The following is a 56907-nucleotide window of genomic DNA, read 5'->3' as shown; positions in this document are numbered from 1 at the left end:
GAGGATGCAGGCGGCCTGCGCGCGGTCGAGCACGGCGAAACGCGCGTGCCGGGCGGCTTCGGGCCGCGTCACCTGCGCTTCGCGCGCGACGGCCACACGCTCGTCGCGGTCAGCGAATTCCAGGCCACGCTCGCGACCTTCTCGCGCGACGTCGACAGCGGCCGCCTCGGCAACGCACAAGTCAGCGCGCGTCACCCGGCCGTCATCGACCTCGCGCGAGGCCATGCGCGCCCACCCGCGCCGACCGAACCCGCCGTGTGGGCCGCCGATCTCCACCTGACGCCCGACGAGCGCTTCGCGTATGTCAGCGAACGCACGTCGAGCCAGTTGCTTTGCTATCGCCAGCATGCGGACGGCACCTTCGAACCCGCTCATGCGACGGCCACCGAAACGCAGCCGCGCGGCTTCGCGATCGATCCGTCGGGACGCTGGCTCGTCGCATGCGGCGAGCAGTCGGAATACGTGTCGGTCTATGCGGTCGAGCCAAGCGACGGCACGCTGTCGTTGCACGCACGCGTGCCGGGCGGTCGCGGGGCGAACTGGGTTGCGATCGTCTGACGGGCCGATTGATCGATGCAGGGCGCGCCACCGACACCGGCCGCGCCGCCCGCCGCGCCGTCAGCGCCGCTCGCTCGGCGCGACGCCGGTCCAGCGCTTGAATGCACGCGTGAAATTGGCGCGGTCGGTATAGCCAACCCGCGCCGCGATCTCGTCGACCGGCAGGCGTGTGCCCTCGAGCAACCTGAGCGCATCGCGCAGCCGGATCTCGTCGAGTAGCGCGGAGTAGGTCGCGCCGAATTCCGCGAGCTTGCGTTTCAGCGTGCGCGCCGACACGTGCAGCTCGCGCGCGACTTCGTCCACCGACGGATAGCCGGCGTCGCCGCAGATCAGCAGGTTGCGCACGCGCTCGACGATGCTTTCCGCATAGCCGAGCCGCGCGAGCTCGGCCTCGCATTGCTGGACGATCATCTGCGCGGTCTGCGCGTTCGCGGTGCCGATCGGCTCGTCGAGCAGCGCCGCGTCGCAGCGGATGCGGTTCGCGCTCGCGTCGAAATGACAGCGCGGCAGCCGCTCGCGATAGCGCTCGAACCACGGCGGTTCGGGCCATTCGAAATGCAGCTCCGCGCGCGACCGCAGCGTGCGACCGGGCGCGGGATCGAGCAGCGAGTTGAACAGGATCGCCGTCTCGACCAGGAAGTTCTCCACCGCGAACTGGCGCAGCCGGCCAAGCGGAAATGCCTCGAGCACGTCGATGTCGACAATCCCGTCGAGCTGCGCGAGCCGCACCGAAAAGAACGGCACGCGCGTCGGCAGGTAGCGGATACCGAGCGCGATCGCCTCGCCGAGCGTCGCGCAGCTCATCAGCCCGAAGCCGATCAGGCCGGATTTCGTGAGACTGCTGCGCAGGCCGATCTCGATCGCGATCGACGGATCGTCCGTCGCCTCGAGCAGGTTGAACACGATCGCCGCCTGCTGCAGCGGCGTGATGCGCGCGTCGGGCTGGGCGAGCCGGTCGCGCTCGACACCCGACCCGGCGAGAATTCGGCCGCCATCGATGCCGCGCTCCTCGGCGAGCATCAGCATGAACAGCGCATACGCGGACGATACCGTCGCCTTGTTCAGCTGGCGCGCGGCATCCGGGACGGACAGGGCCATACGGCGGACTCCGGAGCGGTTTTCGGCGGATTGTAGCGTCGCTGGCCCGCAATGACACCACGTCGGCACTCTAGCCGCATGACGCTGCATCGCAGGCCGGCGCGCGGGTCAACGTGGCCCGAAATGACACCATCATTGGCACCGGCGGCCCTCGCGTGCGCCACGAGGCCCATCTATGCTTGTCACATCGGCATTGCGCCCCACTCTCTCTGCTCGGATTCCGGTCGATGAGCCAATCTGCACGAACCGTCTTTCGTCACGACGCCGACAAGGTCGCGTACGTCCGCCGCGAGGTCAACGCCGCGAGCGACGCGATCCGCGCGCGCTTTCCGCTGCTCGACAACCAGAACCTCGTCGGCGCGACCGTGATGGCCGTGTCGGTGAGCGCGATGCTCGCGATCGCCTGGCTGTATGCGCGCGGCGCGATCGCGTGGTACGTCGCGCTGCCGCTCGCCGCGTTCGTCACGTCGCTGATCCACGAACTCGAGCACGACCTGATCCACCTGATGTACTTCAAGAAGACACCGTGGGCCTATCACCTGATGATGGCGCTGTGCTGGCTCACGCGGCCGGGCACGATCAACCCGTGGACGCGCCGGCGCATGCACCTGCATCACCACAAGGTGTCGGGCGGCGAATCGGATCTCGAGGAATTCGGCATCACCAACGGCGAACGCTGGGGCGTGAAGCGGCTGCTGATGATCGCGGACGGGATGCTCGCCGTCGTGCTGCGGCCGGAGGCGATGCGCCGCAAGGTCAGGCAGTACGTGGCCGCGCAACCGGTGCAGGATGCGGCCGAACGCGCGCAATTGCGCATCGAGCAGGTGTCGTCCTACATGCCGATCGGTCATGCGTACTACGCGCTGTGGCACGCGTTCATCGTCTATCACGCCGGCCTGTTCGCGCTGCATGCGTTCGGCTATGCAGTGACCGTGCCGACCGTCGTCGAGCGCGTGATGCACGTCGTCGATTTCCTCGCGGTCGTGTGGCTCGGGCCGAACTTCGTGCGCAGCTTCTGCATCAACTTCGTCAGCTCGAACATGCATTACTTCGGCGACATCGATTCGCGCAACGTGATCCAGCAGACTCAGGTGCTCAACCCGTGGTGGATGCTGCCGTTCCAGCTGTTCTGCTTCAACTTCGGCAGCACGCATGCGATCCATCATTTCGTGGTGCGCGATCCGTTCTACATCCGGCAGCTGACCGCGCGCACCGCGCATAAGGCACTGCGTGAAGTCGGTGTGCGGTTCAACGACGTCGGCACGTTCAAGCGCTCGAATCGCTGGGGTGCGTATCGTCCGGTTCGCGGTGTGCGCGGCACGCGGCGGGCCGACGCTTGACGGCAGCGGGCGGGGTTGCTCGCCGCGCCGGTGTCGCGTTAGTCCGTCAGTCGCCGATCGGCGGCATCGGCCCCCGCCCGCGGATCCACGCCCAGTTCGCGAGTTCGGCCATTTCCTTGTCGCCGCGGCTGTCGCCGTAGGCGAACAGTTTCGCGGGCAGCCGATTGCCCCACCAACCGCGCAAGCGCACGACCTTCTGCGGGCCCCAGCAGTTCTCTCCGTTCAACCGCCCGGTGAACGTGCCGCGCTCGAACGCGAGGCGCGTCGCGAGCACCGTGTCGATGCCGGCCGTCTTCGCCCACTTCTCCAGATACAGCGACGGCGATGCGCTCACCAGCACGACTTCATGCCCGCGCGCCTGATGCTCGCGCACCCGCTCCAGCATGTCCGGACGCACGAGGTTCGGCAGGTAGCCGTCGACGAAGGTGCGCGCCAATACGTCGAGCGCGTCCTCGCGGATCGGCCCGAGCGCAAACCACGCGAACTTCGCCTTCGCATCGCCGCGCGACAACAGTCCCGCCTTCATCGCGATGATCCACGGCAGCGCGCGCAGCCCGGCCCATGCGAATCGCGGCGTGCCGACCGCGTAGCGGACGAAATGACGGAAGCTGTCGGTGGTCGTGATGGTGCCGTCGAAATCGAATGCGGCGACGATGCGGTCGGTCATGGAGAGGCAGGAAAGCGATGAGATGCCCGGGAAGATAACAGACTCGCGCGGCCATGCGGCCGGGCCCGGGCGTAACTGGGAGCATGGCCCTTCTGCGCGGCCGGATTCGATACGAAGCAGGCCGCCGCGCGACCCGCGGAAGGCGGCTTTCCGGTCGATTTCGGCGGATCGCCCAAGGGGGTGGCGACCATCCGCCAGAGTTTGCTATACTCTCGGTCTTCCGGAGAGATGGATGAGTGGTTTAAGTCGCACGCCTGGAAAGCGTGTATAGGTTAATCGCCTATCGGGGGTTCGAATCCCCCTCTCTCCGCCAAATGATTTAAAAAGCCCCGCAAAATCAATGATTTGCGGGGCTTTTTGTTTTGTGGCTATCAAACCAACTATCAAACGCCGCCACCGGACTTCACCTCGGCACCGCGGCCGACAGACGCGGGAAACAACGAAGCGCAAAACACCAGGGACGGGCACGCCTGACGCATGTCCACCGAATAGCTATCCGCGCTCGGGCGTCCTGGTCGAATGCTTATCTGGCGCTGGGCATTTGTGCAACGGTCGCAAGGAAGTGCTGAGTCTGTGGATCGAGCAAACCGAGGGCGCAAAGTTCTGGATGAAGGTCTTCAACGAACTGAAGAACCGAGGCTTGCACGACATCCCGATCGCGGTGGCCGACAGTTTGCGCGGCTTCCCCGAAGCGATCGAGGCGGCTATCCGGCCGCCCAAATCCAGACCTGCATCGCGCATCTGATCCGCAATTCGCTGAATCTGGCGAGCTGAAAGGACCGCAAGCCGCTGACTGCCGCGATCAAGCCGGTCTCCAGGCCGAGGCGCCAGCAGCGTCGCTCGACACCGAGCGACGAAGCGGCTGGCAAACTGCTGTATCTGGCCTTGCGCAACATCGAAGACTTCTTCCCCCCGCGATGTCCCGCGTCCAGCGCCTCAGCGTCACGGATGCCGAATGTAATCCACCAGCGCCCTCGTGTATTCATCCGGCTGCCGATCGAGCAGACTCACCACGATCGCCACCGCGAACCCCGCCGGCACGCCGAACACACCCGAACTGATCGGCTCGATCCCGAACCACGTCCGCCCGGCGAACCCCGTCAGCTGCGTGAAGTATGGATACGTCGACACGATGTAGTACACGCATACCGCGAGCCCCGTCAGCATCCCGGCGATCGCACCGCGCGTCGTCGTGCGTTTCCAGAACACTCCGAGCACGAGCACCGGAAAGAAACTGGACGCCGCGAGCGAAAACGCCGCCCCGACCAGAAACAGAATCTTCCCCGTACTGAGCGACGCGACATACGACGCGAACAGCGCGACGCCAAGCAGCAAGACCTTCGAGATCGTCACACGCCGCTGCCTCGACGCGTCCGGCGCGACCATGCAGTAATAGACGTCGTGCGACAGCGCATTCGCGATCGTCAGCAGCAACCCGTCCGCGGTCGACAGCGCCGCGGCCAGCGCACCGGCCGCGATCAGCCCCGACACGACATACGGCAATCCCGCGATCTCCGGCGCGGCCAGCACGACCATGTCTGGCTGCATCTGGATCTCCGACCAGTGCACGATGCCGTCGCGAATCACCTCGACGACGCTGATCAGGTCCGGTTCGAAGTGATGCCACTGCGTGACCCATGCGGGCAGCTCGGCGATCGGCCGCCCGACGAGGCTGGTGAGAATCTCGTACTTGATCATCACCGCGAGCACCGGCACGCTCAGGTAGAACAGCGCGATGAAGAACAACGTCCAGCCGACCGAACGCCGGGCCGATGCGACCGACGTCGTCGTGTTGTAGCGCGTGAGGATGTGCGGCAGGCTCGCGGTGCCGAGCGACAGGCACAACAGCAACGCGAGGAAATTCCGCTTGCGCGGCTTGCGGTCGTCGTCGTTCGCCGCGGGAAACGGCTCGTGCATCGGCACGGGTGGCTCGGCGCGTGCCAGCAGATCGTCGCGCGTCTGGGTCCAGGTCACGCGCGCCGCCGTCGGGTCGCGCGGAAAGTCCGCCAGCTCGCGCTCGCGCTGGTTGATCTCGCGCAGCGGCCCGTTGTGGCGCCGCAGCTCCGCAAGCTGGTCGACGAGTTGCTGGCGAGCGTCCGCATACGATGCAGGCAAGCGGTCGAGCTGCGCCTGCACGACCGCGGCCTGCCGGCGATACGCGTCGCGCACCTGCTGCTCCGGTGCGGCATCGCGCACCTGCGCCTCGCGCGCCGCCACGCGTTCCATCAGCTTGCCGTAATTGAACTGCGGCACCGGCCCGAGCCCGTTCTTCATCGCGATCAGCGACACGGGAATCAGGATCGCGCTGATCAGGATGATGTACTGCGCGACCTGCGTCCACGTGACCGCGCGCATCCCGCCGAGAAACGAGCACACGAGAATGCCCGCGAGCCCGCAGAAGATCCCGATCGCGAAGTCGACGCCGATGAAGCGCGTCGCGATCAGCCCGATCCCCTGGATCTGCGCGACCAGATAGACGAACGAGCACAGGATCGCGGCGCCGGCCGCGAGCGCGCGCACGGCGGTGCTGGAAAAGCGCGTGCCGAGAAAATCGGGAATCGTGTAGCGCGCCAGCTTGCGCACGTATGGCGCGAGCAGGAACGCGACGAGGCAGAACCCGCCGGTCCACCCCATCACGTACGCGAGCGCATCGTAGCCGGTTGCGTAGAGCGAGCCGGCCAGACCGATGAACGACGCCGCCGACAGCCAGTCGGCCGCCGTCGCCATCCCGTTGAACGCGGACGGCACGCGCCGCCCGGCCACGTAGTATTCGACGAGATCGGACGTGCGCGACAGCAGCCCGATCACCGCATACACGGCAATCGGCACGAACAGGAACACGTAGCCGATCCACACGCCGGAACCGGTCGCGCGCTCGATCCGCCACAGCAGCAGCACGAACCCGAGAAAGCCGAGGGTGTAAAGCGCGTACGCGCGAATCAGTCGATGCGTCAGCATGGATCAGCGGGCATGGTGCGCATTGCCCGCGTGCGCCGCATGTTCGTCGTACGCGCGCCGCAGCAGGCGGTCCGCGCGCTGCATCAGGCCGATGTAGACGACGATCAGCACGAGATACACGAGAATCGCGCCCTGCGCGCCGACATAGAACGGCAGGCTGAAACCGGCAAAGCGGATGCCTGCGAGCGCGGGCGCGAAGAACGGCACGACGAACGACACCGTGAAGCCGATCGCCATCAGTACCACGATCAACACGACGTTGAAACGCCAATAGCGCGCATGGGCACGCGCGAGCGGCTCGGGAACGGGTGGCGGCGCGGCAGGCGCCGGACGGTACGAATCGGTCATGCCGTTATTTAGCAAAAAGCCCCTGCGCGGGCAATCGGGATTGCCGCGCAGGGGCTCGTGTGCGCAACGTGCACAACAGGCGCGATCAGCGCACTTCGGCGAGCTGCTCGAGGATCGCGGGGTTCTCGAGCGTGGACGTGTCCTGCGTGATCGCCTCGCCCTTGGCGAGCGAGCGCAGCAGGCGCCGCATGATCTTGCCCGAGCGCGTCTTCGGCAGGTTGTCGCCGAAGCGGATGTCCTTCGGCTTCGCGATCGGCCCGATCTGCTTGCCGACCCAGTCGCGCAGCGTCTTCGCGAGCGCCGCCGCTTCCTCGCCTTCCGGACGCGAACGCTTCAGCACCACGAACGCGACCACCGCCTCGCCCGTCGTGTCGTCCGGGCGGCCGACCACCGCCGCTTCCGCAACCAGCTCGTGCGAAACCAGCGCCGACTCGATCTCCATCGTGCCGAGCCGGTGGCCCGACACGTTCAGCACGTCGTCGATGCGGCCCATGATCGTGAAGTAGCCGGTGTCCTTGTCGCGCACCGTGCCGTCGCCGGCCAGATAGAGCGTGCCGCCGAGCTCCTCGGGGTAATAGCTCTTCTTGAAGCGCTCCGGGTCGCCCCAGATCGTGCGGATCATCGAGGGCCACGGACGCTTGACGACGAGAATGCCGCCTTGCCCGTTCGGCACGTCCTGGCCGGTCTCGTCGACCACCGCGGCCATGATGCCCGGCAGCGGCAGCGTGCATGACCCCGGCACCGTCGGCGTTGCGCCCGGCAGCGGCGTGATCATGTGGCCGCCGGTTTCGGTCTGCCACCACGTGTCGACGATCGGGCAGTGCTCCTGGCCGACGTGCTTGTGGTACCACATCCACGCTTCCGGATTGATCGGTTCGCCGACCGTGCCGATGATGCGCAGGCTCGACAGGTCGTAACTCTTCGGATGAACCTTGTCGTCGGCCTCGGCGGCCTTGATCAGCGAGCGGATCGCGGTCGGCGCGGTGTAGAACACCGTGACCTTGTGATCGTTGATCATCTTCCAGAAGCGGCCGGCGTCCGGCCAGGTCGGCACGCCTTCGAACACGACCTGCGTTCCGCCGCACGCGAGCGGCCCGTAGGTGATGTACGTGTGGCCCGTGACCCAGCCGATGTCGGCCGTGCACCAGAACACGTCGGTCGGTTTCCAGTCGAAGGTCCACTTCATCGTCTGCGCGGCCCACAGCAGGTAGCCGCCGGTGCTGTGCTGCACGCCCTTCGGCTTGCCGGTCGAGCCCGACGTATAGAGGATGAACAGCGGATGCTCGGCGCCGACCCATTCCGGTGCGCACGTGTCGGGCTCGCCGTCGGCGATCTCGTGCATCCACAGGTCGCGCCCGGCGTGCCAGTCGATCTTGCCGCCGGTGCGGCGATAGACGATCACGCTCTTGACTGCTTCGCAGCCGCCCATCGCGAGCGCCTCGTCGGCGATGCTCTTGAGCGGCAGCGTCTTGCCGCCGCGCGCCTGCTCGTCGGCGGTGATGAGGGCGACCGCGCCGACGTCGACGAGCCGCTCGTTCAGCGATTTCGCGGAGAAGCCGCCGAACACGACCGAGTGCGTGGCCCCGATGCGCGCGCAGGCCTGCATCGCGACGATGCCCTCGATCGACATCGGAATATAGATGACGACGCGATCGCCCTTGCCGATTCCGCGTTTCTTCAGCGCATTCGCGAAGCGCGATACACGTGCCAGCAGATCGGCGTAGGTGACGCGCGTGCCGGTGCCGTCGTCGGCCTCGAAGATCACCGCGACGCGCTCGCCGTTGCCGGCTTCGACGTGACGGTCGAGGCAGTTGTACGACGCGTTCAGCTCACCGTCATCGAACCACTTGTAGAACGGCGCATTGCTCTCGTCGAGCACCTTGGTGAACGGCTTGTGCCAGCTGAGGCCCTCGCGCGCGAGACGCGCCCAGAAGCCCTCGTAATCCTGCTCGGCCTCGGCGGCAAGCGCCTGGTAGGCCGGCATGCCGGAAATGGTCGCCGCCTTCTCGAGCGCCTCGGGCGGCGCAAACTGGCGGGTTTCGTGAAGAACCGATTCAATCGCAGACATCGACTACCCCTTGGTGAACATGAATCCTCTGCATGGCGGCGCGATCGTGCGCGCCGCGTCTTGGCCGGCGCTTGCGCGCCGCTGTCTCCCACTCACCCGCGCGCGCCCGAAGGCTGCGCGCGATGCTGCGCCGCACCACGTCACAAGACGATGGACGTACGGCCCGGCCCTATCCACGATAAGCGCTCGAACTTACCCGTCACTTACGCGACATCGCCGTTTCGCACGCCGCGCGGCGGCGCCTTGCAGTCTGCTTTACGCTGTTACGACCGCGACCCTACAATCCTAACTGAACTCGCCTCCCGGATTCCAGCTTGAATCGCTACGCCCTCTTCCTCATCCTGTCGATGCTGTTTGTCGGCAGCAACGTCGGTATCGGCAAATCCATCGTCGTCTTCGTCCCGGTCGCCATCCTCGCCACGCTGCGCTTCGTGATCGCGATCGCCGTGCTGTGGCCGCTGTTCAGCCCGGTGAAGATGCGTGCGGTCCGGCGCGCGGAATGGCTGAACCTGTTCCTGCAGGCATTCTTCGGCACCTTCATGTTTACGCTGCTGATGCTCAACGGCGTGCAACGCACGAGTGCGGTCGCGGCCGGCGTGATCACGAGCACCATCCCGGCCATCGTCGCGCTGTTCGCGTGGCTGATCCTGCGTGAAAAACCGAACGGCCGTGCGCTCGTGTCGATCGCGCTCGCGATCGCCGGCGTCGTGACGATCAACCTCGCCAACGGCAGCGCAGGCAGCGCGTCCGCTCACGGCGCCGGGGGCGCGTCGGCCGGCTCGCTGACCGGCAACCTGCTCATCCTTGGCGCTGTGTGCTGCGAATCGATCTACGTGATCCTGTCGCGCCGGCTCACGCAGACGCTCGCGCCAATCGACATCTGCGCGTACACGCACCTGTTCGGCCTGTGCCTGATGCTGCCGCTCGGCGCAACGGCGTTGTGGCATTTCGATTACGCGAGCGTGCCGGCCGGTACGTGGGCGCTCGTGGTCTGGTACGGGCTGTCGGCAAGCATCTTCTCGTTCTGGCTGTGGATGAAAGGGATCCGGCACGTGCCGGGCAGCCTCGCCGGCGTGTTCAGCGCGGTGCTGCCGGTCGCGGCCGCCGCATACGGCATCGCGTTCCTCGGCGAACGTCCGACGCTCGCGCACGGCATCGCGCTCGCGTGCGTCGTCAGCGGGATCGTGCTCGCGAGCCTGCGCGTGAAGCGCGTGCCGGCCGCCGCGTCCTGATCCGTCCCCTGCAGCCCCGGCGCGACGCTGCAGTCGCACCGGCCGACGCGTTACAATAGCGCGCCTTTTCAAGATTACCCCCGATACCTGCGCCCAGCGCCCGACCCTCCACCATGTCTGCCCCGCATTCGCCCGGCTCCATCCGTCGTCCCCTGCGCCCGCTGCCCGCGCTGATCTTCATGAGCCGCTGGCTCCAGGTTCCGCTTTATCTGGGCCTGATCGTCGCGCAGGCCGTCTATGTGTTCCTGTTCCTGAAGGAAGTCTGGCACCTGCTGTCGCATGCGACGAGCCTTGACGAGATCAGCGTGATGCTCGCGGTGCTCGGCCTGATCGACGTCGTGATGATCTCGAATCTGCTGATCATGGTGATCGTCGGCGGCTACGAGACGTTCGTGTCGCGCCTCGGCATCGAGGGCCACCCCGACGAGCCCGAGTGGCTCGACCATGTGAACGCGGGCGTGCTGAAGGTCAAGCTGTCGATGGCGCTGATCAGCATTTCGTCGATCCACCTGCTGAAGACCTTCATCAACCCCGACCAGCACACGACGCACGCGATCATGTGGCAGGTGATCATCCACGTGTCGTTCCTCGTGTCGGCGCTCGTGATGGCGTGGGTCGACCGCCTGACGACCCATACGCACCCGGCCCATTTCCACGAGCCGCACGCCCGCGACGTGCACGCGCCTGCAGCGAACGAGCCCCGCAAATCGGTCGAAGCCGCCGCCAACGCATAAACGTATTCCCCACAGTCCTCACAGAGTCTCAGCCATGACCGTCATCAAACAGGAAGACCTGATCCAGAGCATCGCGGATTCGCTGCAGTACATCAGCTACTACCATCCGCTCGACTACATCCAGGCCCTCGGCCGCGCGTACGAGCTGGAAGAGAGCCCGGCCGCGAAGGATGCGATCGCGCAGATCCTCACGAACAGCCGCATGTGCGCGGAAGGCCGTCGCCCGATCTGCCAGGACACCGGCATCGTCACGATCTTCGTGAAGGTCGGCATGGACGTGCGCTGGGACGGCGCGACGATGGGTCTCACCGACATGATCAACGAAGGCGTGCGCCGCGGTTACACGCACCCGGACAACGTGCTGCGCGCATCGATCGTCAATCCGCCGGAAGGCGCCCGCAAGAACACGAAGGACAACACGCCGGCTGTGATCCACTACGAGATCGTGCCGGGCGACAAGGTCGACGTGCAGGTCGCGGCAAAGGGCGGCGGCTCGGAGAACAAGTCGAAGTTCGTGATGCTGAACCCGTCCGACTCGATCGTCGACTGGGTACTGAAGACGGTCCCGACGATGGGCGCGGGCTGGTGCCCGCCGGGCATGCTCGGGATCGGCATCGGCGGCACTGCCGAAAAGGCGATGCTGATGGCGAAGGAATCGTTGATGGAGCCGATCGACATCCAGGAAATCATCGCGCGCGGCCCGAAGGACTGGGTCGAGGAACTGCGCGTCGAACTGCACGAGAAGGTCAACGCGCTCGGCATCGGCGCGCAGGGCCTCGGCGGCCTCGCGACCGTGCTCGACGTGAAGATCATGGCCGCGCCGACGCACGCGGCGTCGAAGCCGGTCGCATTGATCCCGAACTGCGCGGCCACGCGCCACGCGCACTTCGTGCTCGACGGCTCGGGCCCCGCGAAGCTCGAGGCGCCGTCGCTCGACGCCTGGCCGAAGGTCCAGTGGGAACCCAACACGGAAACCAGCAAGCGCGTCGACCTGAACACGCTGACCCCGGAAGAAGTCGCGAGCTGGACGCCGGGCCAGACGCTGCTGCTGTCGGGCAAGATGCTCACGGGCCGCGACGCCGCGCACAAGCGCATCGCCGACATGCTCGCGAAGGGCGAGAAGCTGCCGGTCGACTTCACGAACCGCGTGATCTACTACGTCGGCCCGGTCGATCCGGTGCGTGACGAAGTGGTCGGCCCGGCAGGCCCGACGACGGCCACGCGGATGGACAAGTTCACCGAGACGATGCTGGCCCAGACGGGTCTGATCTCGATGATCGGCAAGGCCGAGCGCGGCCCGGTCGCGATCGACGCGATCAAGAAGCACAAGGCGGCGTACCTGATGGCGGTCGGCGGTGCGGCTTACCTCGTGTCGAAGGCGATCCGCGGCGCGAAGGTGCTCGCATTCGAAGACCTCGGCATGGAAGCGATCTACGAGTTCGACGTGCAGGACATGCCGGTGACGGTCGCCGTCGATTCATCGGGCACGTCGGTGCACCAGACCGGCCCGAAGGAGTGGCAGGCGAAGATCGGCAAGATCCCGGTCGCAACCGCTTAAGCGCGCTCGCACGAAAGGCCGGACGGATGTCCGGCCTTTTTACTTCTCATTCTCGTTATTGCGCGCGGCCCGTTATCCCGGGCCGATTCTCATTCCCCGCAAAAGGCAGGCCCGACAAGGCTTCGAGGCTTGGCTTTTCTCGTTCGAGCGATTATCGTTCGGTTTCTGAAGCCCCACTGAACAAGGAACAGCCATGCAAGGCGACAAGAAAGTCATTGAATACCTGAACGCCCAACTGAAGAACGAACTCACGGCGATCAACCAGTACTTCCTGCATGCGCGCATGTACAAGCACTGGGGCCTCGACAAGCTCGGCAAGCACGAATACGACGAATCGATCGGCGAAATGAAGCATGCCGACTGGCTGATCGAGCGTGTGTTCATGCTTGACGGCCTGCCGAACCTGCAGGACCTGCACAAGCTGCTGGTCGGCGAGGAAACCGAAGAGATCCTGAAGTGCGACCTGAAGCTCGAGCAGGTCTCGCAGTCCACGTGCAAGGAAGCGATCGCTTACTGTGAATCGGTGCGTGACTACGTGTCGCGCGAGATCTTCGAAAAGATCCTCGACGACACCGAAGAGCACATCGACTGGCTGGAAACGCAGATCGACCTGATCGGCAAGGTCGGCCTGCAGAACTACCAGCAGACGATGATGGGTTCGCCCGAGTAATCGCCACACCCGCCACGATCGCCACCTCGCCTTCCGCATGACGACGACGAACCAACCCGCCGCTTCCGGGGTCCGCCCCGCCGCCCCCGTCGGCATCTTCGATTCGGGGCTCGGCGGCCTGTCGGTGCTGCGCGCCGCGCGCGCGCACCTGCCCGGCGAGTCGTTCGTCTATGTCGCCGATTCGCACCACGCACCGTATGGTCCGCGCGACGAGGCATTCATTACGGAGCGCACGCTTGCCATCGGCGAGTGGCTAGCCCGCGAAGGCGCGAAAGCGCTCGTGATCGCGTGCAACACCGCGACGGCGCGAGCGATCGCAGCCATCCGCGAGCGCCTGTCGATACCGCTCGTGGGTGTCGAGCCGGGCATCAAGCCGGCCGCCGCGCTGTCCGCGACCGGTGTCGCGGGCGTGCTCGCCACGCAATCGACGCTGAACAGCCCGCGCTTCCAGGCGCTGCTCGACCGCTACGGCGCCGGCCGTCGCTTCATCTGCCAGCCCGGCCACGGGCTCGTCGAAGCGATCGAACGCGGCGACACGAACTCGCCCGCGTTGCGCGCGTTGCTCGAGCGTTACCTGCAGCCGATGCTCGACGACGGCGCCGATACGCTGGTGCTCGGCTGCACGCACTACCCGTTCTTCACGGACACGATCCGTGATCTTGTCGGCGACCGGCTGACGATCGTCGATACGAGCGATGCCATCGCCCGGCAGCTCACGCGGGTGCTCGACGAACGCGGCCTGCGCGCGCCGGCCGGCACGCGCGCCGCGCCGCCACGCTTCTGCTCGACGAGCGACGGCCTGCAACTGCGCGCACTCGCATCGTCGCTGCTCGGCCTCGACGTGCCGGTCGAATCCGTCACCATTTCCTCGCCGAACGCGCGCGCCTGCGCGACCGTCTGACGCGGGCCGGCACGCCGCCGGTTCGCCCTCTCCCGCTCCGCCTCCCGTTTCAAGGGTCCGATGGCCTTAAAAAAAGCCGAACCCAGGCTTGTCAACGTCCGCAAATTTAATGATAATAATTCGCATTACCGTTAGCTATCGCAACTCATCATGATCGTCTGCGTGTGCAAGTCTGTTTCCGATCGCAAGATTCGCGCGTCCCTCGCCGAGGGCGTGAACTCTTTCGATGAACTCCAGTTCGAGCTCGGCGTGGCCACGTGCTGCGGCAAGTGCGAGGAGTCCGTACGCGACCTCATGGCCGAGCAAGGCGTTTGCGCGAGCCGGTGCGGTGTCGAGCATCATGCTCATCCGATCCCGGTCACGTTCTACGACCGCAAGGCCGCCTGAGCGGCGCCAAGCATACCCGTGCGGCTGAAGCCGCATTTGATGTCCTTCCGTCAGCAAGCCATCTTTCGCGCGAGCCAGCGGCTTACCTGCCAAGGAGCCTCTCATGGAATTGCTGATCGGATTCGTGACCACCGTGTGCATCTCGCTGCTGATCTTCCGCAAGTAATACCGATTCACCCGCCGCGCCCCGGGTGCGACGTCGTTCTTTCAAGCTAACATGCAGGCTTCGCAATCCGCTCCTGCCGGCGTCTTGCCGGCTGCCTCACGTATGAATCCCCGGGTCATCACCGTCGCGGTCGGTGTGCTTGCCGCACATGCGATCATGCTGACGGCCGCGTGGCTCCATCGCAACGCGCCGCCGCCGAAGACGGTCGAAGTCCAGTCGATCACGGCGCAACTCATCCCGCCTGCGCCGGCCGCTCAGCCGGTCGCGGTCGAATCGGTTGCGCAACCCGCGCCACCGAAGCCCACGCCGCGCGTCAAGCCGAAGGTCGAACCGAAGCCGGTGCAGAAAGCCGTCAAGCCGACGCCCCAGCCGGTCGCACAATCACCGTCTCCGACACCCGCCCCGGCAGCCGATCCGACACCCGCGCCCACCGCACCCGCCGCCGCCCCCGCTGCGCCGGCGGTCACGCCCGGTCCGGCCCGTGAGACGATGCAAGTCAGCGCGCCGAAGAACGTATCGGCGCTCAAGTGCAGTTTCGTGAAGCCCACCTATCCGTCGATGTCGCGTCGCCGCGGCGAAACGGGCACGGCCTATGTGCACTTCGTCATCGGCTTGACGGGCAAGATCGAAAGTGTCGAGTTGCAAAAGAGCAGCGGCTACCCGCGCCTCGACGAGGCTGCGCTGGATGCGACACGCGCCAGCACCTGCCCTCCGTACCTCGAGAACGGGCAAGCGATCCGCGCCGCCCATACGCTGCCCTTCAACTTCACGCTCGACGATTAACCCGCCTCATTCGAAAGATTCAAAGGAAACAAAAATGCAAAGCTACGGTATCGCGCACGTCTGGGCGCAAGGTGATTTCGTCACGCGCGCCATCGCGATCACGCTGCTCGTGATGTCGGTCCTGTCGTGGATCGTGATCATCGTCAAGGGCTGGAACGTGGTTCGCCTGAACCGTCTCACGAAGAATGCCGAGCAGGCATTCTGGCATTCGGACGATTTCAACGACGGCATCAAGAAGCTCGGCCTCGCCGCATCGACGCCGAGCGACAACCCGTTCCTCGCGCTCGCGCTGTCGGGCAAGGAAGCCGCCGATCACCACCATCAGACGCAACCGCATCTGCACGACCGCATGGACGTGTCGGACTGGGTCACGCGCTGCCTGAAGGACACGATGGACGAGGGCATTTCGCGCATGCAGGCCGGTCTCGCGATTCTCGCGTCGATCGGCAGCACGGCGCCGTTCGTCGGCCTGTTCGGCACGGTCTGGGGCATCTACCACGCACTGCTCGCAATCGGTGCAACCGGCCAGACGTCGATCGACCAGGTCGCGGGCCCGGTGGGCGAGTCGCTGATCATGACGGCCTTCGGCCTGTTCGTCGCGATTCCGGCAGTGCTCGGCTACAACGCACTGACCCGTGCGAACAAGGGCGTCGTCAGCAAGCTGCGCCGCTTCGCGCACGGCCTGCACGCATACTTCGTGACGGGTGCGCGCCTCGCGTCGTCGTCGCCCCGCGACGGCCTGCGCCTTGCTTCGCGCGCCAGCTGAGACGAGGTGAACCATGGCAATGAACACCGGCTTCAGCGATGACGACGACGATGGCGTGATGAGCGAGATCAACATGACGCCGCTCGTCGACGTCATGCTCGTACTCCTGATCATTTTCCTCGTGACGATTCCGGCGATGCAGCACGCGGTGAAGATCGACCTGCCGCACGCGAGCAGCCAGCCCGTCGACGAAAAGCCGCAGACCGTCGACGTCGCGATCCAGGGCAATGGCACGATCCTGTGGAACGACCAGACGGTCACGCGCGAGCAGTTGCAGGCGCACATCGCGGAAGCGGCACAGCATCAGCCGCAACCGGAGTTGCACCTGCGCGCCGACCGCAAGGTTGCGTATGAGCGTGTGGCCGAAGTGATGTCCGATGCGCAGGCCGGCGGCCTGACGAAGCTCGGCTTCGTGACGGAGCCGACTGCGAAGGCGAAGTAACGTACACGCATTCGCTACGCGACGGTGGCCTGGGTGGCCGCACCTCACCGGCCACATCTGGCCGGCCGCACCTCGCCGGCCGCGCCTCGCCGGCCGCGCATGTCAAGTCCTGGAATAGGTTGACAGTATCCAGGCGCTAGAACGCCCGATGCACCGCATCGGGCGTTTTGTATTTCAGCGCGGCATGTGGCCGTTCATGGTTGTAGATGTGTACCGACTGTTCGACCATCTTGGCGGCCTGTTCAAGGTCAGCAGGACGTTGCAACAGGAACTCCCCCTTGAGAATGCCGTTGACCCGCTCAGCCAGCGCATTCTGATAGCAGTCGTAGCCGTCCGTCATTGAACAGCGCAGGCCGTGATGCCGATGGATGTCCTGATAGTAGGTCGAACAGTACTGGACCCCGCGATCGGAGTGATGGATCAACGGCTGCCGGCTCCGGCGCTTGCGCAACGCCTTCTTGAGCGCCTGACTGACCTGCTCGGTTTGCAGGCTGTCGTGAACGTGATGACCGACGATCTTGCGCGAGAACGCATCCGTGACGAGACTCAAATACACAAACGGGCCAGCCGTCGGCAGATACGTGATGTCGGCCACCCACACTTGTTCGGGGCCGGTCGGCACGATTTGATCCGGCCCGGGTTTCAGTAGATTCGGATGACGCCGGAAGCGGTGATGGCTATGGGTGGTCTTGTGATACGCCCGGTGCGGTACGACCAGTAGGCGCGCGGCACGCAGCACGTCGAACAGCCGATCTCGCCCCAGCTTGATGCCGCGCTCGACCAACGCTGGCCCGAGCAGATGATGGAGCTTGCGTGTGCCCAGCCTCGGCTGGCGAAGCCGCACGTCTCGCACCAGCGCAGTGACGGTCTCGCTCTGCGAGCAACGGTGTTCCTCGCTGCGGCATCGCTTGTAATACGCTTGGCGGCTGATACCCATGTATCGGCAGGCCCGCTCGACGCTCAGCTTTTCGATCCGCTTTTGCGCGACGACCTGCCTGAAGGCTTTTTTACGGTGATCCCGTAATCCTTGCGCATCACGTCGACCACGGCTTCGAATAGCGCGGCTTTCTCCTGCGCCTGTCGCAACTGCGTCTCCAACTCCTTGATGCGCTGCTCCGGTGTGAGCGGCTTTGAGTCTTGCTTTGACATGGTGGAACCCGATCGCGCACGGCCGGATGGATCGGCCCAATCCTGCAAGCCGTGCTTACGTAACCATACCAGCACGGTCGAGCGCCCCTGGATGCCGTAGCGTCGCTGTGCCTCTTTGTACGTCAGTTCGCCTTTTTCGACCTGCGCCACCACCGACAGTTTAAAAGCCAGGCTGTAGTCCCGCTGCGTCCGCTTGATCCCTTGCTCCATTTGGCACCTCTTCGTTTCGGCGAAAAAGTGTCAACCTATTTCAGGACGGGTCAGCACAAAGTAAAAGGCCTTCATCGCCAGATGAAGGCCTTTTTTCATGCGCACGCGGGCGCCTTCGGGCGGCGGGCTCTTCGGCGGTATCGGTTGCGCCTCGAGCAACGCAAATGCGACTACCGTGGTCTGCACGGACTGCGCGTTCTGCCCTATCTGGCTCGCAATATATGCGGCCACCTGATTCCGCTCAGAACTTCCTTCGCGAAATGGGCTTTCAATATAGGCCTGCCCGCGTATGCATTCAAGGTACCGGCGATTGAAACTTGCGATTGCCGGCGGCGCTTCAATGACAAAACAAATTTGCCACGACGCGCATCTTGCATTCAGGTGGCCGAAGCATCGGCCGCCGCCGCGTCCTGTTTCGCGCGCTCGGGGCACCCCGGCTGCTTGTATTCGCCATGGTCGAGCTTCTCGACCAGATAGTCGACGAACGCGCGCACGGCGGGCGGCATGCCCTGCCGCGACACGAACACAGCATAGAGTTGCGGCACCGGCAGCGTCCAGCCCGGCATCACCGGCGACAACTGCCCCGCACGCAACGCATTGCCGTACATCATCTCGGGCAGCGCCGCGATGCCGAGGCCGTCGAGCACGGCCTCGCGGATCGTCATCAGGTCGGCCGTCACGAGCCGCGGGTCGTGCTCGTGCAAGTGACGCGTACCGTCCGGCGCGATCAGGCTGAACACGTGCCGCCCGTCGACGCTCGGCGTATCGAGCGTCTCGAAGCGCGCCAGATCGTCCGGCACGAGCGGCGGCGCATTCTGGTTCAGCAGGCTCGGCGCGCCGACCAGCATCTGCTCGGTCCGCCACAGCGGTCGCACGACGATGTTCGCGTTCTGCGGCGGCTCCGAGCGCACGCGCAACGCAACGTCGATCGAATCCTCGAACAGGTCGATCACACGATTCGTCACACGGATGTGCACCTTCACCTCGGGATAGCGGTGCAGAAATTCGGGGAGGATGCGCGACAGCATCGTCTGCGACAACGTCACGGGGACGCTCACGCGCACCGAGCCGCGCGGCGACGCGCGCAACTGCTGCACGGCGTTCATCGCGGCCTGGGCTTCGGCGAGCATCGCCTGGCAATGCTGGTAGAACAGTTCCCCCGCCTCGGTCAACGCGAGCTTGCGTGTCGAGCGCTGCAGCAGGCGCACGCCGAGCGCCGCCTCGAGTTCGGTCAGGCGCCGCGACAGGCGCGATTTCGAGATACCCAGCACGCGTTCCGCAGCCGAGAAACCGCCGTGTTCGACGACCTGCGAAAAGTACATGAGGTCGTTCAGGTTGTGTGCATCGATGTTCATGTCATCGTTCCAATTTCAGAACAATCCATTGCGACCCGCCGCAAATCGGACCGTAAAACGCCCAATATAATAGCGCTATGTTTCAAAAATGACGCTATTCCGATGATATCGAGGGCTTCTGCATGACGACCGCTCGCTCGCTTGACCGCACGTACCCCGCGCTTCGCACGACCGAAGGCGGCGGCTTCACGGTTCACCGCCCGTTCCCGACCCGGCTGCTGATGGATTTCGATCCGTTCCTGCTGCTCGACGAAATGGGCCCCGTCGACTATGCCCCTGGCGAAGCCAAGGGCGCGCCCGACCATCCGCATCGCGGCTTCGAGACGGTCACCTACGTGCTCGACGGGCGTTTTCGTCATCGCGACTCGGCCGGCCATGCGGGCACGCTCGGGCCTGGTGACGTGCAGTGGATGACGGCCGGCGCGGGCGTCGTGCACAGCGAAATGCCGGATCCCGAGTTCGCGCAGGCCGGCGGACGCTCGCACGGCTTTCAGCTGTGGGTCAACCTGCCGCGGCGCGACAAGCTGATCGCACCGCGCTACCAGGAGATCCCGGCCGGCCGCATCCCGACCGCGACGTCGCCCGACGGCCGCACGCAGGTCCGCGTGATCGCCGGCGAAGCCTTCGGTGTGCGCGCGGCGATCGAGACGCGCACGCCGATCCTCTACCAGCATTTCACGCTGCAACCGGGTGCAACGGTCACGCAGCCGGTGCCGGCAGGTTATCGCGTGTTCGCCTACCCGCTCGATGGAGCCGGCCGCTACGGGCCCGACAGGCAGCAAATCGACGCGCGACAGATGATCGTCTACGGTGACGATGGCGACGCGGTGACGTTCGAGGCCGGCGATATGCCGCTCGACCTCCTGCTGATCGGCGGCGTGCCGCTCAACGAGCCGATCGTCCGCTATGGCCCGTTCGTCATGAATACCGAGGAAGAGATCCGGCAGGCCGTCATCGACTACCAGACCGGCCGCATGGGTTCCATCGAGGCATGACGTCCGATCGGGGCCACAGGTGCCGCGAAGCTGCGCGTTTTGCGTCACAATGTTTTTTTGATCCATGTGGCCGCCCGCCACCAGAAGGAACCCGTCCCCTTGAACTTCGAACATCTGATCCAGATCAACTCCGACGATCCGGCCGTGCCGTCCCTTACCCGCGACCAGCTCTGGGAAGGCCTCGTGCTGCGCGCCGAACAGCCGCAGCTGTTCGTGATCGGCCTCGACAGCTGTGTCGTCCTTGAACGGACGGATACCACGCTCGAACGCGAGCTGCACTACGGCCATGCGACCGTGCGCGACCGCGTGACGTTCACCCCGAACCAGCAAGTGCGCTACGACATCCATGCGGCCGGCGGCGAAATCGGCGGCTCGCTGACGATGACGATCGAGGAACGCGACGACCACGAGTTGTTCCTGCGCTTCGAATACCACACGACGCTGACCGTCACGGACGACAGCGAGGAAGCGCGCCAGACGCACGGCATCGTCAAGGAAGCGTATCGCACGTCGGACATCGACACGGTGCGCCTGATCCGCGAATACGCACAGGGACGCAAGGACCCTGACCCGCTCCACTGACGTCGGCGGCGGCCTGCGAGCCGCCCTTTGATTCAAGCTATCGGATTCGTCATATCGATCGATAAAGATTTTTGTAAATGGGAATAGTTATCATTTAGAATTCATTCCATCGTATCGACAGTCACCGATCAACCGAATGACCGACACCACGCGCCCGACCACGCTGACGTTGCGCCGCACGACCGGCACCGCAAGCGCCAACCGTCAAAAGACGGCAGCGGTCACGACGCCGGCGAAACCTGCCGGTAGTCACGATGCCGGCACCCGGACCCTCAGCAGCGATGCGCTGCTGCAAGGCCGCAGCCACATCAGCATCGCGCACAACGGAGAGACGTATCAGTTGCGTGCCACGCGGCTCGGCAAGCTGATCCTGACGAAGTAACGACAGAGTATTGTGGGGACCACCTCCTTGAGAGGTGTTGGGCAGTAGCCAGCGTAACGGCTTGCACGCGAGATCTAGACCCCTTCGTGCAAACACACTCAAGCAGCCGTTGCAGCAAGCCAAGCCACTTTTTTGGTTCTCGCACAAGGAAGAAAAAAAGCGACACGTCCTTCGACGTGTCGCTTTTTTTGTCGGTGCGTCCGGATGCAAACAGAAAGGTATCGCGGCTGTCGGCACTTCAGCTTCAGCGCGTTCCGGAGCCCGACGGCGAAATACGCTCGCCTGCTGCTCCGGAGCCCGGCCACACGGCCGTCAAGACCGCGTCAGAAACCCCAGAACATCAACCACCATGCGCTGTCGACCACGGCCAGGCCTGCCACGAACCACGCGAATGCCGCCAGTCGACGCGACCAGGCAGCATAGCGCCCCGTCACCTTCCATGCGAGCCAGGCGCTCCATGCGTTGGCGCCGACCAGAATCGCGATGCGAACGTCGGTCGCCCAGCCGAGCGGCACGTGCTCGGCCCGCAACAGCGACAGCGTCGTCGCCGACAGCCCGAGGAACACGCCGGCTCCCGCGATCGGGATCAGCGCCTGCGCGAGATGATGAAGACGCACGCGGTCGAAACGGCCGAGCATCAGCGTCGCACCGGCCAGCAGCACGAGCAGCGCGGTGCCATACACGAGCCCCGTGCCGACGATGTAGCTGACGACCAGCCCGCCGTCGAGCCACGAGAACACATCGTTTCGATCCGGATAGTGCGTGAGCAGGAACCACGGCGCATTCGTCTCGAGTGGCCACGTGATGTCGCGATCAATGAGCCAGCCCGCGAGCCATTGCTTGATCTGCACGAACCACGGGCTGACGGTCCAGTGAAACGCACCGATCGCGACGCCGAGCAGGCCGTACAGGATCAGCGCCGTGTCCCACGGATTCGCCTGCTGCGCGCCAAGGTTCACGACCTCGTCGGACGGCGAGCGCCACGACAGCGCGATTGCATCGCGGTGCCCGCTGCATCGGCCGCACATATGGCACGAGGCCGCGCCCTTCATGTTGCGCAACGGCACGAGCGGCGCGCAATTGATCGGAATCACGCGATGCCCGTGCTCGCCGTTCTTGTACGAGCGACGCCAGGCATCCTCATCGACCTTGTAGCGCATCGGCGCGAGCCGCGCGAGCAGCCCGAACACACCGTTGACCGGGCACAGGTACTTGCACCACACGCGCTTCTCGCGACCGTACAGCACGCCAATCACGATCGCGCCGACGGTCGAGCCGCCGAGCACGAACAGCACCGCGAGCGGATACTGGTACACGCTCACCATCTGCCCGTAGATCGTCGTGAGCCCGAATGCGACGAACGGCCAACCGCCCCACCGCATCCAGCGCGGAATCGCGCCGCCGCGGCCGAACTTGCTCGCATATTCGGTCAGCGCGCCTTCCGGGCACAGCACGCCGCACCAGACGCGGCCGAGCATCACCATCGACAGCAGCACGAACGGCCACCAGATGCCCCAGAACACGAACTGCGCGATCAGCGTGAGATTGCTCCACAGATGCGCGGAATCGTCGGGCAGCGGCAATACTGCGGGCACGATGATCAGGAATGCGTAGACGGCGACGACGACCCACTGGATGCCGCGGATCACCGCGCCGTGGCGCTGCATCCACTGACCGGCCTGCGCGAGCCAGCCCGGCTTGACTGCGGCAACAACACTCATGCCGCGCGACCCGCAGGGACGACCGGACGACGGCTCGCGCGCTTCATCAGCAGCCAGACCACCGCCCAGTACACCGCATAGGCGATCAGGTTGGTCAGCGCCGGGTGCGCCCGGTAGCCCGTCAGCGTCGCGACGAGCGAACCGAACGTGCCGGAGTCGTCGAGAATCGACGACGTATCCCACACCTGCGAAATGCCGAGCGGCAGGATTTCCTTGTCGATCAGCTTGTCGACGCCGGTCTGGAACAGGCCCGCACCGAGGAACAGCAGCATCACTTCGGTGACGCGGAAGAAATGGCGCCACGAGAAGTACTTGCCGCCAAGCTGCAGCAGATAGAACGTGAGGAACGCGAGGCCCAGGCCGATCACGACCGCGAGCATCTGGCTGCCGTCCACGTGCCCCGACTGACCGAAACCGAGGCCGTACAGGAAGATCACCGTCTCGCTGCCTTCGCGAGCGATCGCGAGCGCGACCAGCACGGCGACGCCCCACCAGTTCGAATCGCGCGTGCTCTGCTGCAGCGACTGCTCCATGTCACGCTTCAGCGTGCGGCCGTGCCGGCGCATCCACAGCACCATCTGCACGATCAGCACGCACGCGATGAGCACCATCGCGGTCTGGAAATAGTCCTGCGCGTCGCCGGACAGCACTTCGGTAAAGCCGACGAGCGCGGCGCCGAGACCGACCGCCATCAGCAGGCCGACTGCCACGCCCGTCCACAGAAACGGCAGGCCACGGCGCGCGTCGTCGTCGCCGTTCTTCAGCCATGCATAGAGGATGCCGACGACGAGCAGCGCTTCGACGCTCTCCCGCCAGACGATGAACAAGATCTGACCCATTGAATCCTCCTGACGCGCGGCGCAAGACACTCGTACGCCCGCACTCAGATAAAACGCATTACTTCGCGACGATCACGCCCTGTGCCTGCTGGTGGAAATCGTCGAAAAACTTGTATTCGCCCGGCGACAGCGGGGCGACGACCACGAACGAATCCGCACCGGGCGCAAGCACCTTCTCCTTGCGCAACTGCACGCTCTCGAATTCGGCGGCGCCCTTGCCGGTATTCCTGATCTCGATCTTGAAGCGCTGGCCGGCCGGCACTTCGATACGGGCGGGATTCAGCTTGCCGTCCGTCATCTCGAGCTTGAACGTCGGCAGATCGGCGGCATGCGCCGCGCCGGCGAGCCACAGCGCGGCGGCTGCGGCAACGATTTTCTGGGGAAATTTCATTCTGGGTTCTCTGCGCCGACGGCGCGCCGAAGCACGCCGTCCGTGATGCCACCGATCAGTACCCGCCCTTCTTGCCGATGCCGGCGAACGGGAAGTCATATTCGAGGGTGATGGGCTTGAACCATGCGCCCACGCCCGTTTCCTTGTCGACGTGACGGCCGAACGCCATGTGACCCGACTGCATCGGCGGCTTGACGGTCATCGTCAGGTGATACTTGCCCGGGCCGGCGAGCTTCACGTTGTCGCCATAGTGCGGTCCGTCGCTCGCGACCATGCCCATCAGGTCGCCTTCGGCCTTCCACTTCGTGTCGCCCTGCTTCGTCAGCTTGTACGTGACCTGCAGGTACGGCATCCAGTCGCCTTCCGCGAAACCCGTCGGGTTGTTCTTGACCGCGTGGATGTCCGCCTCGAGGTGGATGTCGGAATCCGACGCCTTGCGCATCATCCCTTCCGGATCCATCGTGATCGGCTGCAGGTACACCGCGCCGATCTCCATGCCGCCCTGGATCTGCTGCTTGCCGATCGGATATTCGGCCGCCGAGGCCGACATCGCGGCAAGCGCCGCCGCTACCGCAACCGACGTGCGGATGAACGAAGAACCCAACATGGACACTCCTTGTTATTTGTCTGACTATCTTGATGACATGCGCGCCGCCTCCGGGGCGGCACGCTGAAAACACTAACGCAATGAAGAACGTTAATGCGAACTATTCTCAATACTTGCGAAGTTTAGCACCGAACCAGCTTCGGAACAAACGGGACACCGTGTAAACCCCTGATCCGACAAGGCTTACAGACCCGTTACTGACAGATTTTGGTGACGCTTGGAAAGATTTACCGGCCGCCGTTGATGTGGTCGCCGACGTTCGCGCCGAACACGCGCTCGCGCAACAGCGCAAGCTGGTCGCGCGTCGCGGCGGCCTTCTCGAACTCGAGGTTCTTCGCGTAGTCGGCCATCTGCTTCTCGAGACGCTTGATTTCCTTCGCGAGCTGCTTCTCCGACATGTCCTCGAATTTCGCGCGCTGCTGCGCTTCCTTCAGCTCCGCGCGCGCCTCGTCGGCGTTGTACACGCCGTCGATGATGTCCTTGATGCGCTTCACGACACCGCGCGGCGTAATGCCCATTTTCTCGTTGTGCGCGATCTGCTTCGCGCGGCGCCGCTCGGTCTCGCCGATCGCGCGCTTCATCGATTCGGTCATCCTGTCGGCGTAGAGGATCGCCTTGCCGTTCACGTTGCGCGCCGCGCGGCCGATCGTCTGGATCAGCGAGCGCTCGGCACGCAGGAAGCCTTCCTTGTCCGCATCGAGAATCGCGACGAGCGACACTTCCGGAATGTCGAGGCCCTCGCGCAGCAGGTTGATCCCGACCAGCACGTCGAACGTGCCGAGCCGCAGGTCGCGGATGATCTCGACCCGCTCCACCGTGTCGATGTCGCTGTGCAAGTAGCGAACCTTGACGCCATGGTCGGCCAGAAACTCGGTGAGCTGTTCGGCCATGCGCTTCGTCAGCACGGTGATCAACACGCGCTCGCCAGCCTTCACGCGCGCATTGATCTCCGTCAGCACGTCGTCGACCTGCGAACTCGCCGGGCGCACTTCGATTTCCGGGTCGACGAGTCCGGTCGGCCGCACCACCTGCTCGGCGACCTGCCCCGTCACGCGCTGCTCGTAGTCGGCCGGCGTCGCCGACACGAACACCACCTGGCGCATCTTGCGTTCGAACTCCGGGAACTTGAGCGGCCGGTTGTCCAGCGCCGACGGCAGCCGGAAGCCATAGTTGACGAGGTTTTCCTTGCGCGCGCGGTCGCCGTTGTACATGCCGTTCAGCTGGCCGATCAGCACGTGCGATTCGTCGAGCAGCATCAGCGCGTCGGGCGGCAGGTAGTCGACGAGCGTCGGCGGCGGCTCGCCGGGCGCAGCGCCCGAGAAGTGCCGCGAGTAGTTCTCGATGCCCTTGCAGAAGCCGAGCTCCTGCAGCATCTCGAGGTCGAAGCGCGTGCGCTGCTCGAGGCGCTGCGCCTCGACGAGCTTGCCGTTGCTGTGGAAGAACTCGAGGCGCTCGCGCAATTCGTCCTTGATCGTCTCGACCGCCCGCATCACGGTGTCGCGCGGCGTCACGTAGTGCGACGACGGATAAACGGTGAAGCGCGGGATCTTCTGTCGCACGCGCCCGGTCAGCGGGTCGAACAGCTGCAGCGTCTCGACCTCGTCGTCGAACAGCTCGACGCGCACGGCCAATTCCGCGTGCTCGGCCGGGAAGATGTCGATCGTGTCGCCGCGCACGCGGAACGTACCACGCTGGAAGTCCTGTTCGTTGCGCGAGTACTGCATCGCGATCAGCCGCGCGATCACGTCGCGCTGGCCGAGCTTGTCGCCGGTGCGCAGCGTCAGGATCATCTGGTGGTATTCGGACGGGTTGCCGATACCGTAGATCGCCGACACCGTCGCAACGATCACCACGTCGCGGCGCTCCATCAGGCTCTTCGTCGCCGACAGCCGCATCTGCTCGATGTGCTCGTTGATCGACGAATCCTTCTCGATGAACAGGTCGCGCTGCGGCACGTACGCTTCCGGCTGGTAATAGTCGTAGTACGACACGAAGTACTCGACCGCGTTGCGCGGGAAGAATTCGCGAAATTCCGCGTAGAGCTGCGCCGCGAGCGTCTTGTTCGGCGCGAACACGATTGCCGGGCGGCCGAGCCGCGCGATCGTGTTGGCCATCGTGAAGGTCTTGCCCGAACCGGTCACGCCGAGCAGCGTCTGGAATGCGAGGCCGTCGCCGACACCTTCGACGAGCGTTTCGATCGCGGTCGGCTGGTCGCCTGCGGGCGGATACGGTTGGTACAACTGGAACGGCGACCCTTCGAAGGTCACGAATTTCGATTCGTCGAGCGCGTCGCCGACTTCGGCGTGATGTTCGGACATGGAGTGCGGCCGGAGCGAGGGCAAAAAAACTATTCTAGCGCTTCGCGGCGTTGCGAACCGCTGACGGCTCCTGACGCACGGCAACCGCCCGAAATCGCAATTCACCGCGCGATCGCCGCCTCCGGCAGCGTGAATTCGCTACAATATCAGGCTGCTGCGCTTTCCGGCGCCGTGCCTGTTGGCGCGCGGTCCGCTGCGCCTGCCCCGCCGGCTGAAAGCCTGACCCTCTTTTCACTACTGCCGAATCATCATGTCGCTCTTCTCCGCTGTCCAGCTTGCTCCCCGCGACCCGATCCTGGGCCTGAACGAAGCCTTCAACGCCGATGCGCGCCCGACCAAGGTCAACCTCGGCGTCGGTGTGTACACGAACGAAGAAGGCAAGATTCCGCTGCTGCGCGCCGTTCGCGAAGCGGAAAAGGCGCGTGTCGACGCCGGCCTGCCGCGCGGCTACCTGCCGATCGACGGGATTGCCGCGTACGACGCAGCGGTGCAGAAGCTGCTGCTCGGCAACGATTCGCCGCTGATCGCTGCGGGCCGTGTGGTCACGGCGCAGGCACTGGGCGGCACGGGCGCACTGAAGATCGGTGCCGATTTCCTTCGCACCGTGAACCCGAACGCGAAGGTCGCGATCAGCGATCCGAGCTGGGAAAACCACCGCGCACTGTTCGAAGCCGCCGGCTTCGAAGTCGTCGCATACCCGTACTACGACGCCGCCACCAACGGCGTAAACTTCGAAGGCATGCTGTCGGCGCTGAACGGCTATGCGGCGGGCACGATCGTCGTGCTGCACGCGTGCTGCCACAACCCGACCGGCGTCGACCTGACCGAAGCACAGTGGCAGCAGGTCGTCGACGTCGTCAAGGCGCGCAACCTCGTGCCGTTCCTCGACATGGCCTACCAGGGCTTCGGCGAGAACATCGAGGCCGATGCCGCCGCGGTGCGTCTCTTTGCCGCTGCCGACCTGAATGCGTTCGTGTCGTCGTCGTTCTCGAAGTCCTTCTCGCTGTACGGCGAGCGCGTCGGCGCGCTGTCGATCATCACGTCGAGCAAGGAAGAAGCGACGCGCGTGCTGTCGCAACTGAAGCGCGTGATCCGCACGAACTACTCGAACCCGCCGACCCATGGCGGCGCCGTCGTCGCGGCCGTGCTCGCGTCGCCTGAACTGCACGCTTCGTGGGTGCAGGAACTCGGCGAAATGCGCGATCGCATCCGCGCGATGCGCAACGGCCTCGTCGAACGCCTGAAGGCGAGCGGTGTCGATCGCGACTTCAGCTTCATCAACGCGCAGCGCGGGATGTTCTCGTATTCGGGCCTGACCTCGGTGCAAGTCGATCGCCTGCGCGAAGAGTTCGGCATCTACGCAGTCGGCACCGGCCGGATCTGCGTTGCGGCGCTGAACACGCGCAACCTCGATGCGGTCGCCAATGCGGTCGCAGCGGTCCTGAAGTAAGCCGGTGTCAGCGGGCAGCAGCCCGCCCTGCCGAAACAACAAACGCGCTCCCCGGAGCGCGTTTTTTCTTGCCGTTCCACTACCGGCGAATGCTGCCTGCAGCACAAGCGGCGCGCAGCGCGGCCGCCCGTGCCGGAGCCCGTTACTGCATGAACCAGCCGTGGCTGACGACGAACGACTGGCCCGTGAGCGCGGCGCTCGGGAACGCCGACAGGAACAGCACCGTCTGCGCGACGTCCTGCACCGTCGTGAACACGCCGTCGACCGTGTTGCCGAGCATCACCTTCTTCACCACTTCCTCTTCGCTGATCCCGAGCTCCTTCGCCTGCTCCGGAATCTGCTTGTCGACCAGCGGTGTGCGCACGAAGCCCGGACACACGACGTGCGAGCGCACGTTGTGCTTCGCGCCTTCCTTCGCCAGCACGCGCGCGAGACCGAGCAGCCCGTGCTTGGCCGTCACGTACGCCGACTTCAGCGGCGACGCTTCGTGCGAGTGCACCGAGCCCATGTAGATCACCACGCCGCCGCGATCGTCCTTGTACATGTGCTTGAGCGCGGCCTTGGTCGTCAGGAACGCGCCGTCGACGTGGATCGCCTGCATCTTCTTCCAGTCGGCGAACGAATAGTTTTCGATCGGGTTGACGATCTGGATGCCCGCGTTCGACACGAGGATGTCGACCGAGCCGAACGTTTCGGCCACCTTGTCGATACCGCTGTTGACCGCTTCCTCGCTGGTTACGTCCATCGCGACGCCGATCGCCTTGCCGCCTGCCTTGTTGATCTCGTCGGCGACCGCATTTGCGCCGTCCTGGTTCAGGTCGGCGATCGCGACCGCTGCGCCCGCCTTCGCGAGCTCGAGTGCGATTTCCTTGCCGATGCCGCTTGCGGCGCCCGTGACGACTGCGGTCTTGCCGGTCAGATCTGCTGCCATGTCCGTCTCCTTCCGTTATCGGATCGAAAAAGCGCGCCCCGCTGCAGCCGCTTTCGTCGCGCGGCCGTGCAGATGGGCCAGCCGCTATTGTGCACGATCGGCCCCGCCGTTCGCGCGCAAAACGTCTAAGCTTAAGGTCGGTTTCGAGTCGCGGGAGACTCCCATGCACTATCGACGGCTAGGCCGCTCCGGCCTTCAGATCAGCGCGCTTTCGCTCGGCTCGTGGGTCACCTACGGCAACCAGGTCGATCAGCGGGTTGCCCGCGAATGCCTTGCGGCGGCCCGCGATGCGGGCGTCAATTTCTTCGACAACGCCGAGGTCTATGCGGGTGGCAAATCCGAGGAAATCATGGGCCAGGCGATCAAGTCGCTCGGCTGGCCGCGCATCAGCTACCTCGTGTCCACCAAGTTCTTCTGGGGACTCGCGGAAGCGCCGAACCAGTATCACACGCTGAACCGGAAATATCTGCTGAACGCGATCGACCACTCGCTGCGCCGGCTGCAGCTCGACTATGTCGACCTCGTGTACTGCCATCGCCCCGATCCGAACACGCCGATCGAGGAGACCGTCTGGGCAATGAGCGACATGATCGTGCGTGGCAAGGCGCTCTACTGGGGCACGTCCGAATGGAGCGCCGACGAGATCCGCGCCGCGTACGAAATTGCCGAGCGGCACCATCTGCACAAGCCCGTCGTCGAGCAGCCGCAGTACAACCTGTTCCACCGTACCCGGGTCGAGCAGGAATACGCGCGGCTTTATGACGACTACGGCCTCGGCCTGACGACCTGGAGCCCGCTGGCATCGGGGCTGCTCACCGGCAAGTACCGGAACGGCGTACCGCCGGGTAGCCGCGCGCAATTGCCGGGCTACGACTGGCTCCGTGCGCGGCTGACGGATCCGGCCAGCAACGACGTGGTCGAACGGCTCGGCGCGATCGCGGCCGAGCTCGACTGCAGCACCGCCCAACTCGCGATCGCATGGATACTTGCGAATCCGCGCGTGAGTTCTGTCATTACGGGCGCCTCGCGAGTCGAGCAGATCGGCGACAACATGCGCGCGCTCGACGTTGTCGGGAAGCTGACGCCGGAGGTCAAGCAACGTATCGAAGAGGCGGCCGGCGACGCATTCGAGTAAGGCGGCTCACGCCCACTCGCGTACAATACGCGGCCGCATTGGTGCGAGGCCCAGCGGCCACACGCGATCGTCCGTTTTCATCGATTCATCCTTCGTTTCAGGCAGCCAGCCATGCTCAGTTATCGTCACGGTTTTCATGCAGGCAACCACGCGGACGTGCTCAAGCACGCCGTCGTCGTCCAGCTGCTGCGCCACCTGAACAAGAAAGACAAATCGTACTGGTACATCGACACGCACGCCGGCGCCGGCGTGTATTCGCTGCGCGACGGTTATGCCGCCAAGACGGGGGAATTCGACACCGGGATTGGGGCGCTATGGAACGAAAAGAACCTGCCCGAGGTGCTCGGTGATTACGTCGACGAGGTGCGCGCGCTGAACGACGACGGCGAGCTGCGCTACTATCCGGGCTCCCCGTATCTCGCATGGCGATCGATGCGCGAGCAGGACCGGATGCGTCTGTTCGAAATGCACACGACGGAAATCGACGTGCTGCGTCACAACTTCCGCGATGCGGGGCGCCGCGCGATGATTTACGCCGGTGACGGCTTCGAGGGCATCAAGGCGCTGCTGCCGCCGCCGCCGCGACGCGCGCTCGTGCTGATCGATCCGTCCTATGAGGACAAGAAGGACTACGCGCGCACGCTGACTTGCGTAACGGAATGCCTGAAGCGTTTCGCGACCGGCTGTTACGCGATCTGGTATCCGCAGGTTGCGCGGGTGGAATCGCAGCGTTTTCCGGAACAACTCAAGCGCCTGCAGCCGAACAACTGGCTGCACCTGACGCTGACGGTATCGAATCCGCCGACAGGCGGCCTGGGCCTTTACGGCAGCGGAATGTTCATCCTGAATCCGCCGTACACACTCGCGCAGAGCATGAACGAAGCGCTGCCCTATCTCGTCGAACGCCTGGGACAGGACAGCGGCGCCCGATGCCAGATCGAGCACCGCGGGAACTGAGCGGACGTCGTGCCGTTATGGCTGCGGTCTTGGCGTGGGTCTCGGCTGATTGGCCGGCGACACGCCCCAGCCCGGCACATTGATATACGGCGCGACAAACAGCGGGATCGATGAAGTCGATCCTTGCCCGGCCGGCGCTCGCATGCCTGCGGGCTCGACGATTGGCTCTGACGATAGCGGAGCCGTTTGCAACACCAGGCCGCCCTTGCCATCCTGGATCCCATGTTGCGTATCGAGAATCAGCGGCTTGGACGACGTCGCCGCACCGGCCGCCAAGCCGTGAGCGAGCACAACAGCCCCCAGAACGAGACGCGCGCGGGAAACGTGACGCACATCGAGACGCAAGCGCATGGTTGTACTCTTCCGGTTAAAAACAGGCCCATACCATAGCGCCGCGCCGACGATTTCGCCAGATCCAGTGCACAAAAAACAAAGCCCCGTCAACACGGGGCTTGCTTTTCGTTCGGTGCCACACGGCACCTGGCGGTAACTCGATTACAGCGAGTAGCCGTTGGTTTCGAGCGAGCGGATGCGGCTCTCGAGCTGGACGATGTCCGACGACGTGGCGAGGTATGCCTCACGGCGCTCACGTTCTGCGGATTCGAACCAGTTGCTCAGCTTTTCAACGATGTAGGCGATCATGATCTTCTCCAAGGAAGGGGGACCCCTGGCGAATCGAGATTCAGGGATTTCCCGTATAGGGTTATCCCGAATTATAGCGATGCCGCACCAAGATGCCAGTGAAATGCTTGCATGGAAGCCATTCAATTTTGGAATGGATTGTGAAGCATCCGCTTTAACTCACTGATTTTTATGAATATTGAATCGAGGTCTCTTTTCGACCTCGAGGGCATGCACTAATCTGGTTCACCAGCCGGTTCGGCCAGGCGCGCCAAGATCGGGCATTCAGGTCGTTCGTCACCATGGCAGTGCGCGGCCAGATCGGCTAGCGTATTGCGCATGTCGCTCAATTCCGCGATGCGTTTGTCGAGTTCGGCCACGTGTTCGAGGGCAATCGACTTCACTTCGACGCTGGCGCGGGCGCGGTCCTGCCAGAGCATCAGCAACTTGCGGATATCCTCGACGAGAAAACCGAGCCGCCGTGCCTGACGGATGAAGCGCAGGATGTGGACTTCGTCCGAACCGTAGATCCGGTATCCGGCGTCGCTCCGCTTGCTCGGTGCAAGAAGACCGACCTGTTCGTAGTACCGGATCATTTTTGCGCTGACGCCGGATTCGCGCGACGCGTCGCCGATATTCATTCCCTGCCCTCTCTCCATCAAGCACTGGTTCGAACATGAACGTCGAGGCAAGCAGCCGTCGACGACACTTCGATCGTATCAAATCGCGAAATTTCGTTCCGGCGCGGGCGTGACAACGGAATCGACTGCAATCCGGCTAAGTTTATTGGGGTGGGTTGCCGCGGGATCTGCCGGTCCGAGACAGCATGCAGCTTGCAAGACGGAGACGGCTATCTGCCATCTCGCGTATTTTCGCTGCTCAAATGCAAAAACCCCCGCCTTTTGGGCGGGGGTTCTTGGCTTAGGGAGCCTGACGATTACCTACTTTCACACGGGAATCCGCACTATCATCGGCGTAGAGTCGTTTCACGGTCCTGTTCGGGATGGGAAGGGGTGGGACCGACTCGCTATGGTCATCAGGCAAAGAGGGTTGTTCTGCTGGCGTGGCCAACAGAACCAATCTTGGAAGAAGCAGTAATTTCGTTGGGTTGTGAGGTTGTATCTCACACATACGCGGTAGTTCAACCGCTGTACGTCGAGTGCCTTGCACTCGACGTTCGACATTCGTAAAGCGCTGAAGCGCTAACGACTGTCGAAACAGACTTGTTATAGGATCAAGCCTTACGGGCAATTAGTATCAGTTAGCTGAACGCATTACTGCGCTTACACACCTGACCTATCAACGTCCTGGTCTCGAACGACCCTTCAAGGGGATCTAGTCCCCAGGGATATCTCATCTTAAGGCGAGTTTCCCGCTTAGATGCTTTCAGCGGTTATCTCTTCCGAACATAGCTACCCGGCGATGCCACTGGCGTGACAACCGGTACACCAGAGGTTCGTCCACTCCGGTCCTCTCGTACTAGGAGCAGCCCCCTTCAAATATCCAACGCCCACGGCAGATAGGGACCAAACTGTCTCACGACGTTTTAAACCCAGCTCACGTACCTCTTTAAATGGCGAACAGCCATACCCTTGGGACCGGCTACAGCCCCAGGATGAGATGAGCCGACATCGAGGTGCCAAACACCGCCGTCGATATGAACTCTTGGGCGGTATCAGCCTGTTATCCCCAGAGTACCTTTTATCCGTTGAGCGATGGCCCTTCCATACAGAACCACCGGATCACTATGACCTGCTTTCGCACCTGCTCGACTTGTCGGTCTCGCAGTTAAGCACGCTTATGCCATTGCACTATCAGCACGATTTCCGACCGTACCTAGCGTACCTTCGTACTCCTCCGTTACGCTTTGGGAGGAGACCGCCCCAGTCAAACTGCCTACCATGCACTGTCCCCGACCCGGATCACGGGCCAAGGTTAGAACCTCAAACAAACCAGGGTGGTATTTCAAGGACGGCTCCACCGAAACTAGCGTTCCGGTTTCATAGCCTCCCACCTATCCTACACAGATCGGTTCAAAGTCCAATGCAAAGCTACAGTAAAGGTTCATGGGGTCTTTCCGTCTAGCCGCGGGTAGATTGCATCATCACAAACACTTCAACTTCGCTGAGTCTCGGGAGGAGACAGTGTGGCCATCGTTACGCCATTCGTGCAGGTCGGAACTTACCCGACAAGGAATTTCGCTACCTTAGGACCGTTATAGTTACGGCCGCCGTTTACCGGGACTTCAATCAAGAGCTTGCACCCCATCATTTAATCTTCCGGCACCGGGCAGGCGTCACACCCTATACGTCCACTTTCGTGTTTGCAGAGTGCTGTGTTTTTATTAAACAGTCGCAGCCACCAGTTTATTGCAACCCCTTCACCCTCCTGGCGCAGGCCAGTCAAGCTACAAGGGCGTACCTTATCCCGAAGTTACGGTACCAATTTGCCGAGTTCCTTCTCCCGAGTTCTCTCAAGCGCCTTAGAATACTCATCTCGCCCACCTGTGTCGGTTTGCGGTACGGTCATCGTTAGACTGAAGCTTAGAGGCTTTTCTTGGAACCACTTCCAATTGCTTCGCTCCCGAAGAAGCTCGCGCCACACCCTTGAATTACGCACCCGGATTTGCCTAAGTGCCTTCTCCAATGCAGCGACCGGGACTTCCAACACCCGGACAACCTTCCGCGATCCGTCCCCCCATCGCATCTAACAATGGTGCAGGAATATTGACCTGCTTCCCATCAGCTACGCATTTCTGCCTCGCCTTAGGGGCCGACTCACCCTACGCCGATGAACGTTGCGTAGGAAACCTTGGGCTTACGGCGAGGGGGCCTTTCACCCCCTTTATCGCTACTCATGTCAGCATTCGCACTTCCGATACCTCCAGCACCCTTTACAAGGCACCTTCGCAGGCTTACGGAACGCTCTCCTACCATGCGTGCAAAGCACGCATCCGCAGCTTCGGTATATAGCTTAGCCCCGTTACATCTTCCGCGCAGGACGACTCGATCAGTGAGCTATTACGCTTTCTTTAAAGGGTGGCTGCTTCTAAGCCAACCTCCTGACTGTTTTAGCCTTCCCACTTCGTTTCCCACTTAGCTATATTTGGGGACCTTAGCTGGCGGTCTGGGTTGTTTCCCTCTTGACACCGGACGTTAGCACCCGATGTCTGTCTCCCGTGATTGCACTCTTCGGTATTCGGAGTTTGCTATGGCGGGGTAATCTGCAATAGACCCCCCAACCATGACAGTGCTCTACCCCCGAAGGTGAGACACGAGGCACTACCTAAATAGTTTTCGGAGAGAACCAGCTATTTCCAAGTTTGTTTAGCCTTTCACCCCTATCCACAGCTCATCCCCTAACTTTTCAACGTTAGTGGGTTCGGACCTCCAGTACGTGTTACCGCACCTTCATCCTGGCCATGGATAGATCACTTGGTTTCGGGTCTACGCCCAGCAACTGAACGCCCTATTCGGACTCGCTTTCGCTACGCCTGCCCTATACGGTTAAGCTTGCTACTGAACGTAAGTCGCTGACCCATTATACAAAAGGTACGCCGTCACCCCTTACGAGGCTCCGACTGTTTGTATGCATGCGGTTTCAGGATCTATTTCACTCCCCTCCCGGGGTTCTTTTCGCCTTTCCCTCACGGTACTGGTTCACTATCGGTCGATCACGAGTATTTAGCCTTGGAGGATGGTCCCCCCATCTTCAGACAGGATTTCACGTGTCCCGCCCTACTTGTCGCACACCTAGTTCTTTCATACTGTTTTCGCCTACAGGGCTATCACCTGCTATGGCCGCACTTTCCAGAGCGTTCGGCTAACAATACAAATAAAGAGTGCAAGGCTCATCCCATTTCGCTCGCCACTACTTTGGGAATCTCGGTTGATTTCTTTTCCTGCGGTTACTTAGATGTTTCAGTTCACCGCGTTCGCTTCACATGACCTATGTATTCAGTCATGGATACTCCAAAAGGAGTGGGTTTCCCCATTCGGACATCTACGGATCAAAGCTCGTTTGCCAGCTCCCCGTAGCTTTTCGCAGGCTACCGCGTCCTTCATCGCCTGTGATCGCCAAGGCATCCACCACATGCACTTGTTCGCTTGACCCTATAACGAGTCTGTCTCGTTACAGGTTGAGTTCTCGCGTTGTGCCGTATTCCAAAATCGAGCCGAACATAGAGTTCGAATCATCTTGAGATACATCGATACAATCACAACCCGGATAGTTTCCACGTCCATCTCAAGACGCTTCCGCTATCCAAATTACTTACTTCTTCCAGATTGTTAAAGAACGACAGCCGATACATACTACGTATCCTCTGACTGGCTCAATCGCCAATGCAAAATTCTCGGTTCAGTGTCTGAACCAAGCCCTTAGCGTTGGTGATTGGTGGAGGCAGACGGGATCGAACCGACGACCCCCTGCTTGCAAAGCAGGTGCTCTCCCAGCTGAGCTATGCCCCCATGAGTACAGATTGCCTCAGGTGTTACCGCCAGACAATGGTGGGTCTGGTTGGATTCGAACCAACGACCCCCGCCTTATCAAGACGGTGCTCTAACCGACTGAGCTACAGACCCCTGAGTCTGTCTTTAAATTTACAGCCGATAAGCGTGAGCGCTCAATTTTGCGAGAAGCTCTGGAAAGGAGGTGATCCAGCCGCACCTTCCGATACGGCTACCTTGTTACGACTTCACCCCAGTCATGAATCCTACCGTGGTGACCGTCCTCCTTGCGGTTAGACTAGCCACTTCTGGTAAAACCCACTCCCATGGTGTGACGGGCGGTGTGTACAAGACCCGGGAACGTATTCACCGCGGCATGCTGATCCGCGATTACTAGCGATTCCAGCTTCATGCACTCGAGTTGCAGAGTGCAATCCGGACTACGATCGGTTTTCTGGGATTAGCTCCCCCTCGCGGGTTGGCAACCCTCTGTTCCGACCATTGTATGACGTGTGAAGCCCTACCCATAAGGGCCATGAGGACTTGACGTCATCCCCACCTTCCTCCGGTTTGTCACCGGCAGTCTCCTTAGAGTGCTCTTGCGTAGCAACTAAGGACAAGGGTTGCGCTCGTTGCGGGACTTAACCCAACATCTCACGACACGAGCTGACGACAGCCATGCAGCACCTGTGCGCCGGTTCTCTTTCGAGCACTCCCACCTCTCAGCAGGATTCCGACCATGTCAAGGGTAGGTAAGGTTTTTCGCGTTGCATCGAATTAATCCACATCATCCACCGCTTGTGCGGGTCCCCGTCAATTCCTTTGAGTTTTAATCTTGCGACCGTACTCCCCAGGCGGTCAACTTCACGCGTTAGCTACGTTACTAAGGAAATGAATCCCCAACAACTAGTTGACATCGTTTAGGGCGTGGACTACCAGGGTATCTAATCCTGTTTGCTCCCCACGCTTTCGTGCATGAGCGTCAGTATTGGCCCAGGGGGCTGCCTTCGCCATCGGTATTCCTCCACATCTCTACGCATTTCACTGCTACACGTGGAATTCTACCCCCCTCTGCCATACTCTAGCCTGCCAGTCACCAATGCAGTTCCCAGGTTGAGCCCGGGGATTTCACATCGGTCTTAGCAAACCGCCTGCGCACGCTTTACGCCCAGTAATTCCGATTAACGCTTGCACCCTACGTATTACCGCGGCTGCTGGCACGTAGTTAGCCGGTGCTTATTCTTCCGGTACCGTCATCCCCCGGCTATATTAGAACCAAGGATTTCTTTCCGGACAAAAGTGCTTTACAACCCGAAGGCCTTCTTCACACACGCGGCATTGCTGGATCAGGCTTTCGCCCATTGTCCAAAATTCCCCACTGCTGCCTCCCGTAGGAGTCTGGGCCGTGTCTCAGTCCCAGTGTGGCTGGTCGTCCTCTCAGACCAGCTACTGATCGTCGCCTTGGTAGGCCTTTACCCCACCAACTAGCTAATCAGCCATCGGCCAACCCTATAGCGCGAGGCCCGAAGGTCCCCCGCTTTCATCCGTAGATCGTATGCGGTATTAATCCGGCTTTCGCCGGGCTATCCCCCACTACAGGACATGTTCCGATGTATTACTCACCCGTTCGCCACTCGCCACCAGGTGCAAGCACCCGTGCTGCCGTTCGACTTGCATGTGTAAGGCATGCCGCCAGCGTTCAATCTGAGCCAGGATCAAACTCTTCAGTTTAAACCTGTTACTGTTTTCGGTTCGGTTAAGAACCGGTCGCTCACTCAAAGCTGACAGGAATATGAATCACTTCATAAACCTGACTTACTTTAGTGTGAGACTCTTGATACTTTCGCTATCTGATCCGAAGATCAGCTCGCTTCCATCAAGCGCCCACACTTATCGGCTGTTAATTTTTAAAGAGCATTTCTGCGAGAAACCTGAAGTTTCTCAGCAGCGCTGCGTTTTCAGCAGCAGAGAAGCGAGATTATGAACCGTGTTTCTCAGTCAGTCAACAACTTTTTGAACTGCTTCGTTGCGACGACTGGGTTCAACTTCGTGTGCGCCGGGGCTCGACAACCGACCCTCCATCGCACCGCTTCCCTTCTTCCTCCGCGCTGCGTTTCCGTTAGCGCGAAAGAGGCGTGATTCTAAGCAGCTCCCGGCAATCGCGCAAGGGTTTGATGGATTTTTCTTCATCCCCGCCGATTCGGCCTTCCGGCCATGCCGGAGCACGAGACCGCTTATGGTGCAAAGAACGGACTAGAATGTGAGGTTCTTCGCCCCTTTCTATACGTATTTAATATGCGCCAGCGAATCGCCAAACGCCTCCCCCCCGACGCCGACAAACTGGTCGGCCTGTCGCTTGCGCTCTTCGCCTCGGGCAGCCGCATCGAGGATCGCTTCTGGGAAGCGAAGCTCGATGCGCTACTCGCCAAGATCGTTCGCAACGGCAACCAGACCACGCTCGACGCGGCACTCGACCATCTGCAGCAGAACCACCCTGATGCCTATGGCGCGCTCGCCGACATGGCCGAGACGCATAGTGAATCGATGGTGATCGAGCACGACGGCCAGCCGTACGATGCGCTGCTGGTCGCCGTTCCCGTTCTTGCCTGGACGCGCTATATGATTCCATCGGGCCCGCTGAAAGGCGACGTCGCCGATGCATTGCGCACGCACCTTCAGGCGCACGTGCTCGCTACCGGCACGCTGGTCGGGCTGGCCCCGTTCCTCTACAGCATCGACCAATTGCCGCGCCACCACGTCGAGACCTACCGGCTTGCCCAGCAACTCGCGCACGCGGCGCTCGGCCAGCATGCAGCCAAGCTCAGCTTCGGCGACCTGCCCGAAACCTCGCCGATCCTGGCTGACCCGCGCTTCCTCCTCGCCGTCGTCGCCGCTCCAGCCGGCGCACCGCTGTTCCGCTGGCAGGAAGAAGAGCACGGCAATCGGATCGAACGCGGTCAGTGTCTCGAGCAATGGACCGCGCAGGGTGGTCCGAACCTGTCGATTGCCCTCCCCGGCTGCGAGTTCGAATGCCTGCTCCCGGACGCATACTATTCGGCCTGCCGTGATGCGGACGAGCGCATCCGTCCGCACACGGTCCGAACGGCTATACGTTATCTTTTCGACACACTTGGTACGGCACCGCAAGAGCTGCGCGCCGTGGTCGCGGGCTTCGGCGAGCGCCGGATCGACGAGTATCGCGTCGGCTTCACGCGACGCGCCAGCAACGACGTGATCTATGGCGTCGTGTGGCCGCTCTACGGCCGCGAAAACGGCGACGTGTCGATCGACAGCGCGACGCTCGAAGGTGAAGCACCGATCGAAGGGCCGCTTGAGGAGATCGTAAGTCTGCTGAAGGAATGCGGCGTGACCGACGTCCGCCGGCACGCGGGCCGCTTCGAGCCTGAATACTGCGACGACTGCGGCGTGCCGCTCTATGCGGATCCGCTCGGCGAGATCGTCCACGCGGAAATGCCAGAAGACGCGTCGCCCGCCCAACCGCACTTTCACTGATCGTGCATTGCAGGCCCGCAGCGCCTGCCCGACGAAGCCGCTCCCGGTTCCAGCCGGAGCGGCTTTTTTCTCGTCCGCATTTCCCTCACTCGAAATTTCAGACTTCTCCTAAGCCTTTCAGCCAAGCAGACTTCGTGTAAGGTTTTTGTCATTATCGGATCCAACGCATGCCAACGGCAGCTCAATGACTCACCTTACGGAGGTTGAATATGCGGTTCCTGGTGCTGAACTCAGACGCCGAACGGCGTGACGGACTGAAGGCCCTGCTGCGGCAGATCGACCGTCACGCCAGTATCAACGATGCGCCCGATGGCTTCCAGGCGCGCCGGCTGCTGCGCACCCAGCGCTTCGACCTCGTTGCCATCGACTGGCTGGACGTCGGCCGCCTCTGCGAACTCCAGGCGCTCTGCAGCGCCTGTTCGCCGACACCCGCCGCAGTACTGATCGACGAATCCACGCCGGAAGCCATCCAGCGCTTCTACAACTATGGCGTCGCGGGTGTGATCCCGCACTCCACGCGGCCGCACCTGATCGTGCGGGCACTCGAAATGGTTCTGCTGGGCGGCCATTACATCCCGCCCATCGCACTCAGCCTGCTGCCCTCCACTGCCGCAGTACGCCACGACGCCCATTTCCAGACGCTCGCAGGATCGCTGCCGCGTCGCCCGCCAAGCGGCCTCCTCTCGCCGAGACAGGCGCAGATCATGCGCTTCGTCCATATGGGCAGCACCAACAAGATGATCGCTCGCACGCTCGGCATCAGCGAAGGTACCGTGAAGATCCACCTCGCAAGCATCTTCCAGCAGCTGGGCGCGGCAAACCGCGCCGCCGCAGTCGCGATCTACAACGGGTGGCTGTCGCCGCATCTCGAGGTATTGCTGGCGAACCGTGATCGTGCAAGCAAGCCCGTCATCGGCGAACGCGGCCCGGTTCCGCTGCGCAAGCAACGGAACGACCGTCCATACCCGCTGCCCGCCGCGAACACCGACACCCGGGACCTGCCGCTCGCGGCCGAACCGCCAGCGCGGTTTCGGCGCGAGCGCTGATCGGACAGTATCGATATTGCGACGGTCGACATGTGCGGATTCCCACCTTTGATGCTCAACGAGTAATATGGACGCATGGGTTTTCTTTTCACACCGCTTCCGCTCTGGGTTGGCATCGGTGGCTGGATCGCCGCCGTGGCGCTGCTCGCGCTCGCGCTCTGGAATCGTCCCTTCGTCCGTCTCCAGGACGCAACGCTCCAGCACGTGTGGCTCGCGCTCGTCACCGCGATCACGGTGCTCTGGGCCTCGAACGCGTGGCTCGAAGACGGCATCGTCATGCACCTGCTCGGCGCGACGCTGCTCGTCACGCTGTTCGACTGGACGCTTGCGCTAATCGCGATGGGCGCCGTCACTGCCGTCGCCGCTATCGTCTTCGATGCGCCGTGGCAAGGCGTCGGCGTCACCTATCTGATCTACGGCGCGCTACCGGTCGCCGTGTCCGCATTGCTGCAACGCGCCGCGATCGCGCGGCTCCCGCACAATCTCGCGTCGTTCATCACCTGCCAGGGATTCCTGTCACCGGCCATCGCGATCGTCACCGTCGCCGCGGCTGCGGCCGGTGTCCGGCTCGTTCTCGCGGACGGCGTGCCCGTCGTCATTCCCGCAGGCTATCTGCTGAACACCGCGCTGCTCGCGCTCGGCGAAGCGTGGTTCACCGGCATGGCCACCGCACTCATCGCCGTCTATCGTCCGGCGTGGGTCACGACGTTCGACGTTCGGCGCTATCGCCTCGGCGGCCCGCGCGCCTGAACACGCCGGTCCCGGTGCGATCGGTGCGCGTGACGATCCGCTTCCGCAGCGCGGGAGAGCGCGACATCTACTGCCGCACGACTTTTTTACGCTAAGATTGAACTCCTGTTCTTCATCGGGCATCTATACGTGCCCGATGTCTCATTCGCTCCTCACCAATAACCAGATGGACAGCTCACCTGCCTCGCTCCGGATCTTCCGGGCGTTCGGCAAGCTGGCAGCCTGTGTCGCGGGCCTGTCGCTTGCGCTTCCGGCACCGGTATTCGCCGACCTCCTCGATCAGCGCTCCGAACTGATCAACAAATTCGTCAATGAGATGCATGCGGATCCGATCGTCGCCGATTGTGCGGCGCACGGCAGCTTCATCGCCAGCACATCGACGGCCTTCGACCGCGTCGACTTCGCGCCGAACGCGTTCGAAAATGGCAACGCGACGATCACGCCGTGGAACGATTCGTTCGATCAGGGCAAGCAGCGCGTGAAGGTCGACAACATCGTCACCGTGGACGGCCTCGGCGTCCACAGCGACGGCAGCGATCCGACACCGCTGAAATTCCGCTGCGGCTATGTCGGACAACAAATGCTGGCGTTCAGCTGGAACGATCCGGTGCCACCACTGAAGCCACGTGTCGAGCGCCCGTCGTCGTCGACGAAGAAGTTCAAGGGCAAGTCGCACCGCGGCAAAGCCAAGACATCCGGCCGCGCCGGCAAGAAGGCCGTTGCAACGCAAAAATCAAGCGGCCAGAAGAAGGCCGTGAAGAAGAAAACCGCGAAGAAGAAGTCCTGATCCGACGGAGCGGCAACGACAGAAGCAAAAAAGCCGGCGCATCGTGCGATGCGCCGGCTTTTTCATATCGACGAAGGTACGCTTACGCGAACGTCTCGACGTGCACCAGAATTGCCGCCAGCATCGCCGCGCCGAGCGCGGCGCTCCGCTCGCCGTTCCAGCCGACCCGCTCGTCCGGAAGGTTCGCATTGTCCTTGAACGGCATCTCGAGCGTCAAAGACAGGCAGCCGAACTGATGGCCGATGTACTTCGACGCGAGCTTGAGCGCGTCTTCCTTGTACTTGCTCGCCGCATAACCGTGCTCCGTCTGGAAATCCGGGCTCGCGACCTTGAACGCATCGATGAATGCGGTCTGCTCCTTGCCCTGCTGCTCCGTGAAGCTCGGCAGCATTTCCGAACCCGCGACGAACACGTACGGCAGATCCTCGTCACCGTGAATGTCGAAGAACATGTCGCAGCCGATCGAATGGATCGCATCGCGCACAGCCAGCACTTCGGGGCTGCGCTCGGTATCGGGCGCCATCCACTCGCGGTTCAGGTTCGCACCCGCCGCGTTGGTGCGCAGGTTGCCGTGCACGCTGCCGTCCGGATTCATGTTCGGGACGATATAAAACGTCGCGCGGTCGTATAGCTTGCGCGCCACCGGATCGCCCGCCCAGTCGCCCCACCCGGCCAGTCGCTTGACGAGCCCTTCGACGAACCACTCGGCCATCGTCTCGCCCGGGTGCTGGCGCGCGATGATCCATACCTTCTTCTTCGGTGCGCCGTCGACCTCTGGCGTACCGAGCGTCAGCAGCGACATCGGACGGCCTTCGACCGTTCGGCCGAGCTCGACGACGCTCGCCTGCGGCAATTGCTGGACCGCGCCAAGGAACGCTGCATGACGCTCCTCCGAGTACGGCTCGAAATACGCGTAGTAGATGCTGTCGAACTCGGGCGTATGGTCGATGGTCATCGTCTTGCCGTCGAACGTCGTCGGCACGCGGAACCAGTCGACCCGGTCGTAGCTCGCGACCGCACTGTAGTTACGCCATCCCGACGGATACGCGCATTCGGCCGCATTCTCGAACGACATCACGCACCGCGTACCGCGTGCGCCCGTCAAGCGGAAGTAGAACCATTGGGCGAATTCCGAGCGGTTGTCGCCGCGTACGCGCAGCCGGATCGCGCCGGGGCTGTCGCACGACACGACGTCGATGGCGCCCGCGTCGAAATTGCTGGTGATCGAAAGGGTCATCTATCTCTCCAGTGTCGACCGGAACCGGCAGTTTGCCGCGGGTCCGGCCTCATGCATGCGCCGGCCGTCTCGTGAACGGCCGGCTTGGTCATTCGCCGATTCGCCGGCGATATACGTAAGTCGAATCATTCGACGCAGCGGCATCGAACGCGTAGTCTTCCACCGCGAAATCCTTCAGCGCCGCCGGTTCGGCGATGCGGTTCTCGACGATGTAGCGCGCCATCAAGCCACGGGCGCGCTTCGCATGGAAGCTGATGATCTTGTAGCGGCCGCCCTTCCAGTCCTCGAACACCGGCGTGACGATCGGCGCGGCCAGCAGTTTCGGCTTGACCGACTTGAAGTACTCGGTCGACGCGCAGTTGATCAGCACGCGCGCCGCACCGCTGCGCGTCTCGAGCTGCTCGTTCAGCGCCCGCGTGATCCGGTCGCCCCAGAATGCATACAGATCCTTGCCGCGCGCGTTCGCGAATCGGGTACCCATCTCGAGCCGGTAAGGCTGCAGCAGGTCGAGCGGACGCAGCAGCCCGTACAGGCCCGACAGCACGCGCACGTGCTGCTGTGCGTAGTCGAGATCGGTGGCCGTCAGCGATTTGGCATCGAACCCTTCGTACACGTCGCCGTTGAACGCGAGCACAGCCTGCTTCGCGTTGGCCGTCGTGAAGGTCGGCGACCAGTCCGCATAGCGCTGGAAGTTCAGCCGCGCGAGCGGGTCGGAGATGTCCATCAGCGTCGAAATGTCCTGCGGCGACAACTTGCGCAGGCCGTCGATCAGTTCCGACGCATCGTCGACGAATGCAGGCTTCGTGTAAGACGGGACGTGGGCGGGCGTATCGTAGTCGAGGGATTTGGCTGGGGAGAGAACGATTATCATAGAGGCTCGCTGGCACGCCGTGCCTTGCGGTCAGACGAAAACCACCGATTGTAACGAATGACCCGCTCCCTCGCCCCGCATGCCGCACATCGCGTCGTGCTCGACTCGAACGTCTGGATCGACATACTCGTATTCGACGACCCTGCCACACGCCCGATCCGGGCTGCGCTCGAACGCGGCACGCTGGCCGCCGTAATCGACGGCCGCTGCCTGAACGAACTCGTGCTCGTGCTCGATTATCCGCAGTTTCAGGCGCGCGCGATCGACAAGGCCGAAGCGCTCGCGACCGTCGCGCGCCTGACGAGCCTCGTCGAGCCACCGCCCGTCGACGCCGGTGCGCCCCCCCTGCCAAAGTGCAAGGACCGCGACGACCAGAAATTCCTCGAGCTTGCGCGCGCCGCGCAGGCGGACTGGCTCGTATCGAAGGACCGTGCGCTGCTCAAGCTCGCGAAGCGCACCGCGCGCGACTTCGGCTTCCGGATCGCACAGCCCGCGCCGTTTACCGAAGCCTGCGCGCTCGATGCCGCGTTGGCCACCACTACCACGCCGGCCTGAAGGGCCCGGCACCATCCGCTTGCGACCGTATCGATGAACGCTCCTTCCGACATGCCCACGACTCCCGTTTTCCCCTCGCGCCTGCCGAACGTCGGCACGACGATCTTCACGGTCATGAGCGCGCTCGCCGCCGAGAAAGGCGCCGTGAACCTCGGCCAGGGCTTCCCGGATTTCGACTGCGACCCGCGCATCGTCGACGCGGTCGCGGCCGCGATGCGCAACGGTCACAACCAGTATCCGCCGATGGCCGGCGTCGCGCCGTTGCGCGACGCGATCGCCGGCAAGATCGCGCAGGTCTACGGCCGGCTCTACGACCCGGCCACCGAGATCACGGTCACGGCCGGCGCGACGCAGGCCCTGCTGACGGCGATCCTGTGCGCGGTCCATCCGGGTGACGAGGTGATCGTCGTCGAACCGACCTACGACAGCTATCTGCCGTCGATCGAGCTCGCCGGCGGCAAGCCCGTGTTCGTCACGCTGGAAGCGCCCGACTATGCAATTCCGTTCGATCGCCTGGCCGCCGCGATCACGCCGAAAACTCGAATGATCATGATCAACACGCCGCACAATCCGACCGGCACCGTGTGGCGCGAGGCCGACATGCGCAAGCTCGAGGAGATCGTGCGCGGCACCAACGTGCTGATCCTGTCGGATGAAGTGTACGAACACATGGTCTACGACGGCGCGCGCCATGAAAGCGTCGCGCGCTACCCGGAACTGGCCGCGCGCAGCTTCATCGTGTCGAGCTTCGGGAAGACCTACCATGTGACGGGTTGGAAGGTTGGCTACGTCGCGGCGCCTGCCGCGCTGACCGCGGAGTTCCGCAAGGTCCATCAGTTCAACGTGTTCACGGTGAATACACCGATGCAGGTCGGGCTCGCCGACTACCTGCGCGATCCGGCACCGTACCTGACACTGCCCGACTTCTACCAGAAGAAGCGCGACTTCTTCCGCGCCGGCCTCGAGCGCACGCGCTTCAAGCTGCTGCCCTGCCCCGGCACGTACTTCCAGTGCGTCGACTATTCGGCGATCAGCGACCTGCCCGAAGCGGAATTCTCGAAGTGGCTCACGTCGGAGATCGGCGTGGCGGCGATTCCGGTGTCGGCGTTCTATCACGAACCGCGCGAATCGGGCGTCGTGCGCTTCTGCTTCGCGAAACAGGAAAGCACGCTGGCATCCGCACTCGAACGGCTCGCACGCCTGTAAGTCCTGCATGGGCGGCCGGGCGCGGTACGACACCGCGCCCACGCCGCGCTTACGAACGCGCAGCGCTCGTCGCCTCGACATAGGCCTTGCGATCAGCCGCCACGCGCTGCGCGGCCGGCCGCTCACCGACCAGCTTCGCGTGCGCCTTCCAGTCAATGCCGGCATCAAGCAGGAAATCGCGACCGAAGATGGCCTTCGTCGCCATGCCGATCACCGGCAGATGAATCGTCGCGGCAATGTCCGCAAGACTGAACGTGTCGCCGAGCACGTAGGGCGAGAACTGCGTCATCCGCTTGAACGCATCGATCGAGCGCGGCAGGCGCTTCTCGACGTGCGCCTTCGTCCCGTCGCTGACCTTGCCGCCGAAAAACGCTTCCGTATAGACCTCGCGCGTGGTCCATTCGAGATACAGCTCGAGCGTCTCGACGAGTTCACGCACCTTCGCAGCCGCGAACGGTCCGGCCGGGAAAATGGCCTTGTCGGGATAACGCGCCGCCAGATATTCGATGATCACCTGCGATTCGAACAGCGCGCCCTCTTCCGTCTTCAAGAACGGAATCTTGCCGAGCGGCGAATCGGCGAGCAGTGCCGGATCGCTGATCGGCAGGCTGCATGCCATTTCCTCGAACGGGATGTCATGTTCGAGCAGGACGAACTTCACCTTGTTGTAATAGTTGGACAACGGAATACCGCACAGCTGTAGCATCGGAGTCTCCTTCGTTGCTGAAGCGCGGCCGCGGCGATGCCGGCGGCATCGGGATGCGTCGCGCTGAAAAGCACGTTCGTGCTAGTCTAAAGCAGTTTCGCGTCTGTCACGACAACAACGCATCCGCTGCGGCAGCACCCTCACGGGTATGCGCATGCGCCCGCGTAGCATGCGGTGCCGCAGCCTCGCCATCCGATGGAGACACACTCGCATGAGTGCTGAACTGCTGGCCTCGCGTCCGCCCGAGAGCGAATCGACGCTCGTCCTCACGCTGTCCAATCCCGGCGCACGCAACGCGCTGCATCCCGACATGTATGCGGCCGGCGTCGAGGCGCTCGCCACCGCCGAGCGCGACCCCGCCATTCGCGCGGTCGTGCTCACGGGTGCCGATCGCTTCTTTTGCGCGGGCGGCAACCTGAACCGACTGCTCGACAACCGCTCGAAGGATCCGTCCTATCAGGCCGACAGCATCGATCAACTCGCCGCGTGGATCACGGCGATCCGCGCAGCGACCAAGCCCGTGATCGCGGCAGTCGAAGGTGCGGCGGCCGGCGCGGGCTTTTCGCTCGCGCTCGCGTGCGACCTGGTCGTTGCCGCGCACGACGCGAAGTTCGTGATGTCGTACGCGCGTGTCGGCCTCACGCCCGACGGCGGCGGCTCGTGGTTCCTCTCGCGCGCACTGCCGCGTGCGCTCGCCGCCGAAATCCTGTTCGAGGGCAAGCCCGTCGCGGCCGACCGCCTGCATGCGCTCGGCGTCGTCAATCGGCTCGCCGTGCCCGGGGCCGCGCTGTCCGACGCGCTCGCGTGGGCCGACTCGCTTGCCGGCATCTCGCCGAACGCGCTCACGCGCATCAAGTCGCTGCTCGACGATGCGGCCGCACAGCCGCTCGATGCGCATCTGGACACCGAGCGCGATCACTTCGTCGCATCGTTGCATCATGCGGACGCATTCGAAGGGATTACCGCATTCCTCGAGAAACGCCAACCGCACTACAAGCGCTGATACGCAAGCCGTCGCCGTTACAGCGGCGTTTCGGTCGCCGCAACGCCATGCACGCGACCGCACGTTCGTCGCCTGCAGCCCGCACCGATCCATGCTCTAATGACCGCCTGTCGCGGCGCCCCGCCGGCGCCGTTTTCGCGCATGCAATAAAGGAGTTGACGATGATCGACGTCTACAGCTGGGCGACCCCGAACGGCCACAAGGTACACATCATGCTCGAGGAAACGGGCCTCGCGTATCGTGCGCATCCGGTCGATATCGGTGCGGGCGACCAGTTCAAGCCCGAATTCCTGAAGATCAGCCCGAACAACAAGATCCCCGCGATCGTCGACTCGGACGGCCCCGGCGGCAAGCCGATCTCGCTGTTCGAATCGGGCGCGATCCTCGTGTACCTGGCGGAAAAGACCGGCAAGTTCCTGCCGACCGAGCCGGCCGAGCGCTACGCGACGCTCGAATGGCTGATGTTTCAGATGGGCGGCGTCGGCCCGATGCTCGGGCAGGCGCATCACTTCCGGCTGTATGCGCCGGAGAAGATCGAGTACGCGGTCAATCGCTACACGAACGAAGCGAAGCGCCTGTACAACGTGATGGAAAAGCGTCTCGGCGAATCCGAATTTCTCGCCGGCGACACGTACACGATCGCGGACATTGCGACGTTCCCGTGGACGCGCTCGTGGCAGAATCAGGGCATCGCGCTCGACGAACTGCCAAACGTGAAGCGCTGGCACGAAACGATTGCCGCGCGTCCGGCCGTGCAGCGCGGCGTCGAAGTACTCGCGTCGCTGCGCAAGCCGCTGCAGGACGACAAGGCGCGCGAAATGCTGTTCGGTGCGACGCAATACGCAAAGCACTGACGAACCACGCAACAAGAGACGCGGCGGCATCCGTCGACGCCGCCGCGCGCATCAGAAATAGTGCAGCGTAATGAATTCCGCCGCGCAAACGAGCAACGGCACGTCCGGACGCTCGACCTGCATCGACACAGACCACGTCACCTGCACGCCGCCCTGAGCGGCCTCTGCGGCTTCCTTCACCGCGAACAGCGCGCGCACGCGTGCGCCGACCGGCACCGGCTTCAGGAATCGCACGCGGTTCAGTCCGTAGTTCACGCCCATCTTCTGCTCGAAGCGCATCGCATCGGTCATCAGCGCGGGAATCAGCGACAGCGTTAGGAATCCGTGCGCGATCGGGCCGCCGAACGGCGACTCGCGCCGCGCCCGCTCGGGATCGACGTGAATCCACTGATGATCGCCGGTGGCGTCGGCAAAACCATCGACGCGACGCTGGTCGATCTCGACCCAGCCGCTCGCGAGCGGCTCCGCGCCGACCCGCTCGTGCAGCGCTTGCGCCGACGCGATAAGCGGCACTGTCACGTCCGTCATGCGCCTACTCCTTGCGGATGACGCAGTCCGAAGATCACCTTGGTATGCACGGTGATCACCGTGTCGCCGGCACCGTTGACGCCGATCCACTCCGTCGACACGATGCCGCGATCGGGCTTGCTCGCCGACACGCGCTTGTCGTGGACCTTCTGGTACATCGTGATCGTGTCGCCGGCACGCACGGGCTTGAGCCAGCGGATCGAGTCGATGCCGGGCGAGCCCATGCTGGTCGAATCCGGCCCCAGCTTCTTGATGAGCAGGCTCATGAACACCGAACACGTATGCCAGCCGCTCGCAACCAGTCCACCGAACGGCGATGCCTTGCCGGCCGCTTCGTCGAGGTGGAACGGTTGCGGATCGTAGCGTAGCGCGAACGCCTTGATGTCGTCCGATTCGAACGTATAGCGACCGATTTCGGTCGTACCGCCGACTTCCAGATCTTCGTAACTGATACCCACTGTCTATCTCCTCTGGCGCGCGCACGCGCCGCCGTCATGCCGCGTCGGATTGCGCGAAATCCGGCAGGGCCGCAATGCGCGCAAGATGATGATCGGTGTCGCCGAGTGTCGTCTCGATGATCGACAGCCGCTTGAACAGGTGTGCGGCGGCTACCTCATTGGTCACGCCCATGCCGCCGTGCAGTTGCACCGCCTGCTGCCCGACGAAGCGTGCGGCCGCGCCGACCCGCGCCTTCGCGGCCGACACCGCCTTGCGACGGGCATCGGCATCGCCGCCCGCGTAACGCACCGCAGCCAGGTAAGTCAGCGAGCGCGCCTGCTCCGCATGAATCAGCATGTCGACCATCCGGTGCTGCAGTGCCTGGAAACGTGCAATCGGTACGCCGAACTGTTCGCGCGTCTTCGTGTATTCGACCGTCACGCGGTTCAGCTCGTCGAGTGCGCCGACCGCTTCCGCGCAAAGCAGGAAGGTCGCGTAATCGGCAATCTGCTCGAGTGCGGCCGCGTCGCGTGCGCCGCCCGTCAGCTGTCGCGCGGGCGTGTCACGCAGTTCGATCGTCGCAGCGCGCTGGCCGTCGATCGTCCGATAGTCGACGACTTTCGCCCCCGCGGCATCGCGCTCGACGACGAACAGGCCGATGCCGCCTCCGTCGACGCGCGCGGGTACGATCCACGCATGCGCCTGAGCGCCGTGCTGAACGACCGACTTGGTTCCGGTCAGTCGGTACGTGCCGCCCTGCTCGCGCGCGTGCGTATCGAGTGCGTACAGGTCGTAGCGCGCCCGCGGTTCGTGGAATGCAACGGCCAGGCGCTTCTGCCCTTGTGCGACCGCTTCCAGCAGCGCGGCATCGTCACCCGTGCCGGACCCGGCGACACGCAGCGCCTCGATGCCGACCGCCGTCGCCCAGTACGGCTCGACCACGAGTGCACGGCCGAGCTCCTGCATCGCGACCAGCATGTCGACCGGGCCGCCGCCGAAACCGCCCTGTGCATCGGGCACGGGCAGCGCGGTCAGGCCCAGCTCCGCGAATGCGCTCCATTGCGCGTCCGACACGCCGGCATCGCTTCGCACGATGGCCTGGCGTGCGTCGAAACCGTATTGCTGGCCGAGATAACGACGCAGCGCGTCGGCAAACTGTTGCTGCTCATCGGTAAAGCTGAAATCCATGGTTGTCTCCGTTCCCTGATCACAGCCCCAGGATCATCTGCGCGATGATGTTCTTCTGAATCTCGTTCGAACCACCGTAGATCGACGTCTTCCGGTAATTGAAGTAGTAGGCGGCGAGCGGCGCGGCATCATCGTCGCCCGCGCTGCTGTGTTCGCGTTCGCCCTCGAGGAACGGGACGTCGAACGGCGCGGCGAGCGGCCCGATCGCCTCGAACATCAGCTCGGTAAGCGCCTGCTGCACCTCCGTGCCCTTGATCTTCAACATCGATGCCTCGGGGCCCGGCCCCTTGCCGCTCGTCTCGCGGCTCACGACACGCAGCACCGTCACCTCCAGCGCCATCAGCTCAACTTCGAGCGCGGCGACCTTCGCGGCAAACACGGGATCGGCGAGCAGCGGCTTACCGTTCTTGAACTGGTTCGACGCCACGCGTTTCAGGAATGCGAGCTCGCGCTTCGACGCGCCGACGCGTGCGATGCCGGTGCGCTCGTGGCCCAACAGGTATTTCGCGTAAGTCCAGCCGCGGTTTTCATCGCCGACGAGATTCTCGACGGGCACCTTCACGTCCTCGAAGAACACCTCGTTGACTTCGTGATCCTCGTCGAGCGTGATGATCGGGCGCACCGTGATGCCAGGCGTCTTCATGTCGATCAGCAGGAACGAGATGCCCTCCTGTTTCTTCGCCGCCGGATCGGTGCGCACGAGACAGAACATCATGTCCGCGTACTGACCCAGCGTCGTCCAGGTCTTCTGGCCGTTGACGACGTAGTGGTCGCCATGACGTTCGGCACGCGTGCGCAGCGATGCAAGATCCGACCCGGAGCCCGGCTCCGAATACCCCTGGCACCACCAGTCGGTACCGTCGAGAATGCGCGGCAGATAGTGGCGCTTCTGCGCTTCGCTGCCGTATTTCATCAGCACCGGCGCGACCATCGATACGCCGAACGGCAGCACGGTCGGCGCGCCGATGCGTGCGCACTCCTCATCCCAGATGTGGCGCTGCGTCGCGTTCCATTCCGGACCGCCATATTCGGCCGGCCACGCGGGCGCGGACCAGCCGCGCTGGCCGAGAATCCGGTGCCAACTCGCGAAATCCTCGCGGTCCAGTCGTTTGTGATCGAGTACCTTGGCGCGCAGTGCATGAGGCAGGTTGGCCTCGAGCCAGACGCGAACGTCGACGCGGAACGCGTCGTCGGCGGGGGAGTAATCCAGATCCATGCGCAGTGTCTCCTGGCCGCGGCCGTCCGGCCCGGCAAGGACACACTGCGTACGTCATTGCAGCGGTTCTTTCAGCGCGGCAGGAATCGGTAGCGGCATCACGTCGATGCCTTCTTCGACCAAAGATTGCGCATCCTCCGGCGTCGTGACGCCACGAATGCTGCGCGCCGGCGCCTCGTTGTAATGAATGCGCCGCGCTTCCTCGGCGAAGCGCTCGCCCACGTTCTCGGTCTTCTCCAGCACCTCGCGCAGTGCGCGCATCACCTGCGCCTGCAACGCACGCGGATCGGTCGGCTGCGCCTGCGTCGCACCCGACAGGTTCAGGCGCGGCGCCGACGGCATCCGGTTGATCTCGGTCGTCCCGCACACCGGACATTCGACCAGCTTGCGGGACAACTGCGCTTCGAACTCATCGGCGGAAGCGAACCAGCCTTCGAACCGATGACCGTGCGGGCACTGTAAATCGAGGACCTTCATGCTGAATCAGGGCGTGTGGCGAGTGTAGCGCAAAACGCGCTTTTGTGAACGATCGTGCTAAACGAGGATCGCGCGGCCGGACAGCGGCCGCATCACAGAATTGTAACGCGGCGCCCCACTCGCCGCTGACGCGCCGTCAGGGCTTCTCGACCGGGCCGAGCGGCCAGGTGCCGGACAGCACCTTGTCGAGCCACATTGCGCCGATGATCGTCTTCACGTCAGTGATCTGGCCTGTGCGCACCCACTCCTGCAGGTCGGGCAGCGTCGCCGTGAAGGTTTCGAGGAATTCGCCTTCGTCGAGCTTACGCTCGCCGGCCGTCAGGCCGCGCGCGAGATACAGGTCGATGAATTCGGTCGAATAGGAAATGATCGGGTGAATCCGGGCAAGGAACACGTATTCGCGCGCCGTGTAGCCGGTTTCCTCGCGCAGTTCGCGCACCGCGCAGGCGAGCGCGCCCTCGTTCGGATCAAGTTTGCCGGCAGGGAATTCGGCCATGACCTTGCCGATCGGATAGCGATACTGGCTTTCCATCAGCACGCGGCCGTCGTCGAACAGCGGGATCACCATCACCGCGCCGGGGTGCTGGACGTATTCGCGCGTGGCCTGCTTGCCGTCGGGCAAACGAACGGTATCGCGCTTCAGCTTGAGGAACGAGCCGTCGAAAATCGCCTCGCTCTCGAGGCAGGTTTCGGTCAGTGCGGCGTCGTGATTGGGTAGTTCGGCCATCGGCGGGCTCCGGAGGAATGAGCACGCGACGGCCGAAGCCGTCAGCGTCGTTTGACGAGATACTGGAACGTGAAGCCGGGAAACGCGAATACAACGAAGAGACTGAACGTGATCGCGTAGAACTGCCAGCCCTGTTCGAAGCGGTTGCCGGCGCGCGACTCGAGCCAGAAGCCGAGCGCACCGACGACGAAATACAGCACGATCAGTTCGCCGATCCGAACCCACGCGTTCTTCTTCGTCGCACCGATCGGCACGACGGCGAAAAGGCGTTGGTTCAGGAACGGTACGTTGGCGCATACGAGCGCCAACAGCACGATGAACCAGCCGGCTGCCGACATTACAGCGGCAGCGTGTGACGGATCGCCTGCAGGCAGGCCGTCAGCAGCGGGCTCGGGATCAGGCCGAGCACCACGACTGCAATACCGTTCAGCACGAGGATCGTGCGCTTGCAGAAATCGCCGGTGACCGGGGTCGCGTCCTGCGGTGCATCGAAGTACATCAGCTTGACGATGCGCAGGTAGTAGAACGCGCCGAACAGCGACGTGATCACGGCCAGCACGGCCAGCCACGTGAGACCCGCGTTGACGGTCGCCTCGAGCACCGCGAGCTTCGCGTAGAAGCCAACGGTCGGCGGGATACCGGCCAGCGAGAACATCATGACCATCATCACGAACGCGAACACCGGGCTGCGCTTGTTCAGGCCCTTGAAGTCGTCGATCGTTTCCGCTTCGAAATCGCGGCGTGCGAGCAGCATCACCACGCCGAACGAGCCGAGCGTCGTGATCAGGTAGACGATCGCGTAGAACATCGCCGAGCTGTACGCATTCGCCGGTGCGGCCGCGTCGCCCTTCACGATGCCGGCGAGCAGGCCGAGCAGCACGAAGCCCATGTTCGAGATCGCCGAGTACGCGAGCATCCGCTTGATGTTGCGCTGGACGATACCGGTGATGTTACCCACGATCAGCGACAGCGCGGCGAGGATCACGAGCGCGGTCTGCCAGTTCTGAGCGAGCGGCAGCAGGCCCATCACCAGGAAGCGCAGGCCCCACGCGAACGCGGCAACCTTCGGGCCGCCGCCGACGAACAGCGTCATCGCGGTCGGTGCGCCCTGGTAGACATCCGGCACCCACATGTGGAACGGCACGGCGCCGAGCTTGAACGCGATACCGGCGACGATGAAGACCACGCCAAACATCAGCACGGCCGCGTCGGTGTTGCCGCCGACCGCCTTGTACACCTCGCCCAGCTCGAGCGAGCCGGTCGCGCCGTAGAGCATCGAAATGCCGTACAGCACGAAGCCCGACGCGAGCGCGCCCAGCACGTAGTACTTCATCGCGGCTTCGCTCGACTGAGCGACATCGCGGCGCAGCGCGATGACGGCGTACAGCGACAGCGACATCAGTTCGAGGCCGAGGTACAGCGTCAGGAAGTTGTTGCCCGACACCATCACCAGTTGACCGAGCAGCGAGAACATGCCCAGCAGGAACACGTCGCCGCGGAACATGTCGCGGTCTTCGAGGTACTTGCGCGAATAGACGAGCGAGACCGCGAAGCCGAGCGACACGACGGCCTTCATCATGCTCGCGAACGAGTCGACGACGACCATCCGCGAGAAGAAGTAATACTGCTGCGGGTCCAGTGCCTGCACCGCGAACCACACGCCGGCAACGACCGACGAAACCACCGCGATCAGATAGGTCAGGCGGCGGCCAGCAGCACCGGTAAAGGTGTCATTCAGCCATGCGACGACGACGGCGATCATCACCAGCGCGTCAGGCAACAGGACATTCATAGGAGCGTTCATGATCTTGATTTCCTCCGCTCGCGATTACTGGGCCAGCGGCAGCTTGGACTGCGCGACGTGGGAGAGGAGGTTTTCCACGGAAACGTGCATCACGTCGGTGAAAGGCTTCGGATACAGACCCATCAGCAGCGTGAACGCGGCGAGCACGGCCAGCATCACGAATTCGCGACGGCCGATGTCCTTCAGCTTTGCAACGTGATCGTTCGCGACCGCGCCGAAGTACACGCGCTTGTACATCCACAGCGTGTAGGCGGCGCCGAGGATCAGCGTGAATGCCGCGCCGAATGCGATCCAGAAGTTGTACTGGACAGCCGCGAGAATCACCATGAACTCACCGACGAAACCCGAGGTACCCGGCAGGCCGCAGTTGGCCATCGAGAACAGCATCGCAAATGCCGCGAACTTCGGCATCACGTTCACGACGCCGCCGTAATCAGCGATCTGGCGCGAGTGCACGCGGTCGTACAGCACGCCGATGCACAGGAACATCGCGCCCGACACGAAGCCGTGCGAGATCATCTGGACGATCGCGCCTTCGACGCCGAGCTGGTTGAAGATGAAGAAGCCGAGCGTGACGAAGCCCATGTGCGCGATCGACGAATACGCGACCAGCTTCTTCATGTCGGCCTGCACCATCGCGACGAGGCCGATATAGATCACCGCGATCAGCGACAACGTGATCACGACCGGTGCCAGGAAGTGGCTCGCGTCAGGCGTGATCGGCAGCGAGAAGCGCAGGAAACCGTACGCGCCGAGCTTCAGCATGATTGCCGCCAGCACGACCGAGCCGCCCGTCGGCGCTTCCACGTGCGCGTCCGGCAGCCAGGTGTGCACCGGCCACATCGGCACCTTCACCGCGAACGCGAGGAAGAACGCAATGAACAACAGGATCTGCGGCGTCATCGCGATCTTGGCGTTCTGCCACGTCGCGAGGTCGAACGAATGCGTCTGCGTGTACAGGTAGATCAGCGCGACCAGCATCAGCAGCGAGCCGGCCAGCGTGTACAGGAAGAACTTGAACGCCGCGTACACGCGGTTCGGGCCGCCCCACACGCCGATGATGATGTACATCGGGATCAGGGTCGCCTCGAAGAACACGTAGAACAGCAGGCCGTCGGCCGCCGAGAACACGCCGATCATGATCCCGGACAGGATCAGGAACGCCGCGAGGTACTGCGCGACGTTCTCGGTGATCACTTCCCACGCGGCGATCACGACGATCACCGTGATCAGC

Annotated in this window: 54 protein-coding genes, 3 tRNA genes, 3 rRNA genes and 1 pseudogene (2 of these 61 cut by a window edge); 27 read left to right on the top strand and 34 right to left on the bottom strand. The window is 63.4% G+C overall.

Features of this window, described 5'->3' with window-relative positions:
• Positions 1-558, top strand: the 3' portion of a protein-coding gene (locus WS66_RS18325) for a lactonase family protein (protein WP_059599045.1). 492 nt of this gene lie to the left of the window's left edge; only the last 558 of its 1050 coding nucleotides appear in the window; its start codon lies off the left edge, out of view; it ends in the stop codon at positions 556-558.
• A 60-nt stretch (positions 559-618) separates the two neighbouring features.
• Here the strand turns inward: WS66_RS18325 and WS66_RS18320 are convergent, their stop codons facing one another.
• On the bottom strand, positions 619-1656 hold the full coding sequence (locus WS66_RS18320; RefSeq protein WP_059599044.1) for an AraC family transcriptional regulator: 1038 nt from the start codon (positions 1654-1656) through the stop codon (positions 619-621).
• A 227-nt stretch (positions 1657-1883) separates the two neighbouring features.
• Between WS66_RS18320 and WS66_RS18315 the strand changes: the two genes are divergently transcribed.
• Positions 1884-2996 carry a fatty acid desaturase gene (locus WS66_RS18315; protein ID WP_059599043.1) on the top strand — a complete coding sequence of 371 codons (1113 nt, stop codon included), beginning with the start codon at positions 1884-1886 and terminating at the stop codon, positions 2994-2996.
• 46 nt (positions 2997-3042) lie between these two features.
• On the opposite strand, the gene WS66_RS18310 is transcribed toward WS66_RS18315, so the two are convergent.
• Entirely contained in the window at positions 3043-3663 is a 621-nt protein-coding gene (locus tag WS66_RS18310; protein WP_059599042.1) for an HAD family hydrolase, read from the bottom strand.
• 222 nt (positions 3664-3885) lie between these two features.
• On the opposite strand from WS66_RS18310, the gene WS66_RS18305 reads away from it, so the two are divergent.
• Both WS66_RS18305 and WS66_RS18300 read left to right on the top strand, forming a co-directional pair.
• Positions 3886-3976, top strand: a tRNA-Ser gene (locus WS66_RS18305).
• A 228-nt stretch (positions 3977-4204) separates the two neighbouring features.
• Positions 4205-4434, top strand: a pseudogene (locus tag WS66_RS18300) (transposase); the annotation flags it as partial.
• Positions 4435-4605: 171 nt separating this feature from the next.
• Here WS66_RS18300 and WS66_RS18295 read toward each other — a convergent pair.
• From WS66_RS18295 to acs, 3 genes are all read right to left on the bottom strand, one after another.
• Positions 4606-6621: a sodium:solute symporter family protein gene (locus WS66_RS18295; protein ID WP_059599040.1), complete on the bottom strand. Its 2016-nt coding sequence runs from the start codon at positions 6619-6621 to the stop codon at positions 4606-4608.
• Between the two features lie 3 nt (positions 6622-6624).
• Positions 6625-6969 carry a DUF4212 domain-containing protein gene (locus tag WS66_RS18290; protein ID WP_059599039.1) on the bottom strand — a complete coding sequence of 115 codons (345 nt, stop codon included), beginning with the start codon at positions 6967-6969 and terminating at the stop codon, positions 6625-6627.
• A gap of 85 nt (positions 6970-7054) precedes the next feature.
• Positions 7055-9037 carry an acetate--CoA ligase gene (gene acs, locus WS66_RS18285; protein WP_108064698.1) on the bottom strand — a complete coding sequence of 661 codons (1983 nt, stop codon included), beginning with the start codon at positions 9035-9037 and terminating at the stop codon, positions 7055-7057.
• 314 nt (positions 9038-9351) lie between these two features.
• Here acs and WS66_RS18275 point away from each other — a divergent pair, with 314 nt between their 5' ends.
• The 9 genes from WS66_RS18275 to WS66_RS18235 all read left to right on the top strand — a co-directional run bounded on the left by WS66_RS18275 (position 9352) and on the right by WS66_RS18235 (position 16676).
• Positions 9352-10269, top strand: coding sequence for a DMT family transporter (locus WS66_RS18275; protein WP_059600989.1), 918 nt, complete (start codon positions 9352-9354; stop codon positions 10267-10269).
• 113 nt (positions 10270-10382) lie between these two features.
• Positions 10383-11003 (top strand): TIGR00645 family protein, encoded by a 621-nt coding sequence (locus WS66_RS18270; protein WP_059600987.1) that lies wholly within the window; start codon positions 10383-10385, stop codon positions 11001-11003.
• A gap of 34 nt (positions 11004-11037) precedes the next feature.
• Positions 11038-12561 carry a fumarate hydratase gene (locus tag WS66_RS18265; RefSeq protein WP_059600985.1) on the top strand — a complete coding sequence of 508 codons (1524 nt, stop codon included), beginning with the start codon at positions 11038-11040 and terminating at the stop codon, positions 12559-12561.
• Positions 12562-12754: 193 nt separating this feature from the next.
• A complete protein-coding gene (gene bfr, locus WS66_RS18260; protein ID WP_059600984.1) occupies positions 12755-13231 on the top strand; it encodes a bacterioferritin in 477 nt (158 codons plus the stop codon).
• A gap of 37 nt (positions 13232-13268) precedes the next feature.
• Entirely contained in the window at positions 13269-14132 is an 864-nt protein-coding gene (gene murI, locus WS66_RS18255; protein WP_059600981.1) for a glutamate racemase, read from the top strand.
• A 150-nt stretch (positions 14133-14282) separates the two neighbouring features.
• Positions 14283-14519, top strand: coding sequence for a (2Fe-2S)-binding protein (locus WS66_RS18250; RefSeq protein WP_006482749.1), 237 nt, complete (start codon positions 14283-14285; stop codon positions 14517-14519).
• 217 nt (positions 14520-14736) lie between these two features.
• Complete coding sequence (locus tag WS66_RS18245; protein ID WP_059600979.1) at positions 14737-15468, top strand: energy transducer TonB; 732 nt, start codon at positions 14737-14739, stop codon at positions 15466-15468.
• A gap of 34 nt (positions 15469-15502) precedes the next feature.
• A complete protein-coding gene (locus tag WS66_RS18240; RefSeq protein WP_059600977.1) occupies positions 15503-16234 on the top strand; it encodes a MotA/TolQ/ExbB proton channel family protein in 732 nt (243 codons plus the stop codon).
• 13 nt (positions 16235-16247) lie between these two features.
• Entirely contained in the window at positions 16248-16676 is a 429-nt protein-coding gene (locus tag WS66_RS18235) for an ExbD/TolR family protein (protein WP_006754473.1), read from the top strand.
• 136 nt (positions 16677-16812) lie between these two features.
• Here WS66_RS18235 and WS66_RS18230 read toward each other — a convergent pair.
• The 3 genes from WS66_RS18230 to WS66_RS18220 form a co-directional block, all read right to left on the bottom strand.
• Positions 16813-18035 (bottom strand): IS3 family transposase gene (locus WS66_RS18230; protein ID WP_108064697.1). Its coding sequence is split into 2 segments (ribosomal slippage): positions 16813-17667 and positions 17670-18035, totalling 1221 coding nucleotides; the frame shifts between segments, so codons are not numbered across the junction.
• A 30-nt stretch (positions 18036-18065) separates the two neighbouring features.
• Positions 18066-18221 (bottom strand): hypothetical protein, encoded by a 156-nt coding sequence (locus tag WS66_RS33710; RefSeq protein ID WP_159086557.1) that lies wholly within the window; start codon positions 18219-18221, stop codon positions 18066-18068.
• A gap of 191 nt (positions 18222-18412) precedes the next feature.
• Positions 18413-19390, bottom strand: a complete 978-nt coding sequence (locus WS66_RS18220; protein WP_059605534.1) for a LysR family transcriptional regulator — start codon at positions 19388-19390, stop codon at positions 18413-18415.
• A gap of 122 nt (positions 19391-19512) precedes the next feature.
• Between WS66_RS18220 and WS66_RS18215 the strand changes: the two genes are divergently transcribed.
• The 3 genes from WS66_RS18215 to hemP all read left to right on the top strand — a co-directional run bounded on the left by WS66_RS18215 (position 19513) and on the right by hemP (position 21349).
• Positions 19513-20385 (top strand): pirin family protein, encoded by an 873-nt coding sequence (locus WS66_RS18215; protein WP_059605538.1) that lies wholly within the window; start codon positions 19513-19515, stop codon positions 20383-20385.
• A gap of 99 nt (positions 20386-20484) precedes the next feature.
• Positions 20485-20967: an SRPBCC family protein gene (locus WS66_RS18210; RefSeq protein ID WP_059605541.1), complete on the top strand. Its 483-nt coding sequence runs from the start codon at positions 20485-20487 to the stop codon at positions 20965-20967.
• 136 nt (positions 20968-21103) lie between these two features.
• Positions 21104-21349, top strand: coding sequence for a hemin uptake protein HemP (gene hemP / locus WS66_RS18205; protein WP_059605544.1), 246 nt, complete (start codon positions 21104-21106; stop codon positions 21347-21349).
• A gap of 323 nt (positions 21350-21672) precedes the next feature.
• On the opposite strand, the gene WS66_RS18195 is transcribed toward hemP, so the two are convergent.
• The 5 genes from WS66_RS18195 to uvrB all read right to left on the bottom strand — a co-directional run bounded on the left by WS66_RS18195 (position 21673) and on the right by uvrB (position 27225).
• A complete protein-coding gene (locus WS66_RS18195; protein ID WP_059605546.1) occupies positions 21673-23070 on the bottom strand; it encodes a 4Fe-4S binding protein in 1398 nt (465 codons plus the stop codon).
• Entirely contained in the window at positions 23067-23909 is an 843-nt protein-coding gene (locus tag WS66_RS18190) for an FTR1 family iron permease (protein ID WP_059605551.1), read from the bottom strand. The genes WS66_RS18195 and WS66_RS18190 overlap by 4 nt, the downstream gene beginning before the upstream one ends.
• A gap of 58 nt (positions 23910-23967) precedes the next feature.
• A complete protein-coding gene (locus tag WS66_RS18185) occupies positions 23968-24300 on the bottom strand; it encodes a cupredoxin domain-containing protein (protein WP_006760846.1) in 333 nt (110 codons plus the stop codon).
• 55 nt (positions 24301-24355) lie between these two features.
• Positions 24356-24907 carry an iron transporter gene (locus WS66_RS18180; protein ID WP_057929472.1) on the bottom strand — a complete coding sequence of 184 codons (552 nt, stop codon included), beginning with the start codon at positions 24905-24907 and terminating at the stop codon, positions 24356-24358.
• A 227-nt stretch (positions 24908-25134) separates the two neighbouring features.
• The gene (gene uvrB, locus WS66_RS18175; RefSeq protein ID WP_059605554.1) at positions 25135-27225 is read right to left on the bottom strand and encodes an excinuclease ABC subunit UvrB; all 2091 of its coding nucleotides are present in this window, start codon (positions 27223-27225) and stop codon (positions 25135-25137) included.
• Positions 27226-27475: 250 nt separating this feature from the next.
• Between uvrB and WS66_RS18165 the strand changes: the two genes are divergently transcribed.
• On the top strand, positions 27476-28675 hold the full coding sequence (locus WS66_RS18165) for an amino acid aminotransferase (protein ID WP_059605557.1): 1200 nt from the start codon (positions 27476-27478) through the stop codon (positions 28673-28675).
• Positions 28676-28817: 142 nt separating this feature from the next.
• Here WS66_RS18165 and WS66_RS18160 read toward each other — a convergent pair whose 3' ends face one another.
• The gene (locus WS66_RS18160; protein WP_108064695.1) at positions 28818-29606 is read right to left on the bottom strand and encodes a 3-hydroxybutyrate dehydrogenase; all 789 of its coding nucleotides are present in this window, start codon (positions 29604-29606) and stop codon (positions 28818-28820) included.
• A 163-nt stretch (positions 29607-29769) separates the two neighbouring features.
• On the opposite strand from WS66_RS18160, the gene WS66_RS18155 reads away from it, so the two are divergent.
• Both WS66_RS18155 and WS66_RS18150 read left to right on the top strand, forming a co-directional pair.
• Positions 29770-30741, top strand: coding sequence for a potassium channel beta subunit family protein (locus tag WS66_RS18155; RefSeq protein ID WP_059603032.1), 972 nt, complete (start codon positions 29770-29772; stop codon positions 30739-30741).
• A gap of 111 nt (positions 30742-30852) precedes the next feature.
• A complete protein-coding gene (locus WS66_RS18150) occupies positions 30853-31698 on the top strand; it encodes a 23S rRNA (adenine(2030)-N(6))-methyltransferase RlmJ (protein ID WP_059603028.1) in 846 nt (281 codons plus the stop codon).
• A 15-nt stretch (positions 31699-31713) separates the two neighbouring features.
• On the opposite strand, the gene WS66_RS18145 is transcribed toward WS66_RS18150, so the two are convergent.
• The 8 genes from WS66_RS18145 to WS66_RS18100 form a co-directional block, all read right to left on the bottom strand.
• Positions 31714-32049 carry a hypothetical protein gene (locus WS66_RS18145; protein WP_082728959.1) on the bottom strand — a complete coding sequence of 112 codons (336 nt, stop codon included), beginning with the start codon at positions 32047-32049 and terminating at the stop codon, positions 31714-31716.
• A 144-nt stretch (positions 32050-32193) separates the two neighbouring features.
• Entirely contained in the window at positions 32194-32340 is a 147-nt protein-coding gene (locus WS66_RS18140) for a DUF3563 family protein (RefSeq protein ID WP_006478295.1), read from the bottom strand.
• 215 nt (positions 32341-32555) lie between these two features.
• A complete protein-coding gene (cueR, locus tag WS66_RS18135) occupies positions 32556-32960 on the bottom strand; it encodes a Cu(I)-responsive transcriptional regulator (RefSeq protein WP_059603025.1) in 405 nt (134 codons plus the stop codon).
• Positions 32961-33247: 287 nt separating this feature from the next.
• Positions 33248-33360 (bottom strand): 5S ribosomal RNA (rrf, locus tag WS66_RS18130).
• Positions 33361-33549: 189 nt separating this feature from the next.
• Positions 33550-36431: ribosomal RNA gene (locus WS66_RS18120) — 23S ribosomal RNA — on the bottom strand.
• Positions 36432-36712: 281 nt separating this feature from the next.
• Positions 36713-36788: transfer RNA gene (locus WS66_RS18110), tRNA-Ala, on the bottom strand.
• Between the two features lie 37 nt (positions 36789-36825).
• Positions 36826-36902 (bottom strand) — tRNA-Ile (locus WS66_RS18105).
• 63 nt (positions 36903-36965) lie between these two features.
• Positions 36966-38498, bottom strand: a 16S ribosomal RNA gene (locus WS66_RS18100).
• Together the 16S, 23S and 5S rRNA genes with 2 tRNA genes alongside form the textbook arrangement of a ribosomal RNA operon.
• A 564-nt stretch (positions 38499-39062) precedes the next feature.
• On the opposite strand from WS66_RS18100, the gene WS66_RS18090 reads away from it, so the two are divergent.
• The 4 genes from WS66_RS18090 (at position 39063) to WS66_RS18075 (ending at position 42863) form a co-directional block, all read left to right on the top strand.
• On the top strand, positions 39063-40280 hold the full coding sequence (locus WS66_RS18090; protein WP_059533163.1) for a DUF2863 family protein: 1218 nt from the start codon (positions 39063-39065) through the stop codon (positions 40278-40280).
• Positions 40281-40489: 209 nt separating this feature from the next.
• Positions 40490-41326, top strand: a complete 837-nt coding sequence (locus tag WS66_RS18085; RefSeq protein ID WP_059600450.1) for a response regulator transcription factor — start codon at positions 40490-40492, stop codon at positions 41324-41326.
• A 75-nt stretch (positions 41327-41401) separates the two neighbouring features.
• The gene (locus WS66_RS18080) at positions 41402-42076 is read left to right on the top strand and encodes an energy-coupling factor ABC transporter permease (protein ID WP_059600449.1); all 675 of its coding nucleotides are present in this window, start codon (positions 41402-41404) and stop codon (positions 42074-42076) included.
• Between the two features lie 136 nt (positions 42077-42212).
• Complete coding sequence (locus WS66_RS18075; protein ID WP_059600448.1) at positions 42213-42863, top strand: BspC domain-containing protein; 651 nt, start codon at positions 42213-42215, stop codon at positions 42861-42863.
• 82 nt (positions 42864-42945) lie between these two features.
• Here the strand turns inward: WS66_RS18075 and WS66_RS18070 are convergent, their stop codons facing one another.
• Both WS66_RS18070 and yaaA read right to left on the bottom strand, forming a co-directional pair.
• Complete coding sequence (locus tag WS66_RS18070) at positions 42946-44100, bottom strand: M14 family metallopeptidase (RefSeq protein ID WP_059600447.1); 1155 nt, start codon at positions 44098-44100, stop codon at positions 42946-42948.
• Between the two features lie 88 nt (positions 44101-44188).
• On the bottom strand, positions 44189-44971 hold the full coding sequence (gene yaaA, locus WS66_RS18065; protein ID WP_059600446.1) for a peroxide stress protein YaaA: 783 nt from the start codon (positions 44969-44971) through the stop codon (positions 44189-44191).
• Between the two features lie 57 nt (positions 44972-45028).
• Here yaaA and WS66_RS18060 point away from each other — a divergent pair, with 57 nt between their 5' ends.
• Positions 45029-45526 carry a putative toxin-antitoxin system toxin component, PIN family gene (locus tag WS66_RS18060; protein WP_059600445.1) on the top strand — a complete coding sequence of 166 codons (498 nt, stop codon included), beginning with the start codon at positions 45029-45031 and terminating at the stop codon, positions 45524-45526.
• A 33-nt stretch (positions 45527-45559) separates the two neighbouring features.
• Positions 45560-46732 carry a pyridoxal phosphate-dependent aminotransferase gene (locus WS66_RS18055; RefSeq protein WP_059600444.1) on the top strand — a complete coding sequence of 391 codons (1173 nt, stop codon included), beginning with the start codon at positions 45560-45562 and terminating at the stop codon, positions 46730-46732.
• 49 nt (positions 46733-46781) lie between these two features.
• Here WS66_RS18055 and WS66_RS18050 read toward each other — a convergent pair whose 3' ends face one another.
• A complete protein-coding gene (locus tag WS66_RS18050; RefSeq protein WP_059600443.1) occupies positions 46782-47438 on the bottom strand; it encodes a glutathione S-transferase family protein in 657 nt (218 codons plus the stop codon).
• Positions 47439-47649: 211 nt separating this feature from the next.
• On the opposite strand from WS66_RS18050, the gene WS66_RS18045 reads away from it, so the two are divergent.
• Positions 47650-48441: an oxepin-CoA hydrolase, alternative type gene (locus WS66_RS18045; RefSeq protein WP_059600442.1), complete on the top strand. Its 792-nt coding sequence runs from the start codon at positions 47650-47652 to the stop codon at positions 48439-48441.
• Positions 48442-48602: 161 nt separating this feature from the next.
• Positions 48603-49295 (top strand): glutathione binding-like protein, encoded by a 693-nt coding sequence (locus WS66_RS18040; protein WP_059600441.1) that lies wholly within the window; start codon positions 48603-48605, stop codon positions 49293-49295.
• Positions 49296-49346: 51 nt separating this feature from the next.
• Here the strand turns inward: WS66_RS18040 and WS66_RS18035 are convergent, their stop codons facing one another.
• From WS66_RS18035 to WS66_RS17995, 9 genes are all read right to left on the bottom strand, one after another.
• Entirely contained in the window at positions 49347-49823 is a 477-nt protein-coding gene (locus tag WS66_RS18035) for a MaoC family dehydratase (RefSeq protein WP_059600440.1), read from the bottom strand.
• Positions 49820-50281 (bottom strand): MaoC family dehydratase, encoded by a 462-nt coding sequence (locus tag WS66_RS18030; protein WP_059600439.1) that lies wholly within the window; start codon positions 50279-50281, stop codon positions 49820-49822. The genes WS66_RS18035 and WS66_RS18030 overlap by 4 nt, the downstream gene beginning before the upstream one ends.
• Positions 50282-50315: 34 nt before the next feature.
• Positions 50316-51449, bottom strand: a complete 1134-nt coding sequence (locus tag WS66_RS18025; protein WP_059600438.1) for an acyl-CoA dehydrogenase family protein — start codon at positions 51447-51449, stop codon at positions 50316-50318.
• 19 nt (positions 51450-51468) lie between these two features.
• Positions 51469-52665, bottom strand: a complete 1197-nt coding sequence (locus WS66_RS18020; protein ID WP_059600437.1) for an acyl-CoA dehydrogenase family protein — start codon at positions 52663-52665, stop codon at positions 51469-51471.
• 54 nt (positions 52666-52719) lie between these two features.
• Positions 52720-53142, bottom strand: coding sequence for a DUF1178 family protein (locus WS66_RS18015; protein WP_059600436.1), 423 nt, complete (start codon positions 53140-53142; stop codon positions 52720-52722).
• 136 nt (positions 53143-53278) lie between these two features.
• Positions 53279-53869, bottom strand: a complete 591-nt coding sequence (locus WS66_RS18010; protein WP_059468101.1) for an NUDIX domain-containing protein — start codon at positions 53867-53869, stop codon at positions 53279-53281.
• A 41-nt stretch (positions 53870-53910) separates the two neighbouring features.
• A complete protein-coding gene (locus WS66_RS18005; protein ID WP_059533192.1) occupies positions 53911-54207 on the bottom strand; it encodes a DUF2818 family protein in 297 nt (98 codons plus the stop codon).
• A complete protein-coding gene (nuoN, locus tag WS66_RS18000; RefSeq protein ID WP_179955274.1) occupies positions 54207-55661 on the bottom strand; it encodes an NADH-quinone oxidoreductase subunit NuoN in 1455 nt (484 codons plus the stop codon). The genes WS66_RS18005 and nuoN overlap by 1 nt, the downstream gene beginning before the upstream one ends.
• Before the next feature lie 36 nt (positions 55662-55697).
• Positions 55698-56907 carry the 3' portion of an NADH-quinone oxidoreductase subunit M gene (locus WS66_RS17995; RefSeq protein ID WP_059600434.1) on the bottom strand. It continues 281 nt past the right edge of the window, so 1210 of the gene's 1491 nt are visible here — the last part of the coding sequence; its start codon lies beyond the right edge, outside the window — the gene reads right to left on this strand; the stop codon is at positions 55698-55700.

It is taken from the genome of Burkholderia sp. LA-2-3-30-S1-D2 (genome assembly GCF_001523915.2).
Classification (GTDB): Bacteria; Pseudomonadota; Gammaproteobacteria; order Burkholderiales; family Burkholderiaceae; genus Burkholderia; species Burkholderia diffusa.
The sequence above is the reverse complement of the archived record's forward strand: the minus strand, read 5'-3'. Positions and strand labels throughout refer to the sequence as shown.

Coding starts and splice junctions, on each gene's coding strand:
- WS66_RS18010 (WP_059468101.1), bottom strand. CDS start 53,869: ATGGCCGAACTACCCAATCACGACGCCGCACTGACCGAAACCTGCCTC.
- uvrB (WP_059605554.1), bottom strand. CDS start 27,225: ATGTCCGAACATCACGCCGAAGTCGGCGACGCGCTCGACGAATCGAAA.
- bfr (WP_059600984.1), top strand. CDS start 12,755: ATGCAAGGCGACAAGAAAGTCATTGAATACCTGAACGCCCAACTGAAG.
- WS66_RS18295 (WP_059599040.1), bottom strand. CDS start 6,621: ATGCTGACGCATCGACTGATTCGCGCGTACGCGCTTTACACCCTCGGC.
- WS66_RS18150 (WP_059603028.1), top strand. CDS start 30,853: ATGCTCAGTTATCGTCACGGTTTTCATGCAGGCAACCACGCGGACGTG.
- WS66_RS18035 (WP_059600440.1), bottom strand. CDS start 49,823: ATGACGGACGTGACAGTGCCGCTTATCGCGTCGGCGCAAGCGCTGCAC.
- WS66_RS18165 (WP_059605557.1), top strand. CDS start 27,476: ATGTCGCTCTTCTCCGCTGTCCAGCTTGCTCCCCGCGACCCGATCCTG.
- WS66_RS18180 (WP_057929472.1), bottom strand. CDS start 24,907: ATGTTGGGTTCTTCGTTCATCCGCACGTCGGTTGCGGTAGCGGCGGCG.
- WS66_RS18215 (WP_059605538.1), top strand. CDS start 19,513: ATGACGACCGCTCGCTCGCTTGACCGCACGTACCCCGCGCTTCGCACG.
- WS66_RS18015 (WP_059600436.1), bottom strand. CDS start 53,142: ATGAAGGTCCTCGATTTACAGTGCCCGCACGGTCATCGGTTCGAAGGC.
- WS66_RS18055 (WP_059600444.1), top strand. CDS start 45,560: ATGAACGCTCCTTCCGACATGCCCACGACTCCCGTTTTCCCCTCGCGC.
- WS66_RS18185 (WP_006760846.1), bottom strand. CDS start 24,300: ATGAAATTTCCCCAGAAAATCGTTGCCGCAGCCGCCGCGCTGTGGCTC.
- WS66_RS18045 (WP_059600442.1), top strand. CDS start 47,650: ATGAGTGCTGAACTGCTGGCCTCGCGTCCGCCCGAGAGCGAATCGACG.
- WS66_RS18195 (WP_059605546.1), bottom strand. CDS start 23,070: ATGAGTGTTGTTGCCGCAGTCAAGCCGGGCTGGCTCGCGCAGGCCGGT.
- WS66_RS18265 (WP_059600985.1), top strand. CDS start 11,038: ATGACCGTCATCAAACAGGAAGACCTGATCCAGAGCATCGCGGATTCG.
- WS66_RS18320 (WP_059599044.1), bottom strand. CDS start 1,656: ATGGCCCTGTCCGTCCCGGATGCCGCGCGCCAGCTGAACAAGGCGACG.
- WS66_RS18040 (WP_059600441.1), top strand. CDS start 48,603: ATGATCGACGTCTACAGCTGGGCGACCCCGAACGGCCACAAGGTACAC.
- WS66_RS18070 (WP_059600447.1), bottom strand. CDS start 44,100: ATGACCCTTTCGATCACCAGCAATTTCGACGCGGGCGCCATCGACGTC.
- acs (WP_108064698.1), bottom strand. CDS start 9,037: ATGTCTGCGATTGAATCGGTTCTTCACGAAACCCGCCAGTTTGCGCCG.
- WS66_RS18190 (WP_059605551.1), bottom strand. CDS start 23,909: ATGGGTCAGATCTTGTTCATCGTCTGGCGGGAGAGCGTCGAAGCGCTG.
- WS66_RS18240 (WP_059600977.1), top strand. CDS start 15,503: ATGCAAAGCTACGGTATCGCGCACGTCTGGGCGCAAGGTGATTTCGTC.
- yaaA (WP_059600446.1), bottom strand. CDS start 44,971: ATGATAATCGTTCTCTCCCCAGCCAAATCCCTCGACTACGATACGCCC.
- murI (WP_059600981.1), top strand. CDS start 13,269: ATGACGACGACGAACCAACCCGCCGCTTCCGGGGTCCGCCCCGCCGCC.
- WS66_RS18145 (WP_082728959.1), bottom strand. CDS start 32,049: ATGCGCTTGCGTCTCGATGTGCGTCACGTTTCCCGCGCGCGTCTCGTT.
- WS66_RS18085 (WP_059600450.1), top strand. CDS start 40,490: ATGCGGTTCCTGGTGCTGAACTCAGACGCCGAACGGCGTGACGGACTG.
- WS66_RS18050 (WP_059600443.1), bottom strand. CDS start 47,438: ATGCTACAGCTGTGCGGTATTCCGTTGTCCAACTATTACAACAAGGTG.
- WS66_RS18075 (WP_059600448.1), top strand. CDS start 42,213: ATGTCTCATTCGCTCCTCACCAATAACCAGATGGACAGCTCACCTGCC.
- WS66_RS18005 (WP_059533192.1), bottom strand. CDS start 54,207: ATGTCGGCAGCCGGCTGGTTCATCGTGCTGTTGGCGCTCGTATGCGCC.
- WS66_RS18155 (WP_059603032.1), top strand. CDS start 29,770: ATGCACTATCGACGGCTAGGCCGCTCCGGCCTTCAGATCAGCGCGCTT.
- WS66_RS18245 (WP_059600979.1), top strand. CDS start 14,737: ATGCAGGCTTCGCAATCCGCTCCTGCCGGCGTCTTGCCGGCTGCCTCA.
- WS66_RS18080 (WP_059600449.1), top strand. CDS start 41,402: ATGGGTTTTCTTTTCACACCGCTTCCGCTCTGGGTTGGCATCGGTGGC.
- WS66_RS18090 (WP_059533163.1), top strand. CDS start 39,063: ATGCGCCAGCGAATCGCCAAACGCCTCCCCCCCGACGCCGACAAACTG.
- WS66_RS18140 (WP_006478295.1), bottom strand. CDS start 32,340: ATGATCGCCTACATCGTTGAAAAGCTGAGCAACTGGTTCGAATCCGCA.
- WS66_RS18290 (WP_059599039.1), bottom strand. CDS start 6,969: ATGACCGATTCGTACCGTCCGGCGCCTGCCGCGCCGCCACCCGTTCCC.
- WS66_RS18270 (WP_059600987.1), top strand. CDS start 10,383: ATGTCTGCCCCGCATTCGCCCGGCTCCATCCGTCGTCCCCTGCGCCCG.
- WS66_RS18160 (WP_108064695.1), bottom strand. CDS start 29,606: ATGGCAGCAGATCTGACCGGCAAGACCGCAGTCGTCACGGGCGCCGCA.
- WS66_RS18250 (WP_006482749.1), top strand. CDS start 14,283: ATGATCGTCTGCGTGTGCAAGTCTGTTTCCGATCGCAAGATTCGCGCG.
- hemP (WP_059605544.1), top strand. CDS start 21,104: ATGACCGACACCACGCGCCCGACCACGCTGACGTTGCGCCGCACGACC.
- WS66_RS18310 (WP_059599042.1), bottom strand. CDS start 3,663: ATGACCGACCGCATCGTCGCCGCATTCGATTTCGACGGCACCATCACG.
- nuoN (WP_179955274.1), bottom strand. CDS start 55,661: ATGAATGTCCTGTTGCCTGACGCGCTGGTGATGATCGCCGTCGTCGTC.
- WS66_RS18060 (WP_059600445.1), top strand. CDS start 45,029: ATGACCCGCTCCCTCGCCCCGCATGCCGCACATCGCGTCGTGCTCGAC.
- WS66_RS18235 (WP_006754473.1), top strand. CDS start 16,248: ATGGCAATGAACACCGGCTTCAGCGATGACGACGACGATGGCGTGATG.
- WS66_RS18020 (WP_059600437.1), bottom strand. CDS start 52,665: ATGGATCTGGATTACTCCCCCGCCGACGACGCGTTCCGCGTCGACGTT.
- WS66_RS18220 (WP_059605534.1), bottom strand. CDS start 19,390: ATGAACATCGATGCACACAACCTGAACGACCTCATGTACTTTTCGCAG.
- WS66_RS18025 (WP_059600438.1), bottom strand. CDS start 51,449: ATGGATTTCAGCTTTACCGATGAGCAGCAACAGTTTGCCGACGCGCTG.
- WS66_RS18315 (WP_059599043.1), top strand. CDS start 1,884: ATGAGCCAATCTGCACGAACCGTCTTTCGTCACGACGCCGACAAGGTC.
- cueR (WP_059603025.1), bottom strand. CDS start 32,960: ATGAATATCGGCGACGCGTCGCGCGAATCCGGCGTCAGCGCAAAAATG.